This window comes from Pollutibacter soli (genome assembly GCA_029269725.1).
GTDB lineage: Bacteria > Bacteroidota > Bacteroidia > Chitinophagales > Chitinophagaceae > Pollutibacter > Pollutibacter soli.
Genome location: JARJHS010000007.1, coordinates 57672 through 115342 on the forward strand (window position 1 = coordinate 57672; position 57671 = coordinate 115342).

The 57671-nt window shown below is 42.0% G+C and carries 25 protein-coding genes (2 of these 25 cut by a window edge); all 25 read left to right on the top strand.

What is annotated here, in order from left to right:
• On the top strand, window positions 1–2053 hold the 3' portion of the coding sequence (locus P2W82_RS17010) for a sensor histidine kinase (RefSeq protein WP_336517117.1). It extends 1400 nt beyond the left edge of the window; 2053 of the gene's 3453 nt are visible here — the last part of the coding sequence; its start codon lies off the left edge, out of view; its stop codon occupies window positions 2051–2053.
• 24 nt (window positions 2054–2077) lie between these two features.
• Window positions 2078–2521: a M20/M25/M40 family metallo-hydrolase gene (locus P2W82_RS17015; RefSeq protein WP_336517118.1), complete on the top strand. Its 444-nt coding sequence runs from the start codon at window positions 2078–2080 to the stop codon at window positions 2519–2521.
• 36 nt (window positions 2522–2557) lie between these two features.
• Window positions 2558–3100: a hypothetical protein gene (locus P2W82_RS17020; protein ID WP_336517119.1), complete on the top strand. Its 543-nt coding sequence runs from the start codon at window positions 2558–2560 to the stop codon at window positions 3098–3100.
• Window positions 3097–5148: an ATP-binding protein gene (locus P2W82_RS17025; RefSeq protein ID WP_336517120.1), complete on the top strand. Its 2052-nt coding sequence runs from the start codon at window positions 3097–3099 to the stop codon at window positions 5146–5148. The genes P2W82_RS17020 and P2W82_RS17025 overlap by 4 nt, the downstream gene beginning before the upstream one ends.
• A gap of 43 nt (window positions 5149–5191) precedes the next feature.
• Window positions 5192–8602, top strand: coding sequence for a two-component regulator propeller domain-containing protein (locus P2W82_RS17030; protein ID WP_336517121.1), 3411 nt, complete (start codon window positions 5192–5194; stop codon window positions 8600–8602).
• A gap of 133 nt (window positions 8603–8735) precedes the next feature.
• Complete coding sequence (locus tag P2W82_RS17035; protein WP_336517122.1) at window positions 8736–10955, top strand: tetratricopeptide repeat protein; 2220 nt, start codon at window positions 8736–8738, stop codon at window positions 10953–10955.
• Between the two features lie 43 nt (window positions 10956–10998).
• Entirely contained in the window at window positions 10999–14070 is a 3072-nt protein-coding gene (locus P2W82_RS17040) for an ATP-binding protein (protein ID WP_336517123.1), read from the top strand.
• Window positions 14071–14075: 5 nt separating this feature from the next.
• Window positions 14076–14288 carry a hypothetical protein gene (locus P2W82_RS17045; RefSeq protein ID WP_336517124.1) on the top strand — a complete coding sequence of 71 codons (213 nt, stop codon included), beginning with the start codon at window positions 14076–14078 and terminating at the stop codon, window positions 14286–14288.
• Between the two features lie 4 nt (window positions 14289–14292).
• Window positions 14293–16260, top strand: coding sequence for a tetratricopeptide repeat-containing sensor histidine kinase (locus P2W82_RS17050; RefSeq protein ID WP_336517125.1), 1968 nt, complete (start codon window positions 14293–14295; stop codon window positions 16258–16260).
• Between the two features lie 9 nt (window positions 16261–16269).
• Window positions 16270–18327: a sensor histidine kinase gene (locus P2W82_RS17055; RefSeq protein ID WP_336517126.1), complete on the top strand. Its 2058-nt coding sequence runs from the start codon at window positions 16270–16272 to the stop codon at window positions 18325–18327.
• Window positions 18328–18335: 8 nt separating this feature from the next.
• Window positions 18336–18737, top strand: a complete 402-nt coding sequence (locus P2W82_RS17060) for an FIST N-terminal domain-containing protein (RefSeq protein ID WP_336517127.1) — start codon at window positions 18336–18338, stop codon at window positions 18735–18737.
• The gene (locus P2W82_RS17065) at window positions 18722–19489 is read left to right on the top strand and encodes an FIST signal transduction protein (protein WP_336517128.1); all 768 of its coding nucleotides are present in this window, start codon (window positions 18722–18724) and stop codon (window positions 19487–19489) included. The genes P2W82_RS17060 and P2W82_RS17065 overlap by 16 nt, the downstream gene beginning before the upstream one ends.
• A 192-nt stretch (window positions 19490–19681) precedes the next feature.
• A complete protein-coding gene (locus P2W82_RS17070) occupies window positions 19682–23065 on the top strand; it encodes a two-component regulator propeller domain-containing protein (RefSeq protein ID WP_336517129.1) in 3384 nt (1127 codons plus the stop codon).
• Window positions 23066–23510: 445 nt separating this feature from the next.
• Window positions 23511–25586: a sensor histidine kinase gene (locus P2W82_RS17075; protein ID WP_336517130.1), complete on the top strand. Its 2076-nt coding sequence runs from the start codon at window positions 23511–23513 to the stop codon at window positions 25584–25586.
• Between the two features lie 9 nt (window positions 25587–25595).
• Complete coding sequence (locus P2W82_RS17080; protein ID WP_336517131.1) at window positions 25596–27617, top strand: tetratricopeptide repeat-containing sensor histidine kinase; 2022 nt, start codon at window positions 25596–25598, stop codon at window positions 27615–27617.
• 36 nt (window positions 27618–27653) lie between these two features.
• On the top strand, window positions 27654–28994 hold the full coding sequence (locus P2W82_RS17085; protein ID WP_336517132.1) for an APC family permease: 1341 nt from the start codon (window positions 27654–27656) through the stop codon (window positions 28992–28994).
• A gap of 410 nt (window positions 28995–29404) precedes the next feature.
• Entirely contained in the window at window positions 29405–32803 is a 3399-nt protein-coding gene (locus P2W82_RS17090) for a sensor histidine kinase (RefSeq protein ID WP_336517133.1), read from the top strand.
• A gap of 381 nt (window positions 32804–33184) precedes the next feature.
• Window positions 33185–40867: a sensor histidine kinase gene (locus P2W82_RS17095; RefSeq protein WP_336517134.1), complete on the top strand. Its 7683-nt coding sequence runs from the start codon at window positions 33185–33187 to the stop codon at window positions 40865–40867.
• Window positions 40868–41401: 534 nt separating this feature from the next.
• Window positions 41402–44374: a SusC/RagA family TonB-linked outer membrane protein gene (locus tag P2W82_RS17100; RefSeq protein WP_336517135.1), complete on the top strand. Its 2973-nt coding sequence runs from the start codon at window positions 41402–41404 to the stop codon at window positions 44372–44374.
• Between the two features lie 17 nt (window positions 44375–44391).
• Window positions 44392–45960: a RagB/SusD family nutrient uptake outer membrane protein gene (locus tag P2W82_RS17105; protein WP_336517136.1), complete on the top strand. Its 1569-nt coding sequence runs from the start codon at window positions 44392–44394 to the stop codon at window positions 45958–45960.
• A 2-nt stretch (window positions 45961–45962) separates the two neighbouring features.
• Entirely contained in the window at window positions 45963–49406 is a 3444-nt protein-coding gene (locus P2W82_RS17110; RefSeq protein WP_336517137.1) for a two-component regulator propeller domain-containing protein, read from the top strand.
• Between the two features lie 134 nt (window positions 49407–49540).
• Window positions 49541–52960 carry a two-component regulator propeller domain-containing protein gene (locus P2W82_RS17115; RefSeq protein WP_336517138.1) on the top strand — a complete coding sequence of 1140 codons (3420 nt, stop codon included), beginning with the start codon at window positions 49541–49543 and terminating at the stop codon, window positions 52958–52960.
• A gap of 149 nt (window positions 52961–53109) precedes the next feature.
• Window positions 53110–55170 (top strand): ATP-binding protein, encoded by a 2061-nt coding sequence (locus tag P2W82_RS17120; protein WP_336517139.1) that lies wholly within the window; start codon window positions 53110–53112, stop codon window positions 55168–55170.
• Window positions 55088–57271 (top strand): tetratricopeptide repeat-containing sensor histidine kinase, encoded by a 2184-nt coding sequence (locus P2W82_RS17125; protein WP_336517140.1) that lies wholly within the window; start codon window positions 55088–55090, stop codon window positions 57269–57271. The genes P2W82_RS17120 and P2W82_RS17125 overlap by 83 nt, the downstream gene beginning before the upstream one ends.
• A gap of 80 nt (window positions 57272–57351) precedes the next feature.
• Window positions 57352–57671 carry the start of a tetratricopeptide repeat-containing sensor histidine kinase gene (locus tag P2W82_RS17130; RefSeq protein WP_336517141.1) on the top strand. It continues 1654 nt past the right edge of the window, so the window shows 320 of its 1974 coding nt (coding positions 1–320); the start codon lies at window positions 57352–57354; its stop codon lies off the right edge, out of view.

Genomic DNA, 57671 nt, shown 5'->3' on the forward strand with positions numbered 1-57671 from the left:
TACAAGCCAGGGAGTATGGCGGTTGTCAGTTGCAGCAGGAAAGATGCGTGCATTCCATGACACTTCCTATCCAAAAGATGTCGTGATCAATCGCTTTTATAGTGATGTCGATGGTAATTTATGGTTAGCGACAATGAATGGATTATACAAAAGGTCCAAATCATCATCACAATATAAAAGGTATGACCTGGGCAGGCTCAACGGAAGCAATGCAAGCAGTAATGAAATCACCATGGCTGTTGAAAGCAGTATAGGCGGTTTATGGTTGACAACGAATAACGGATTGTTTTTTTATGATAAAGCAACAGATAGCGTCGCCAGGCATGGATTTGATAAAACGCAGGGAGATGTTTTTGTATCGCAGGATATAAATTCACTTTACGAATCAAATGACACCACAGTATGGGTTGGTGGATGGCAAGGCGGGCTTTCCAGGTATAATCCACGCACAAAAAAAATAAAAACCTACACACGTAATGACGGGCTTCCTTCCATGAGTGTACAGGCAATACTACCCGATGATAAAACCAACTCGCTATGGCTAAGCACCTTTGATGGAATATCACTTTTTAAAACAGACAAGGAACAATTTGTCAACTTCGATATTTCTGATGGAATACAGGGGCAATTATTCGCTGATGGTTCAGTGTATAGAACGGCTGACAATTATTTTCTTTTTGGAGGTTCGAACGGGGTAACTTTTTTCAATCCGGATAACATCCTCCGTAGTTCTACAATTCCCAAAGTATTTCTCACCGATCTGAAGGTGTTTAATAAATCGGTACTACCTGGTGAAAAATCTATTTTAAAGAAACCTATATATGAAACAAGTGAAATAGTTCTTGCTCATAACCAGGCTAATATTTCACTGGATTTTATTGCACTTCATTATTCTGATCCTTCAAAAAATAAATACCTCTACAAACTGGAAAATTATGACCAGGATTGGCGTGAAGCCGGCAGTCAGCATACTGCATATTATTCAGGATTGGAAGCCGGCACATACAATTTTATCGTAAAAGCTTCGAATAATAATGGCGTATGGAATGAAGCCGGTGCCAGGTTGAAAATAGTGGTTTTAAAACCCTGGTGGAAAACGGGCTGGGCTTATGCAGGATACAGTTTGTTGCTGCTGGTATTTCTTCTTTTGTTCAATAAGTATATGCGAAACCGGTTGATCAACCAGGAAAGAGAACGTAACCGGGCAAAAGAACTCGAGCAGGCGAAGGAAATACAGAAGGCATATCACAACCTTGGCGAGGCACACGAAGCATTAAAGGCCACACAGGCGCAATTGATCCAGTCCGAAAAGATGGCATCGCTGGGTGAGTTAACTGCAGGTATTGCACACGAGATACAAAACCCTTTAAACTTCATCAATAATTTTTCGGATGTGAGTAAGGAGTTGTTGATTGAAATGGAAACGGCGTTGAACAATGGAAATGACGAAGAAGCAAAGCAAATAGCAAATGATGTAAAAGAGAACCTGGAAAAAGTAATTCATCATGGAAAACGTGCCGATTCCATTGTAAAAGGAATGCTGCAACATAGTCGCGGCAACAGCGGTATAAAAGAACCTGTTGATCTTAATGGGATGGCAGATGAATACCTTCGCCTTGCCTATCAGGGCCTGCGTGCAAAAGAAAAATCATTCAATTCAAATTTTGAAACCGACTTTGATCCTGCTGTCATAAACGTGCAGGTCGTACCCCAGGATATCGGAAGAGTATTGCTGAATGTGTACAACAATGCATTCTATGCAGTTTATGATAAGCAAAAGACCGCTTCGAAAGATTATACACCACTTGTGCAGGTGAGTACACGGAAAAAAGACAATACAGTGGAGGTAACGGTGAGGGACAATGGGAAGGGCATTCCTGAGAAAGTCGCGGAAAAAATATTTCAACCATTTTTTACAACAAAACCAACTGGCCAGGGAACCGGGTTGGGATTGAGTCTTGCTTATGATATTGTGAAAAGTCATGGCGGAACAATCACTGTTCATTCATCACCAGGTGAAGGTGCGACTTTCGTCATCACCTTGCCTGTGTAAATAATTTATTTAAAAATGAAATCGGTGTTCATATTAATTTTTTTGGCCGGCACGATATCTATATACGCGCAGACAGGTACTGCAGATCCGGTGATTAAAACAGCGGCGGATAAAATCGAGCAAAAGATGATCGGCTGGCGAAGGGATATACATGAAAACCCGGAACTCGTTACTTACAATGATCCGATGCTGACTGAAGCTGTGGTAACGTCGCTGAAAAAATCCTTTGGCGGAGAACATGTGATGCTTATACCGCCCTATAAAGACTCCGAGGATTTCTCTTTTTTCTCGCAAAAGGTTCCGGGATTTTATTTCTATTTCGGAGGTCTGCCAAGAGGAAAAGATCCGAAAACATCAGCTCCTCATCACACACCTGATTTTTACCTGGATGAAAGCGGATTTAAAACGGGATTGATTGCCATGCTGACTTTGGTGTTGGAGTATCCCCATCTGAAAATTAAAAAGTAACTGTATGGATGATCCGGAGTAACTAAATGCTGCCGGATGAAAGTCGAAATGAAAAGAAGCTTATTAATTGTATCCATGGCAGGTTTATGGTTGCCTGCACTGTGTCAGAATAAAGTGACGGACAGCCTGGGAGTGTTATTGTCATCCGTTAAGGCGGATACAACCCGGTTGGAATTATTAGCAGAGTTAGGATTGCAATACAGGAATTCAAATCCGGACTCAGCCATCTTTTATGGAAACGAAGCACTGGCATTGGCACGGGAAATTCAGTTCAAACGAGGCGAAGTCCTGTCTCTTGCTAATATCGCAATTGCATCTCGCGAAAGAGGAGATCTGCCAGAAGCTCTCAGCATGGTGATGCAGGCATCGCAGATGGCTGAAGCAGGAAATTGCAACATTGAAAAAAGTCTTTGCCTTCGTCGGACCGGCCTCTTATATATGGATCTGAAGGATTATACGGGTTTGGGCTTGTCATTGGCTTATGATATCGTGAAAGCGCATGGCGGTGAGATAAAAGTGGAGTCAATGAAATCCAAAGGCAGTTCCTTTATTATACTAATTCCAAACCTGATGGCATGATGAAGATTTTGCGGGTATCACATATTGTTAGTGGCATTGTTACCTGTTTGGTTTTGTCAACAACAAATACCGCATTTGCGCAGCGAGTCAATATTGATTCTGTTGTACAATTGGTTGCCAATGCAAAAGATGACGATCAGAAACTGGCTTATACTGTTAACCTGTATAGTACTTCAATTAATAATGATCCTGAATATACCATTGAGATCGGTTTGAAATTGCTTAAGCAGGCTCAGCAGGATGGAAATGTATTGGAAAAGTCAACTGCTTATAGTTTCCTGGGTCATGGCTACCGCCTTGCCGGAAACCATGTGAAGGGACTGCAGTATCACCATGAAGCGATCAGACTAGCTGAAGAAAATGGAAATCCATCACTGTTATGCATTGCCAACAACCAACTGGCGCATATTTACAAAGACCGGAGTGAGTTTGAAAAAGCTATCCGCATATATAAACTCTCGGCAGAAGATGGTGCGAAGGGCAGGATTGAGAAAGTGAAATATTGGCCACTCGTGAACCTGGGGGCAGTGTATCTTCTGAAAAATCAACCTGACTCAGCGGTAATCTTTACAAAGCCGGTATATGAAAAATTTAAAGACTCCGGAGATCAGAATATAAAATCATTATCCTTTATCACACTCGGTGGCGCCTATAGCAAATTAAATCAACCGGATCTTTCAACATATTATTTTCAGAAGGCTTTGTCTGAACATTCAACACAAAATAGTAAAAGGTACCTTAACATGGTATATGTTGGTTTAGCAGAACATTATCAACTCTTAAACAAACCAGACTCTGTTGAATTCTATGCCCGCAATGCAATTGACGCGGTAACGAATACGCCTTTCTTTTACCTGAGCAGCGCACCCGCAAATATGCTCTCCTCACTATACGATCCTGCAAACTGTGACAGCACACTGAAATATGCCAGGATGTATAAATCAGCTAATGATTCCCTCTACAATACCAGAGCGAACCAGCAGATTCAGATGATGACTTTTGATGAAGACATCCGGCAATACCAGTTGAATGAAGAGAAAGAGAAATTTGTAAGCCGGGTAAAACAGTATGTTACATTGGCTGGTTTGATCACAGCGATAATTGTTGCGATGATCCTTTTCAGGAATAACAAATTACGAAAGAAAGCAAACAATCATTTGTCGGCCACGCTGCGTGATTTAAAATCAACCCAGGCGCAACTGATTCAATCGGAAAAGATGGCGAGCCTCGGGGAACTGACTGCGGGTATTGCGCATGAGATTCAGAATCCATTAAATTTTGTAAATAATTTCAGTGAGATCAGTTCGGAATTGATAGAGGAAGCGGAGGAGGCAATAGGCAGAGGATTTTCTGCCGGACAGCCAGGGCAGGAAGCAGGAAAAAAAAGCCCATTAGTCGCAGAGTTGCTTCAGGATATCAAACAGAACCTGGTTAAAATAAACCATCACGGAAAACGCGCGGATGCTATTGTAAAAGGCATGCTGCAACACTCGCAATCGCGGTCGGGTACAAAGGAGCCAACGGATATTAACGCATTGGTTGATGAATATTTGAGATTAGCATACATCAGTTATCAGTCAAAATATCCGGATTTTGAAGCAAAGATGGAAACCAGTTTCGATGCATCAGCCGGGGAGATAAATATTATACCCCAGGATATCGGAAAGGCATTGCTGAACCTGTACAGCAACGCGTTTTATGCATGCAATCATCGTGATGTTAATCCTGGAGACGCCATGCATGACGCCTCCAGGATTAACACAAGCGTCACTACCATAAACACTACGATGATAGAAAACATTATCTCGGTGTCCACCAAACGCATGGCCGATAAAATTGAAATAACGGTAACGGATAACGGCGGAGGCATCGATCCGAAAATCATCGATAAAATATTTCAGCCATTCTTTACTACAAAGCCCACCGGGCAGGGAACGGGTTTGGGATTAAGCCTGGCTTATGACATTATAAAAGCCTACGGCGGAAAAATCGAGGTGGAATCAAAACAGGGAGAAGGAACAGTATTTACCCTGGTACTTCCCGTGTAAAAAACGGCTGAATTGTATTTGAAATGAATCAGAAAAATTACCAATGAGAAAAGTAATAAAGGCTTTATTCATTTTATTGCTTGTCGCCGCAGATGTTTATTTTGCAGATGCTCAGCAACCACAATTCAGTGTACAGATTGATGAAAAAGTACATCATTTCGGTCCGGCCTATGGATTAACACAGGATCAGCAGGGATATATGTGGTTTGGGAGTTTTACAAAAGGACTGATCAGGTACAACGGAAAAGATTTTAAATATTTCCGTCACGCTCCGGAAAACGCAAACTCGCCAGGAAGCAATATCATCGTTTCAATGGCTGTTGATTCTTCTGGTATGATCTGGCTGGCGTTGTTTGGTGCAGGTGTTGACAGGTATAATCCGGCGACCAATACATTTACACATTTCAATTTTAGTCAGACTGATACCAACACCATCAGTTCAGATACAGTACTATCTGTTACGGCTGTACGAAATGGCGGTTTATTTATTGGTTCTTACGGTGGCGTGGACACATTCAATACGGCGACAGGAAAATTCAACAGATTTAGAAGAGAGATCAACGGAAAGCCTGTTAAAAATGAGTTCAAAACATTTAAAGTTTACGAAGATAAAAATGGTGAGATATGGTCAACGGCAGGTGATCTTTTCGAAGGTAAGCCTTCCGATAGTGGGGGTTTGTTCCGATACAATCCATCTACACGAAAGCATACTTTCTACACGGCTGATCCAAAAAATCCGGAGAGCCTGATTAATCCTAATGTATTCGCATTCTTTGAAGATAGTCGTGGTAATTTCTGGATCGGATCAAAAGGAAATGGCCTGCATACACTTGATCGCAATACCGGGAAATTCACTCGTTATCTCTATGATTCTTTGCACCGGGAAAAATTAAGCCGGCCTCCGGTTTCTTTAAAAGATAGCAGCGACTTTATCAGTTTTATAAATGAAGATCATGCCGGAAAGCTTTGGATTGGTTCAGTTGATAACGGAATCAACTGGTATGATCCGGCAACAAAACAGCTTTATCATTATGGTTCTCTCAGAGAAAAAAAAATACAATCGGATTTCAATAAGGATACGCTTACCGGCTACAAAGAAACCGGATCATTTCGCTTTTTTCTTTCGAAGGACAGTCTCACCTGGATTACAGGAATGTCTGGAAACATTTACCTGGTCAGTTATGGCCGTAAAACAATTCCTTACTACCCGAATAAAGAAGCCCCTAATTCCTTTTACCTCGAGCCCAACGATAGTATTCTGTGGTTTGGTACAGCAGCTGGACTTGTGCGAAAAGATTTAAAAACCAACGTGCAGAAAACCTGGAAGCAGGATCCCAAAAATAATAACAGTATAAGCCACAATGAAATTGTAACTATTCAACCTGATGAAAAGGGCAGGCTATATGTTGGATCACATAAAGGAGGGATGGATTTGTTTGATCCGGAAACCGGCAGCTTTACCCATTTTCGCTATGATAGTACGCTTGGTGGATCTAAGCCGATCGATTCCATACATAACATCTTCATAGAAAACGATCAGTGGCTTTGGATGGCGGGCGAGATGGGCCTTAGTCGCTTGCACAGACCATCGGGAAAATTCATGACCTGGCGACATAACCAGACCGATTCTAATGGAATTATCGGCCAAACGGTTTATTCTATAACAAAAGATGCTAAGAATAATTTGTGGTTTGCGAATGAAGGAGGCGTAGATACATATGTGGAATCAGATTCAACTTTTAAACATTACCTGAAAGGATATTCTGCCCGTGCGGTAATTAAAGATGCCAGTGGAAAACTATGGGCGGGTACGGATGGCGGTTTATTTTATTTCGATGAAGCCCGCGATCATTTTGTTTCATTAGGCTCTTCGATACTCGGAACTGAAATGGATCAGATACTTAGTTTGCTGGAGGATAATGACCATAACATCTGGATCTCCACCAGTAATACCATCCTAAAATTGAGTGCCGACCGGGAGCATGTGCAAAGATTTAATGCTGACTATGGTGTACTTTCCTCCAACTGGAACTGGCTCAACAATTACAAGGCGCATGATGGACGGCTTTTCATAGGTGGAAGTAAGGGCTATTACATGTTTAATCCGGCTGAAATCAATGTGAGCAGTTCGGCACCGCTGCTGGCATTTTCACAGTTGACCATTGGCGGAACTGCAATTTTTCCGGAGAAGAATGGAATCCTGACGGAACCCATCTGGAATGCAGATCAGATCAGGCTGGCGTATAATCAGAATTCATTTTCGATAGATTTTGGGGCTGTCAATTATAATTCCAACGAAGCAATTAAATACCTCTACCGACTGGAAAATTATGATGAAGCATGGAGGGATCTCGGTACTGATCACAAAGCGTCTTTTTTTGCAGTACCACCGGGCAATTACAAACTGCGGATCAAAGCGGTGAATGGTGAGGGAACAAGTACAGAAAAAACCATCGATATCCTGATTACACCACCCTGGTGGAGAACATGGTGGGCGTATATGATGTATGCGCTGTTGGCAATGCTGGCGGGCTGGCAGATCTATTTGTACCAGAAAAGATTTATTCTTTCCAGAGAAAGAGAACGCAACAGGGAGAAAGAACTGGAACATGCGAAAGAAATTGAAAAGGCATATACCAAACTGAAATCAACGCAGGCACAACTGATACAATCTGAAAAAATGGCTTCGCTGGGTCAACTGACGTCGGGCATTGCACATGAAATTCAGAACCCGTTGAATTTCGTGAATAATTTTTCAGAGGTTTCAGCAGAGCTGGTGACAGAGGCAGAAGGCAGGAGGCTGGAAGCAGGAGAGAACAGCCCCGTAGTTTCAGAGTTACTTAACGATATCAAACAAAACCTTGAAAAGATAAGTCACCATGGGAAGCGTGCAGATGGTATTGTGAAAAGCATGATGCTGCACAGCAGACCCGGAACTGAAATCAAAGAATCTGTTGATATCAATGCTCTGTGTGATAAATATCTCCGGTTGGTTTATCATGGTTTAAGAGGTAAAGACAATACACTTCAGGTTGATCTGAAAACAAATTATGATCCTTCCATCGGTGAAGTTGAACTGATTCAGGACGATATCAGCAGAGTGTTGCTCAACATTATCGGTAATGCATTTTATGCTGTGCATGAAAAATCAAAAAGACTTTCTGCAGAAAATAAAGAAGATGGTGTCGCATATGAACCGGCGGTGACATTGACCACAAAAAAAACAGCTAACCAGATATTGATTTCAGTAGAAGATAACGGAATAGGGATACCCGAAAATATAATGGACAGAATATTTCAACCATTTTTTACGACGAGGCCGACCGGCCAGGGTACTGGCCTGGGTTTATCCATTTCCTATGATATCATTAAAGCACATGGTGGAGAAATAAAAGTGAAAAGCACCGAGGGGGCCGGTGCTGAGTTCACAATCATTTTAAATTCTAATCCATGAGCCAAAGAAAAACCGACTGTCCGTAACCGGTAGTTTGTAATCCAACCTTGAGACTTGTTGTGCAGGGAATACACAAGCGTTATCAGTAAACGATTTAATCGGTTTGTGAACATTTTGTTCTAAAAATTGCAACATGAAAATAATTATAATCACTATTTGCATCTTATCCTTAACAGCAGGGCTATGTGCACAAAACAGAAAAATTGATAGTCTCGATAAACTAATCAGCAAAGCATCTTCGGACACTGACAGGATCAACCTGGTGGCAATAAAACTGGATATCCTGAGCGCTATCAATCTGGACACTGCTATTCAGATCGGCAATGACTATTTGAAGCTTGCTCAACAAATAGATTACTATAAAGGCGAGTTGAAGCTAAGGCAGAAGCTGGCTTCAAATTATGCTTTCAAAGGACAATTCGCAGAAGCATCTGAACAATTGGATTTTCTGGAGAAATTTATAAAACCTGCTGAAGATTCCGCAGATATTGCTGCCCTGTATGCCAACAGGGGAATGTTGTATGGCCTTCAAAGTAAGTACGATACATCCATCTACTGGTATGAAAAGGCCATCGCTATCGACGAAATAAATGACAGATATAATCACCTGGGTACGGAATATTCCAATATCGCTATTGCCTATCAGCAGCAATCAAATTATACGCAGGCACTTTTTTATCAGCAAAAGTCATTAAAGAAGGGTGAAGAGAATAAGAATGAAGTAAGCATGGCTTATACCCTAATGAATATTGGAAATACCTATGATTTAATGGGAGATCCGGGGCGGGCAGAAGAAAACATACTGAAGGCAATCGACCTTGCAAAAAAGAAATCACTGGTAAATGTTGAATTATATGGATACAGCAATCTGGCCAGTATGTATACGCGGATGGCGAAATGGGAGCTGGTCTATGATAATGGGATAAAAGCCGCTACACTGGGTGCTTCCATGGGCGATAAAGGTATCGAGGCTGCGAGTTTGTCAAAAGCTGCAACGGCCCTGGTGATGCTTGGTAAATATGATGATGCAATTGCTTTATCTGAAAAAGCCATTGCCATAGCCGATTCCACCGGCGTTCCCCTGAATGTTTACCAGGCATACACAGTGAGGGGAAATATATTCAGAGTTCAAGGTAACTATGCTAAAGCGATTCCTTTTTATGAAAAGGCTTTTAAGGCCATGGAAGGTTCAGATATCTATTCAAAAGATTTCGGTATTGTCTACACCGAGGCTTCCGAGTGTTACGAAAAAACAGGCAATTTTAAAAAGGCATTGGAAGTGTACAAAGTAGCCAAACAAATTGTTGATTCGGTAAGTAGTAAGGATAATATAAGGAAAGCTACGGAGCAGGCAATGAATTTTGAATTTGATAAAAAACAGGAATTGCTGGCAGCCAAACAAAAAGCAAGAGATGAAGTGTCTGCTACGAAACAGATTGCCCTTGCTGTTGGATTGGCGCTCACATTAATTCTCGCCGTTGTTGCCCTTGCAGGGTTTAGAAACAAACAGAAAGCAAATACCTTGCTTCAGGTTCAGAAAAATGAGATTGAAAATACATTGGCATTATTAAAAGCCACGCAATCCAAGTTGATTCAGTCGGAAAAAATGGCTTCACTGGGTGAACTCACGGCAGGCATTGCCCATGAAATTGAAAACCCTTTGAATTTTGTAAACAATTTTGCGGAAGTAAGTAGCGAATTGATCGATGATATGAAGGCAGAGATCGCAAATAAAAAATTTAGTGAGGCTGTGGAAATTGCTGATGACCTGAAGCTGAATCTGCAAAAGATCAATCATCACGGAAAACGAGCGGACCTGATTGTAAAAGGAATGCTGCAGCACAGCAGAAGTACAAAGGGGGATAAAGAGCGCACGAACATCAATGCGCTGGTGAATGAATATGTTAAGCTGGCTTATCACGCATACCGGGCAAAGGATAATGCATTTGAAGTGAAACTAGTGACCAATTTTGACCCTGCAATTACTGATATGGAAATAGCGCCTCAGGACATTGGGCGTGTGCTGTTGAACATACTCAACAATTCGTTTTATGCCGTTGCTGAAAAAAAGAAGACAGCGGCGGAAGGTTTTCAACCAACCGTATCCGTTAGTACGAGAAGGACGGGGCAAACAGTAGAAATTCAGGTGACCGATAATGGCAACGGTATCCCGAACGAGATAGTTGAAAAAATATTCCAGCCTTTTTTCACAACCAAACCGACTGGCCAGGGTACAGGCCTGGGATTATCACTGGCTTATGATATTGTGAAGGCACATGGCGGTGAGATAAAAGTGAACAGTTCGGGAAATCAAGGGAGTTCTTTTTTGATAATTCTGAACGGCAGTCTTTGACTGAGTTGGTTTTTTATTGACTAAAGAAGATAAAACTAAAAAAATGCAGGTGAACGGTCGAGAGGCGGAAGAGATTAAGCTGGTGTACGAGTCATTCATTAACAGCTTGTTTGGTGCAGAGCTTGAAAGATATGCATCCTTCCTGAGCGAGGATTACCGGCTGATTGGAACGACTGAGGCCGAAGTATTTTTTTCGAGACAGGAAGCGGTTGATTTTCTGGAGAAAACAGCAGATCAGCTTTCCGGTAACATAAAGCGAAGAAACGCCAGCCTGTATGTAGAATGGGTTGATGAGTTGGTCTTTATCACCGACCTTTTCGATGCATGGGTTCGTGTGGAAGAAGTCTGGATATTTTATTCAAAAGCGAGAGTAACATCCTGGATGAAAAAGGATACAGGGAACTGGAAAATGATCCAGCAACATTTTTCAATACCTGATTCAAAAGCGCAGGAAGGTCAGACCATAGGGTTGGAAAAAATCTCGCAGGAGAATCTGGAGCTGAGAGATGCAATTAAGCGAAGGACTGTGGAGCTCGAACAAAAAAACCGCGAGCTGGAAGTTGAGGCATCACTCGAGCGGGTAAGGGCAGGAGCGATGGGAATGCAGAAGCGGGAAGATATGCTAGGCATCTGTCGTACCATATCAGAGGAATTGACAAAACTTGGAATCAAAGAAATCAGAAATGTGCAGACTGCCATATTCTACCCGGAAAAAGGCAACTATCTGAATTATGAATATTATCAGAAACACAACAGGGAAATTTTCACTGAAGTGGATTTTGCAAGCGAGCGTACACATAAGGACCAGAAAGATTTTGCAAACACGATGCTGAGTGGGGAGGGAGCTTTTTATACTAAAATATTTTCGGGTGAAGAATTGAAGCAATGGTACAGTTACCAGTTAGGAACGGAACAGTTGGCCGATCAATATCTATTGAATGCGCATTCACTTAATTATTACTGGTTTTCCCTGGGGGCAATTGCCATTGGAATTTCTGCCTATTACCCATTGACTGAAGAAGAATTACAATTATTCAACCGTTTCCGGAATGTTTTCAATCTTTCTTTTCGTCGTTATCTCGATATTGAAAAAGCAGAAGTACAGGCCCGGGAGGCGCAAATTGAAGCGTCGCTGGAAAGAGTGCGCAGCCGTTCTCTCGGCATGTTGAAAAGTGATGAACTCAGCGATGTAATCCACGTCATTTATAAACAATTGATTCATTTGAGTATTCCCATTTCGCATGCTGGTTTTGTAATGGACTATAAAGAGCGCGATGACCACCGGATATGGATAGCTGATGAATTTGGAACACCTGCGCAGGTTACTGTTCCCTATTTTGATGCGATCTATTATAACCAGTTCAATGAAGCAAAAAAAAGTGGCTTGAACTTTTTTACTACCCGGCTGAACTTCGAAGAAAAAAATAAATTTTACCAGGATCTTTTCAAATATATCCCTGGTTTTCCTGAGGAGTCGAAAGTTAAAATACTCAGTGAACCTGGATTTACAATATCGACTGTGTTGCTGGAAAATGTAGCCCTGTACATTGAGAATTTCACAGGCATTCCTTTTTCTGATGAGGAGAATTCTGTCTTAATGCGATTCGGCAAGGTATTTCAGCAAGCCTATACACGTTTTCTCGATCTGCAGAAAGCGGAAGCCCAGGCAAGAGAAGCAAACATCGAAGCAGCGCTGGAGAAAGTACGAAGCAGAACGATGGCAATGCAACGCAGTGATGAACTGGCAGCCAGTGCTGCCGTTATGTTTCAACAGATCAAAAGCCTTGGCATAGAAAGCTACACCAGCGGATTTAACATCTGGGACGAAGACAAAGATTCATTGACTTCATGGATGAGCAATCCGACAGGCGCTCTTAACCCGCCATTCATCATGCCGGCGCGCGAATATGATCAGCATAACAGATTTTATGAAGCATGGAAAAATGGAGAACAATTTATTGTAGATGATCTTACCGGGGACCGGGCCAGGGCACATTATAAATACCTCCGCTCTTTTCCGTTGCTGGAAAAATCTTTTGCGATGGCAGAAGAAGCAGGTATCCGAACACCTGAAAGGCAGGTACACAATGTGGTGTTTTTTTCTCATGGCTACCTGTTGTTTGTAACGCTCGAACCAAAACCTGAATGGCAGGATTTGTTCAAACGTTTCGGACAGGTGTTTCAGCAAACTTATACCCGCTTTCTCGATCTTGAGAAAGCAGAAGCGCAAACCATCAGGGCAGAACAGGATCTGATGGAAATAAAAGCGGCAAGAAAAAAAGCAGAGGATACTTTGCTTGAGTTGCAGGCAACGCAAAAGCAATTGATACAGGCGGAGAAGATGGCGAGCCTTGGTGAGCTTACTGCAGGTATTGCGCATGAGATCCAGAATCCCTTGAATTTCGTGAATAATTTTTCCGAGGTGAGTGCTGAGCTTACGGAAGAGGCAGAAGCCAGAAGGCAGGAGGCAGGAGAGAACAGCCCTTTAGTTACTGAGTTGCTGAACGATATCAAACAGAATCTTTCTAAGATAGGCCATCATGGAAAAAGAGCAGACGCGATTGTGAAAAGTATGCTTCAGCATTCACAGTCGAGATCAGGCACTAAAGAGCTAACGGAAATAAAAGAGCTCACAGACGAATACCTGAAGCTTGCGATACACGGTTATAAAGCAAGGAACAAATCTTTTGAAGTGACGATCAACACCAGTTATGATGAATCAATTGGAAAAATCAATATAGTTCCGCAGGAAATCGGCAGGGTATTACTGAACTTGTTTAACAACGCGTTTTATGCCTGTGCTGCAGTCAATCGCAGAGACGCCATGCTTGGCGTCTCTGCGATTGACAACAACACTGGAAATATTGTTGCCGTCATGACCAGGCGGGTTGGGAATGCGGTGGAAATAACGGTAACGGATAACGGCAATGGCATTGATCCCAAAATCATAGATAAAATATTCCAGCCGTTTTTTACGACAAAGCCTACCGGGCAGGGAACAGGGCTGGGATTGAGTTTGGCCTATGATATCATAAAATCACATAATGGAGAGCTGAAAGTAAAATCAGAAGTGGGGAAAAAAACAACATTTGTCATTCAGCTTCCAATTTCATAAATAAGATGGTTAAGTCGACCTGTACATATTTATTACTCACGGCGCTTGTAGTTCAGGGATATACGCAAACTGCGATAGTGGACAGTTTGAAAAATGCTTTGGAAAAAACAAATGTTCCTGTGCAGCGGTTCACCATTGTGCAGGAGCTGTTGGAAGAGGCAGCCGGATGGGGGGAGATGGGATTGATTCCGCAAATTATTCAAATGACATCAAAGTAAATCGATGAAGGAAAGATTAATTGTAATCCTGCTTCTGTTTCTGTCGAATTCTGGCTTTACCCAAACGGTTGAAGCGATTAACGAACTGCATCATCGATTGGCCATTGCAACTGATGATACAAGTAAAATTAACCAGCAGGCGTACTTATGTTTATTGTATCGTCTTGGAAATACTGACTCTTCGCTTTTTTATGGTGAACAGGCTTTAGCAGCTGCAAGAAAAATCAATTATGTGCAGGGTGAAATACTGGCGTTGTCATTTATGGGTATAACGCTTGTACAAATGGGTAACTTACCCAAAGCACTTGAAACTTCATTTAAATCCATTGAACTTGCTAAGGAAAATGGATTAGGAAATTATTCTGGTGCATTAAATGCTATCGGGGAGGTGTACATTGTACTAAAGGATTTTCCAAAAGCATTAAAATATTTACAGGAACAAAAATCGATGTGTGAGGCCGATGGTAATATCGAATCACTGGCTTATGCAAAAAAAGACCTGGCAATAGTTTTCGAAGAAATGAATCAGTTGGATTCAGCAATGTTTTACGACGAGCAGGCAATGAAAGATTTTAAAAAAATAGACAGGGAGGAGCCTCAGGTTTATGAAATATGGGGCAACATAAAAATGAAAACGGGGAACAAGGCTGAGGCGTTGGCATTTTATAAAAAAAGTCTCCAGGTATCACTTAAAAACAATGAACGCAGGTCTTCATCTTCTGCCTATATCAAGTTGGCATCCTACTTTAAAGAAATCTTACAGCCTGATTCCGCGATTTACTATGCTCAAAAGGGACTTGAGCAATCAATACTGATCTCTCAGAAGAAAACAATTCAGGAAGCAGCATCACTTTTATCGTTGTTGTATGAACCGACGGACATTAAAACGTCATTGCAATATCTTAAAATTTCCGGTGTGTATAAAGATAGTTTGTTTGGTGCCAACAGCCTTCAGGCTATTCAAACCCTGGTAAACCAGTCCGAAGAACATCAAAAACAAATAGAGGATGCAAAAATTAATTACAGGAATCAACTCAAGCAATATGGATTACTCGCAGTACTGGCGATAGTGTTGATCATTGCTTTCATCCTATATAGAAATAATAGCGAAAAACAAAAAGCAAACAAAGTTTTACAAACAACGCTTTCTGATTTAAAATCTGCACAACAGCAATTGATACAAAGCGAGAAAATGGCCTCGCTTGGCGAACTTACCGCAGGTATCGCGCATGAAATTCAAAACCCTTTAAACTTCGTCAACAACTTTGCTGACGTAAACCGGGAATTGCTTTCTGAATTAAAGGAGGAAGTAAACAAAGGAGATCTGGAAGAAGTAAAGGCGATAACAGATGATGTAATTGAGAATTCAGAAAAAATACTGCATCACGGCAAACGTGCCGATGCTATAGTTCGTGGTATGTTACAACACAGCAGAACTTCGTCCGGACAGAAAGAGCCAACAGATATTAATTCGCTATGTGATGAATATTTACGACTCAGTTACCATGGCCTTCGTGCAAAGGACAAATCTTTTAATGCGACATTGAAAACCGACTTCGACAATTCCATTGGCGTGCTGAATATTATCCCGCAGGAGATCGGCCGGGTGATCATGAATTTGCTGACGAATGCCTTTTATGCTGTTAATGAAAAGAAGCAAAGTCATTCAACCGGCTATGACCCCATTGTTTCTATCAGTACAAAAAGCTTCAGGGACAGGGTAGAGATAAAAATAGCAGACAACGGCAATGGTATTTCTCAAAACATTATTGATAAAATATTTCAGCCATTTTTTACGACAAAACCAACGGGCCAGGGAACGGGTTTAGGTTTGAGCCTGGCCTATGATATTGTAAGAGCACATGGAGGAGAGTTGCGGGTGGAAACCTTGTCCGCAGAACCCCCAGTCCAGATGCCCAACGAAAAAGTAATAACAGGAACAACATTTATTATATCCCTGCCGGTAATCTAAGCTGCAGACATGAAATCAATCCTGACACTTATATTTATTTTGTTTTTGGCCTCCTTCTCAGAGGCGCAAAAGCTACTGCCCGACAACCTGCAAAAAGCGTTCGATAATTCAGTGGATGATTCGGCCAGGTTCATATTCTCACGGCCCATTTATACATTTTATGAAGAAACGAATCGGGACTCCGCGTTACATTACGCACAGATTCGTTACGCCATTGCAAAAAAGAATAATCGCAGACTTGAAGAAGCATATACACAGGGGCAAATGGCTTATCAGCAAATTTTCCTCGGACGTTTTAGTGAGGCATTGACGAATCTTTCAGAAGCTATGCAGATAGCCACCAGCAGTAGCGAAGCCCCTACATGGGAGCTTACTGTCTATTCGTCACCGGGCAGGAACCGTGAACTGACTCTCTCTATGCTTAATCACATGTATGGCCACCTGAAGTTGCAGACCGGTAGTACTGAAAGCCTGCAATACTTTAAAAAAGGCGCTGAAATTGGTAAAGAAATAAACAATGATTTTCGTGTAACCGTCGGTGATATGGTTTTAGCTGCTAATTATCTTATGCTTAATCAACCTGACTCGGCATTATTTTATGCCAAAGAAGGTGAAAGCTACGGTATAAGAGGTGGCATCTCAAAATACCTTGCATATATATGGTCCGTGATGGGAAATATCTATGCAAAAAAGGGGCTTGATTCATTGGCTTTGTCCTACTACCACAAGTCGCTGCACACGGCAATACCGGAATCAAACTTCACAGTGGTTGCAGGAGTATATGAAAATCTGATTAATTTTTATAAGCGCAAAGGGGATGCCGACTCTGTACTATTATATGCAACGAAATTTCTGGCTGTTGTAAAATCGCTTGGTGCAATAACGTCTTTTGTTACAGGTAATGCTAACCTCGGAGCCGCCTATCAAAACATGGCTGATGCATACTCTTTGAAAAACGAGAGGGACAGTACGATCAAGTACATGCAGGTTGCTCTCGCGATTAAAGACAGTCTGACAGCTACTAAACTCAGCAGGCTTTCAGCATTTCAACGCCTGACACTGGATGAACAACTTAGTTTGCAGAACGCAGAGAAAGAGCGGATCAGGGAGGAAAGCAGGCTTCGAACGTTTAGTCTGATTGGGGTTATTGTTGCTGCCGTAATTATAATGCTCATCATTTATCGCAATAACCGGCAGAAACAAAAGGCATATAATCTTCTGCAGAAGCAAAAAGAGGAAACGGACATACAAAAAGACAAAGCAGACAAGGCACTTCAGGAATTGAAGGCAACACAAGCCCAACTGATTCAATCAGAAAAGATGGCCAGTCTGGGAGAATTGACTGCAGGCATTGCGCATGAGATTCAGAACCCGTTGAATTTCGTGAATAATTTTTCTGACGTAAACCGGGAATTACTATCTGAATTAAAAGAAGAAGCAGAAAAAGGAGAACTGGAAGAAGTAAAAGCGATAGCAAATGATGTAATCGAAAACTCTGAGAAAATACTTCATCATGGCAAACGAGCAGATGCTATTGTAAGAGGTATGTTGCAACACAGCAGGACGTCTTCAGGACAGAAGGAGCCGACAGATATTAATGCATTGTGCGACGAATACCTGCGGTTGAGTTACCATGGTCTTCGTGCAAAGGACAAGTCGTTTAATGCAACGCTGAAAACAGAATTTGATGAGTCTGCTGGAATAATAAATATTATTCCGCAGGATATCGGTAGAGTGATCATGAACTTGCTGACAAATGCTTTTTATGCTTTGAATGAAAGGAAGCAGAAGAATTCATTGAATTATGATCCGGTTGTTTCGATTAGTACAAAAAAAATCAACAACAGCATACAAATAAAAGTAACGGATAACGGCAACGGTATTCCCCAATATATCATCGATAAAATATTCCAGCCATTTTTTACAACGAAACCGACAGGCCAGGGAACGGGCCTCGGTTTATCATTAGCCTATGATATAGTCAAAGCACACGGCGGCGAGATAAAAGTCACCAGTATTGAAGGAACAGGTAGTGAGTTTTCGATCATAATGCATTCAGCAGGTTAATAATCGTTATGAAATCAAAATCAATCAGCGGAAAATCGACGGAAGATATTTCGGTAGCATTACAAAAAAGTATGTCGGATAATTTCAAGCCTGCACTGGCCTTTGTATTTATTTCCATCAGGCAGGACATTGATGCCATAAGAGCTACGCTTGATCAGCATGACATAAAAATCTTCGGCGCCTCATCAGCAGGTGAATTCATTGACGGAGAAATTGGCAAAGAAAGCATTGCCATTCTTTTACTGGATTTGGATCCTTCCGGCTTTATTCTTTTACTGGAGGATTATTCGGATCAGGATCCGGTGGCCCTGGCAGGAGCAATGGCCGCGAAAGCTGTCGAAAAATTCAAGAAGCCATCATTCATTATTTCCGGAAGTGTTTATGTAAAACCAGAATGGAGCGTATCGTAGGCGAACCCATCATCAAAGCTATTGAGGCAGTTACCGGAACGGAAACAGAAATCTGGGGTGGCAGGGCCGGTGATGATTTTTTGTTTGAGGAGACGTTGGTGTTCAGCAATCACCAGGTATTGAAAACAGGAATTATTTTTCTTGTGCTGGATAGTGATAACATTCAGATCAGAGGGTTGGCGGCTTCAGGGCAAAAACCCGTAGGTACAGAAAAAACCATAACCAAAGCATCAGACAATTGTATTTACGAGATCGATCATCAACCGGCCGCCGAGATGGTGTTGAAATTTCTGGGTCTTCATCTAACACAGGAAGAAGCAGAAGTTTTTTATCCCAATCATAATGTCATCTTCAGTGTTGCCAGAGGTAAGGGTGAACCGGTGCTGAGAAGTGTGGGATTATTCAATTGGACGAACAAATCTGTGTCCGTGCTGGCAGCTGTAAAGGAAGGAGATAAAATCAGGCTGACACTCCCTCCCGATTTTGAAATAATCGAAGAAGTAAGCAACAATGCCGCAAAGGCTAAGGCAGAAGAAATTCCTGATGCTGAAGCCTTGCTGATGTTTTCGTGCATTGGCCGGCTCGCGCAATTTGGTCCGCTGGTAGGCGATGAAATTGAAGGCGTCAGGAAGGTGTTTGATGTTCCCATGGCCGGCTTTTTTACCTATGGTGAATTTGGCAGAACCAGGGGCGGGGATAATGAATTTCATAACAATACCTGTTGCTGGGTCGCAATGAGAAGTAAGAGGTGAGAGGTAAGAGGTGTGTAGGGACAAGGCATGCCTTGTTCCACTGTATTGAAATATAAACGACCGATGAAGAATTTAAAAGTAACAAGATAGATCCGGAGAATTTCGATGCTTTATAGAAGATAAAAAGAATGAAACGAAACTCACACCTTACCCATGTCCCGTCAGAGAAATCCTGTAGGTAGAACGAAAAACATGAATAAACGATTTTATACAATTGTATTATCGCTGTTACTGCTTAGCGGAATTGAATTGCCTGCTCAAAGCCTCCGTTTTAAAAGGGTTCTTGATGACCCTAATAGTATGGTTGTTGATATGAAACAGGATAAGCTGGGTTTTTTCTGGTTAATCAATACTACAAAATTGCAAAAATTTGACGGGGTAAAGCGACAGACTTTCTTAAATGACCCGGGAAATTCTAATTCAATAGCCTCTGGTGAGGTTTTGTCTTTGATAATAGATGCTGACAATATTTTATGGATTGCGATCTATGGTTCGGGCCTGGATAGATTAGACCTGTCCACAAATACCTTTACACATTTCCGGCACAACGCGCAAGATGCTTTTAGTTTAGGCAATGATACCGTAAATGCAATTTTTGAAGATCATGCCGGAAACCTTTGGATTGGCACCAATGAGGGACTGGATTTACTGGATAGAAAAACAGGAAGGTTTACTCACTACGGTAATAACAACAATGACACTGCTGGTACCAATTACCCGCAGATACTTAAAATATATGAGGATAAAAATAGGATGCTTTGGATTTGTGGGAAATCATTATCAAAAGATCATATGTCTCCGGGAGCCATTAATCGTTTTGATCCGGCCACTAAAAAATTCACTCCCTACTTACAGGATTCGGCAAAAGCCAACAACGGCATCCCGGGAACGTGGTTAAGAGATATGTATGAGGACAACGAAAATAATTTTTGGATAGTTACAGATGCTGGCTTGTATACAATGGACAGGAACACAGCTAAAAGTACTCGTTACTATCCGGATCCTTTCAATTCAGGTAATTTGAGTCAGACTCCGGTTGCTGAGGAGTTGGGTTCAGACATCCATTTTATAACCGAAGATTCATCCGGTGCATTATGGGTTGGAATAGGCCAGCATGGAGTAAACAGGTATGATCCTGTTACTAAAAAGTCAAAACATTTTGGTCTGCTATACGATTTTTTGAATGTATCGGCATCCTGGAAAAAGGATACTGCAACAGGCCTGAATCTTTCATTTGCAATTAAAGGAGTAAGTACAAAAGACGGTTTATTCTGGGTTTTGGGTTTAGGTGGCATATACCAACTGAATTATAAGAAAACAACCTTTCTGTTTAATAATATTTCAAAAGCAGCCTTAGCACTCCACCTGGAATCCGATGGTAAAATTTTATGGATTGGTACTGATAAAGGGCTGTTAAGAAAAGACCTGGCCACTCAAAAAGATAAATTATTAGTCTTTAACCCGAACGACAATAAATCAAGGGGTAAATACATATTTTCCATAACAGCGGATGAAGCAGGAAATCTCTGGTTAGGCACCGGTGCCGGCTTGCTGAATTTTGACCCGGTTACCGAAAAATATGTACAGTACAGAAACAATCCTGAAAACTCCGGAAGCATTTCCAGCGATAATGTATTCTATTCTTTTTTTGATCATCATAAGAATTTATGGGCCGCCTCTGACTCTGGTATTTCACGCATGGACCGGGCCACCGGGCAGTTTACCAATTATAGTGTGGATCAGATAGCTGGTAATTACACAGGTTTTGAAGTTAACCGGATAGCAGAAGACCAGGATCATAATATCTGGCTAACAGCTAATTGGGGACTCTTTAAACTTGATATCAAAAAAGGAAAATTTACGAAATACCTTGTTGATGACCTGAGATCCTTATGTGTGGATGCAAACGGAAGAATATGGGCAGGTGGCTGGCAGGGGCTTTATGCATTTAACAAAACAAAAGATAAGTTTGATCTTTTTGCTAATGAAGATTCAGCAGTAAATATCAGTGGTGTATTAGATCTTATAGAAGATGACCAAAAAAATCTTTGGGTATCTACCACCAACGCTATCATTAAGATCAATGAAAACAGGACTAAAATAAAAAAATATACGGAAGACAATGGAGTACAACTTTCGCAGAGTCTCTGGTCCTTCAGTAGTTTTAAAGCAGCTGATGGAAGGTTGTTTTTAGGTAACTATTTTGGTTATTATTCATTTCGTCCTGATCAGCTGAACGATATTAATACTGCTCCGCCATTGAATATCACCAGCTTTAAACTGGGCGATAAACTCATCAATTCAGGTAACAGTAGTTTATTATCATTACCCATCGCGCAAACTGAAGAGATCAGGCTGCGCTATGATCAGAATGTTTTTTCTTTTGATTTTTTTTCAGCAGATTATACATCACCTGCTGAAAAAAAATATTCCTATATGCTGGAGAACCATGATAACACCTGGCATGATATCGGCGGCGAACACCGGGCTTCTTTTTATAGCATTCCACCAGGCACTTACAAGTTCAGGATAAAAGCCGTTAGTGACGATGGCGGATCTGTAGAAAAATCAATCCGGATTGTTATCAGTCCACCCTGGTGGGCAACATGGTGGTTCCGCATGTTGTCGGTAGTCGGAATTATTGCAATTATTTATGCTATTGTTAAAGAACGTTCAAGAAAACTAACGGCAGAAAATCTACGCCTGGAACAAAATGTAACTGAACGAACGGCACAACTCAACAAATCATTGGAAGACTTAAAAGCCACCCAGGCACAGCTGATACAATCCGAAAAAATGGCAAGCCTCGGCGAGCTCACAGCAGGCATTGCTCATGAAATACAAAACCCCTTGAACTTCGTAAATAATTTCTCTGAGGTCAATAAAGAACTGCTTACCGAATTAAATGAAGAAATAGACAAAGGGAATTATGCAGAGGTAAAAATGATTGCGGCTGATATTTCTGAAAACGAGGATAAAATCAGTCACCACGGCAAACGAGCCGATTCCATCGTCAAAGGTATGTTGCAGCACACCCGCAAGAGTTCGTCTGAAAAAGAACTGACCGATATCAATGCGCTTGCAGATGAATACCTGCGCCTGGCGTATCATGGGTTAAGGGCAAAAGACAAAAGTTTCAATGCTACGCTGAAAACAGAATTTGATGATGGTATTGGCAAGGTTAGTATTGTACCACAGGATATCGGAAGGGTGTTATTGAATTTGTACAACAATGCATTTTTTGCAGTGAATGAAAAACTTCATCGTATGAACGCGATGCATAGCGTCCCCGTGAATGGTATACCCAATCCGCGTTATGAACCAATTGTGTCAGTCAGCACAAAGAAATCAGAGAGTCGTCTGGAAATAACGGTGTCGGATAACGGAAATGGGATCCCGGACAAAATAGCGGATAAGATTTTTCAACCCTTTTTTACTACCAAACCAACCGGGCAAGGAACCGGCCTGGGATTGAGCCTTGCATATGATATCATTAAAGCACATGGCGGGGATATAAAAGTGGAGAGTAAAGAAGGGGTGGGAACGGCGTTTACAATTCTTTTGCCCGTCTCTTAAATTCAACATGGGAAGAGTCACAAGAATATTACTGCTGTTATTGCCATTTTCCTCTGTTGTTCAGAAGAATCCATATTGGGAGGTCTGGCAAAAAAAGAGGATGAGAGTCTTTTATTACATTGGAATAATGCGACCAATGATTCTGTCAGGAACGTCAGCATGTTAGAAAAAACTGTTACGGATAACAGCACCGTTATATATCCTAAAATCATTGATAAAATATTCCGGCCGGTTTTTACTAAAAAACCAACGGGCTAATGGACATGCCTTGGTTTATCATCGCCATATGATATTGTGGAAGCCCATGTAGGAGAAATAACAGTTATCAGCATTCAGGGTAGAGTCACTCAGTTTGACATTTCTTGGCCCCTTCCAATTGATCGAGCAGAAAATGCAAAGGAAACCGGACAGAATCTATAACTTAAACATCTATAGGTCGCAGAACATGATTCACAGATTTTTCATAGTGATTATCTTTTTAATCGGATACAGTCTTTCGTCTGCGCAATCCCGGCGGGCCGATAGTCTTACTACACTGATTGTAGAAGAAAAAGATCCTTACCGGAAATTTGATCTGCTGAGAGCAAAACTGGAACTCATCAATATAGAATTCGGGAGCAATGTTGATTCTGCTTCCTGTATCCAGCTTCTGCAGATTGCGCAGGATCTGAAAAACGATTCATTACTCGCTATAAGCTACAATTGGATCGGCGCTTTTTTTTCTTTTACGAACGGTGACAATGTAACTGCGCTGGAGTATTTTTTTAAGGGAGTACCACTCGCTGAAAGGGCGAACGACAAGCGAAGACTCAGCTCTCTGTACTTCGATATCGCTGTAATTTATTATGAGCTGCAGGATTATACTTCTGCATTTGAAAACACCGTGAAGGGTGGTGAAAACCTGCCTGATAAATCATCGCCCAATTATGATTTTATGGTGGGACAGTACGAGCGCAATATGGCGGCGTATTACATGTCCATTCCGCAGCCGGATTCGGTATTGAAGTATGCGCGGTTACACGCAGCAACTGCTGAACGGTATAAGGGTTTTAATTTTCAGTTTTCCGCATTACTGCTCCAGGGCGCTGCCTGCGCACTTTCCCAACAGGATTCACTTGCGAGCATGTATTTTGAGAAGGCGTCTGAGATGGGACGTTTCATAAAAATCTATTCACTCAGTGGATTGTTCTATAAGTATTACCTGCGGTTTCTTATCGATAAAGGTAAATTGAATGAAGCCCGGCAGGTAGCAAAACAATATCTGGCACAGAGTGAAGCGGATGGAATTCCCCTGGCAGGTTTGCGAGCTGCAGGTTTTTTACGCGAAGTGTATGATTCGCTTCACAATGTAGACAGTGCATATTATTATTCCCGGTTGGAAGCGGACATTAATGCCCGCATCTTCAGCCAGGAAAATGTAAATAAAATTAAAGGTCTGGCGTTCCAGGAAGAGCTGCGTGGTATTGAAGAAGTTGCTGCTAAAGCTGCTTCAAGAAACAGGATCAGACAATATGCATTTCTTTTCGGTATCGGAGTACTGTTACTGATTGCATTCTTTCTATACCGGAATAACAGGCAAAGGAAAAAAGCGAATGTTCTGTTGTTGCAACAGAAAGTTCAGGTGGAAAACCAGAAGGAAAAAATAGAGAGTACATTATCAGAGTTAAAATTGACCCAGGCGCAACTTATTCAATCTGAAAAAATGGCAAGTCTTGGTGAGTTGACCGCAGGGATAGCGCACGAAATTCAGAATCCGTTGAATTTCGTGAATAATTTTTCTGAGGTGAGTGTTGAATTGACCGAAGAGACAGAAGGCAGAAGACAGGAGGCAGGAGAAAACAACCCTGCTGTCACAGACTTGTTACAGGATATCAAAAAGAATCTTTCCAAAATTAATCACCACGGTAAGCGTGCCGAAGCAATTGTAAAAGGAATGCTGCAGCATTCACAGGTTCGGTCCGGTACAAAAGAATTGACAGATATCAATGCTTTGGTTGATGAGTACCTGCGATTAGCACTGCAAAGCTATAAAGCGAAGGACAATTCCTTTGATGTAATAGTCAATACCAACTTTGATGAATCAGCCGGAAAAATAAATATCGTTCCGCAGGATATTGGCCGGGTATTGTTGAATTTACTGAACAATGCGTTTTATGCTTGCGCGTCTGTTAATCGTAGAGACGCCATGCATGGCGTCTCTACGATTAACAACGTGGTTTCCGTTGCAACAAAACGTACCGCAGATAAAATAGAAATAACGGTAAAGGATAACGGCAGTGGCATTCCACTGAATATTATCGATAAAATATTCCAGCCATTTTTTACAACAAAGCCAACCGGTCAGGGAACAGGTCTTGGATTATCTTTAGCGTATGATATAATCACAAAAGGGCATGGCGGCGAGTTAAAAGCAAACTCGAAGGATGCCAGCCCGTCTGCCCGGCTGAACCATTCCGATGGGGATGATGCAGCAGGACAGGGCGAAGGGTCTGAGTTTACAATTATTCTACCGACAACCTAGATATCCAGGATGAAAATATTTATCAGAATCGTTCTGTTCATTTTTTTGCCAATCACGATTTTTGCGCAAAGGGACAGCCTATATCTTAAAAGTTTGTACAAATCATTATCCGGGGCAACCAACGATACTGCAAGGATGGCAGTATGTCACAAGCTTGGATCATACTACAGTCTTGAGGATCGGGATAGTTCAAATATTTATCTCGAGAAAGCATTGTCAATCGCTGTAAGATTGAACCTGAAGTTTGATGAAGCCACTATATTGGCTCAAATGGGGGTTAACCTGATGCAGCAGGAAAAATATTCGAAATCATTGGAGTTCTATCTGAAGGCATCAAATATTGCAAAAGACCCGGCTATAGAAAAGACCATCTGGCATTTGTCGCCCGGACAAAGTCCATCTGGTGCACGAATGCTTCTTCTAAGCTCCAGTTACGATTTAATCGGATTATTAAATGCATATGCCGGAAACTGGGTTGTTAACACTAAGAACCAATTGAAAAATTACCGGGAGGCAGAGAAATATGCAATAGCATCAGGAAACCGCAGCCAGATTGCTTATGTGACCTTTCACATGGGCATTGCATATATGAATGAGGGAAAATTAGATTCAGCACAATTATTAATCGAAAAAGCGGTTTCAACATTTTCTGAATTGAAAGATCAATCTGGTTTAGGTCGGGCATTGAAATTTCTGGGCGACACCTTTGAGAAGATGGGGAACCTCGATTTAGCTGTTAACACCCTTCGTCAATCAATTGCAACTTTAAAGGAAACTAACGATCAACTGCATCTTGGCCTCGGGTATCAATCATTAAGTCGAGTATTTGCGGATGTAAAACAAAAGGACTCCGCTTTGTATTGTGCCAGGGAAAGCCTTAAAATTTTCGAGAAGCGCAAAGACGCGGCCTGGAAAAGAGACTCTTATAATCTGCTTACTTCAGCATTTGAGCAGGTGGGTATGGCGGATAGTGCAGCCGTGTATTTGAAATTGTCAAAATCATTAAGCGATAGCCTTAGCGCAGAAGAACGAAAAAATCTTCTCGCTTTCCTGGACGTGGTTGTCGATGAACAGGTGAAACTGGAGAACCTGGAGAAAGAAAAAATAGAAACGAAGATCAAAGTCAGAACGTATAGTTTAATTGCAGGTCTTGGTATTCTTTCTCTGATCGGTCTGATTTTATATCGTAACAACAAAAAGGAGAAGAGAGCCAAAGCAACTTTAGAAAAAACCCTGCAGGAATTAAAATCTACACAGGCGCAATTGATTCAATCGGAGAAGATGGCGAGTCTTGGTGAGCTTACCGCAGGAATTGCGCATGAGATTCAAAACCCATTGAATTTTGTGAATAATTTCTCGGAGGTCAGTGCCGAATTAACGGAGGAGGTAGAAGGAAGAAGGCAGGAGGCCGGAGAGAACAGTCCTAAAGTATCAGAGTTGCTGCAGGATATCAAAAAGAATCTTTCTAAAATAAATCATCACGGAAAACGCGCCGACGCTATAGTGAAAGGTATGCTGCAGCACTCACAGGCGTGGACAGGAACCAGGAAGCCAACTGAAATTAACGCACTCGTTGACGAATACCTTCGATCGGCTTTACAAAGTTTTAAAGCTAAAAATGATTCTTTCGAGGTACTGATCAAAACAAACTACGATGGTTCAATTGGAAAAATGAATATTGTCCCGAATGAAATGGGTAAGGTACTGTTGAATATTTTTAACAATGCGTTCTATGCGTGCACAGAACGAAGTCGTAATAATTCTACCGGTAACAATATAGTTTCTGTTTCCACCAAACGTGTCGCCAGCAAAATTGAAATAACCGTTACGGATAATGGTTCCGGTATCAATTCGAAAATCATCGATAAAATCTTTCAACCATTTTTCACAACTAAGCCACCAGGCCAGGGTACAGGTCTGGGATTGTCACTGGCATATGATATTGTAAAAGCCCATGGAGGTGAACTGAAAGTTGTTTCAACACAGGACGAGGGCGCTGAATTCTCAATTATACTGAATGCAAAAGCATGAGGTGGAATATCGTGTACCTTAATCAACCAATAATAGATGATTTCTGAAAAAACAGAGGAAGGACTACAAAGGGTCATCGGCATTCCGGGACTAACGATGTCCACCATTAATGGTTCGATAGGCTCAGGAATTTTCATCCTGCCTGCAATCGTTGGTCTGCAACTGGGTGCGGCTGGTATTTTCTGTTATGTTTTTTGTGCATTGATGCTGGCATCCATCATGCTCTGTTACATTGAAGCCGGCAGCACCATCACAAGATCGGGTGGGTCATACGCGTATGCGGAAGCAGCCTTTGGTCCATTTGCAGGATACCTGGTCAATTGGCTGTACTTTTTTGGTTGGGCAGGACTGAGCAGTGCGGCGGTACTGCATATTCTTGCAGACTCACTATCACTACTGTTTCCGATTTTTTCGGAGGGGTTCGCGAGGTCAGTATTGTTTTTTGTAATTCTGACTGTAATTACACTCATCAATATTTATGGAACAAGTATCGGCGTGTTATTTTTAAAAGTGGTTACCGTCTTTAAAATTCTTCCATTATTAGCGCTCATTGTTTTCGGCATTCAATACATCGATCTTCAGCATCTTCGGATAGGAACGATGCCATCGATACAAATGTTTGGAGACACGGCCCTGATCCTGTTCTTTGCATTTGCAGGTTTTGAAACGTCACTCAATGTGAGTGGTGAGATAAAAAATCCGCAGCGTACCATTCCTGTTAGTCTTATCACAGCAGGCACTTTCACATTAGCTGTTTATATTCTGTTACAGGTGGTAACGCAGGGAATTCTTGGCGATTCCCTTAGCGATTTCAAAGAAGCTCCACTTGCGGAAGTGGCAAAACGCATATCAGGTAATACCGGAGGTGTGATTCTGATCCTGGCAGCAACACTCTCCTGTTTTGGGCTCGTATGCAATGACATTTTTGCTTCACCCCGTTTGCTTTTTGCAGGTTCGATTGACGGTATGTTTCCAAAACAATTCGGCAAAGTGCATAAAAAATTTGCAACACCGTGGTTCGCCGTATTGATTTATGCATCGATGATTTTTATTTTTTGCGTTGCTGGCGGATTTAGGCAGCTGGCTGTCCTTGCGAGTGGTGCAGTGTTGCTGATTTACCTGGCAGTGGCATTATCCGTTTTAAAATTGAGAATGAAAACACAGCCTGGGGAGAAAATATTCCGCATACCTTTTGGACCGCTGGTGCCATTGATTTCTATTGCTGCAATAATTTGGTTGCTGACAAGTTTAAGCAGGACGGAAGTGTTATCGACTATCGGTTTCATTGGATTGATCAGTGTATTTTATTTGTTTACTTCTTCCTATAAAAGAAGAACGAAAGCACTGGAAAGGGGAGCGTCCAACGGGATGAGATAGAAGCCTGGGCTTCATCATGGCCACGGCATTAAAAATCGCTGCTCTGTTCGCCTGTCGGTGTCCGGGATTGTTGCAGATGATTTAGTTGAAGCACAGGCAATAAGAAAAGTTCGATACTAAACCCGGTGAAACGCTTCAGTTTGTAATTTTATTTTCAGGTGATTAGAAGAAACCGATCGATTATTTGTTGCAATTTTTGATCTTTAAATTCATGCGGAATAACTGATCTGTCGGAGATAACATTTAAAAGGCCGTCATCCCTGAACCTATCCGGCAAACCAGATACCAAATCCAACACTTCTGTACTTTTCGCATATTTCGTACTTCTTACTTTTTATTTCGTACCTCTTACCTCATACCATTGATTTGATCCGCGCTTATGCATGATCGTCTGATTTTAATTATAATATATGAAACTATGCCTGCTTTCTGTTGGTTTGCTTGGGCTGTTTCTCATCAATGCATCAGCTCAGCATTCAGCCTCCTTCACTGCCTACAGCATCAAAGGATTACCTCCGAAATCAATTGTAACTTCCATCTACCAGGATAAGGAAGGTTTTCTGTGGTTTGGGGGAGTGAGTGGGCTGTACCGTTATGATGGTAATCTGCTGGTTCGGTATCAACATAAGCCCGGGGATAGCACAAGTCTACCCCATAATTACATCCTTGATTTTTGTGAAGATGTCACAGGGAATCTTGTGCTCGGTACGCTTGGTGGCGGGCTTTGTGTATTCGACAGAAAAACAGAAAAATCAATCAGCGTTAGTGGTCTTGATAATCTACCGGAAGTGAAGGATAATGGATTGATATTTTCTGTTTCCCGATCTCCGTTTTCTGATTTCATCTGGTGTGGTACAGCAGCCGGGACGGTGTTGAAATATGATCCTGTGAAACATCATCTCGAAAGAATTTTTTCGATCAAACCACAGCCAGAGGTCAATAACAAAATGGGGGTTACCTCCGTCCTCGAAATCAGTAAAAACAAATTGCTGATTGCAACGATGCGCGGACTTTATCACCTGGATCTTGACACAAAGAAAACGCTTCCTGCATCATCGCTAAACCAAATTTTTACGGGCAGGGATTCATCAGCATATTATGCGCTTTATGCAGATGGGAAAAACAGGATATGGATTGGTTCTGACAACAGGATCGACGTCGTTGATAGCAGAACATATGCTGCAATAAATGTGGCAGAGCCGGAAAACCTTAAACAGCTCACAGGATTAACTGTGTCGGCATTCACGGAACTAAACCAAAGAACCATATTAGCGGGAACCGATAAAGGCATCTTCAGTTGGAATGAAGACGAAAAATATTTTAAGAATCTTACAGGTGAAAATAAGTTGAATCAATCTATTCGCGGTATCAACCGTTTTTACAAAGATCCGTTGCATAACACCTGGATCGCTACTGAAGGACAGGGGATTTATCTTTTGAATAAGAACCATGACTTTTTCAAGACCATACCCGGTCTGAAAGCATTGTTAGGCGCGGGGAAATCCAATTTCATTTTTGAAGATGATGCAGGCAACTGGTGGATCGGAACAGAGCAGGGTCTGGCAAAATACAGTCCATCAGAAAAAAAGCTCAGGTTAGTTTCTTTACCCGGTGGAAAAGATCATGCAGCGGTGTTTTCTATTTTCCAGGATAGCCATCGGGGAATCTGGCTTGGTACAGCGTCGGATGGATTGTTTTTTATTGCTGATCCTGCAAAGCCGGAACTGATGAAACATTATGCAACTGCAGTTATCGATCAGCAGAATACAGACTGGGGAATCATTTATGCTATCTGTGCTGATAACAACAATAATATCTGGATAGGAACAAGAAGCAGTGGGCTCATCGTTTTTAATCCATCAACTGGTATATTCAAAAGGCCGGGAGAAAATGACCAGGTGAGTACGGAGGTGGCCGTGAGCGACATACTTAAGGATCGGCAGAACAGAATGTGGGTATCCACCTTAAACAAAGGCATTTTCAGATTTGACGCAGTTGATGATAGTTCACTTCGGGGAAAATTTACAAACTTCACTACTAACCCGGCAGATACAAACAGCCTCAGTTTTTTTATAACGGTCGCAATGAAAGAAGATGACCAGGGAAATATCTGGATCGGAACGGTGAGTGCCGGTGTGAATAAATTCGATCCGGATAAAAACAGGTTTACAAGATATTCTACGGACAATGATCTTCCAAGTAACCTCGTGTATGAAATCGAACAGGATAAGAATGGTAATATCTGGCTGAGTACAGACGAAGGATTAGCTATGCTACCCAGAAAGGGAGGGAGCCCTGTCACCTTTAAGGAAGAAGACGGTCTGGTAACCAGAGCATTTAATTTTCTTGCTTCGGCCAGGATGAAAGACGGAACTATTGCATTTGGAACTGTTGATGGGGATGTTATCTTTTTTCAACCGTCTGAAGCAGAAAAGAATGAACAGGCTCCGGCAATTGTAGATTTCAAATTATTTAATCAGCCATTAAAGTCGGCTGAGCAATCCATTTATTCCCTCCCCTTGTACCGGGCAGACACATTCAATTTAAAGTACAACCAGTCGGTATTTACATTTGAGTTCACCAATTTTGATCTGATCAATTCCGAAAAATATGCTTTCGCATATAAACTTGATGGAGTAGATAAGGACTGGAATTACATCACCAACCGGAAATCTGCTTCTTATACCAATCTTTCGCCGGGCAGGTACCTGTTTCACCTTAAGTCAGCAAATCATTCGGGGATATGGTCCGAGAAAGAAGCAAATGCATGGGTGGTTGTCAGACCGCCATGGTGGCGTACCTGGTGGGCCTATCTTCTGTATGCGATAGCGTTGATTGCCGGAATTAATCTTTTCATTCGATACAGGTCGCAACAGCTAAGGATAAAAAACCAGCAACTGGAATACCAGGTGAATCTCCGGACGAATGAGTTAAAGGAATCTCTTTCCAATTTAAAATCCACACAGGCACAACTGATCCAGGCAGAAAAAATGGCATCGCTTGGAGAACTCACTTCTGGTATTGCGCATGAGATTCAGAACCCGTTGAATTTCGTGAATAACTTTTCCGAGGTGAGTGCAGAGTTGATCGATGAAGCGATAGCCAACAGGCAAAAAGCAAAAGAAAACGGCCACGAGGTTTCTATCGGGATTGTATCAGATGAAAACGATGAAACTTTACTATTGGACATAAGAGAAAACCTTTTTAAGATCAATCATCATGGCAGGCGTGCTGATGCTATCGTAAAAAGCATGTTACAGCATTCGCAGTCGCGATCAGGAGCTAAGGAACTGACAGATATTAATGCTTTGGTCGATGAATACCTGAAGCTCGCCATTCAGAGTTATAAGGCAAAGCACCGTTCATTTGATGTGGATATAAACACCAGCTATGACCAATCCATCGGAAAGATCAATATTGTACCCCACGATATTGGCAAAGTATTACTGAATTTGCTGAATAACTCGTTTTATACCTGCACTGAACGCTATGCCATGCATGAGATATCTAATAACATTACTACAAAAAATAAAGTAGACAATAACCCATATCGACCGATAATTACCGTTGCCACCAAACGAGTGTCGGGTAATTTCGAAATAACGGTTACGGATAATGGTAACGGTATCCCGCAAAACATCATCGGTAAAATCTTTCAACCCTTTTTCACTACAAAACCCACAGGCCAGGGTACAGGCCTGGGCTTATCACTCGCATACGATATTGCAAAAGCCCATGGTGGCCTTATCAATGTGGAATCAGTTGAAAAACAGGGGAGTTCGTTTACTCTCGTGCTACCAGTCTCCTGATCTGTCATTTGAGCATAGATTGCCGATCGCAAAAACATTGTGTTTTGCAAATGAATTGGTATTCGTAAATTTCATCAAAGATTATCGGGCGGAAATTGCAGGAAGTTAGTTTCGGGCTATACGTCTCCCTTCTTTTTGAACCATCCTACCTTATCCATAACAGTGCTTTTTGGAACCCGGGCTGTTTACTACCGCCATTTACGCTTTTTCCAGTTTTGATGCAGGGATGTTTGCTGCGGTTGATCATATGTTTTTGCCGCGTAAATTTTTGATCCAATGATATCCGGCACCCGCTGTTTTGAACCCAGTAAGTACATTTTCATAGTTGTAAAATGATCATCCACATTTGATATTCCATCTCAAAATCAAACGAGCAGATTAATGAAAACAGACAGCGAAAAAATGCTGATCGCCAGGAACGCTGTCCTCGAAAGGGAACTGGCTATAAAAAACCGGGAACTGGAAGTTGAAGCGGCTATGGAGAATGTTCGCTCTGCATCCCTGACGATGCAAAATTCAGATGATATTGAAAAAATAGTTAATGTACTATTTCAGAACCTGGCAGATCTGAAACTTTCTTTTAATGGAGCAGGGATATTTGTTTTCGATGAAAATGTAAGATCGATTCACCACTGGATTAAGGGCATGGGCATCTCACCGGTAAAAAATGTTCTGCCATTTGATAACGGGTTTATGCAGAATGCTGTGGTAAAGGATCTTTGGCATGCAAAAGACCACAGAAAGTCTTTCAGTAACAAAACATATCCGAGGTATGAAAAAGATAATTTTTTTCTGTACATCTCGCAATACAATAACTCATCAAAAATTCCGGAGGATGTAAAAAATTACATTGATGAGCAGGAATTGTTCACGATGACTGTAGCCGCGGGAGATCATTCGCTGATCGGAGTCGATAGCTGGTCGGCTGAAGTTACAACAGAAGATGAATTCAGGATATTACAGAAGTTTGCCCGCACTTTTGATCAAGCCTATACACGCTTTCTCGATCTTCAGAAAGCAGAAGCTCAGGCAAGGGAAGCTCAGATAGAAACGGCTCTTGAAAAAATTCGTTCGCGATCACTTGCGATGCACAACTCCGGTGAGCTGAGAGAGATTATTGGAACTGTTTTCTCAAAGCTGCACGAACTAAAAGTTACGCATGATACGATTGCCATTCAACTCTTCGATTTCAAAACGATGAACTCTGTTTTCTGGCCTGGCAACACACTATCAGAAGTTGCGCCAAGGGTTTATCTGCCTTATGATAAGGAAATGATGGAGGCCGACACCTGTCATAGAGACTTATGGCATTCCATGCAGACCGGAGAACGGATCTTCAATAAAATTTACAATAGGAGAACAAAAGATCGATGGTTTGATTACGTGTTTGCCCATAATGATACTATTGTGATCCCCGACCATGCCAGGGCATTTATAAGGAATGCTGAAAGTCAGGTGGTGTGTTTTATACCTGGAAAAAACGCTGGTTTATTTGCAGATAGCTTCGATGGTTCTCTATTTACAGAAGAAGAATTTGCTGTTTATAAAAGGGTTGCAATAGTATTTGAACAGGCCTACACCCGGTTTCTTGATTTGCAGAAAGCAGAAGCGCAGGCGCGTGAAGCACAGATTGAAGCTGCATTGGAAAGAGTGAGAACCAGGACAATGGCCATGCGTGAATCAAAAGAAATCGCAGACATTGCCGGCAGCATTTTCCATGAGCTGAAAACACTTGATCTTGTTTTAAACAGGGTGTTGATCTGGGTATTTAATGATGAAGAGAAATATATTTCCTGGTGGTCTGCGAATCCGGAATCAGAAAATGTTGCAGATAGTTACAGGATAGACTACAATGATCAACCTGTTTTTCTCAGTTACCTGCAGGCCTGGCAAAACAAAACTCCGTTGCATCAATTTACTTTATCGGGAGAATTGAAAAAAAAATGGGAGGATCATCTTTTCAGTAAAACGGAGTTAGCAGGATTACCTTCAGCAGTAAAGAAAGGAATGAGGGAAGAAGGCGCCATTTTCACCACGAGTACGATCAGTGATTATGGCTTAATGATGGTGGGAAGTTTCGAGCCTTTATCAAATGAGAATACTGATATTATCCAAAGATTTGGCCGCGTATTTCAGCAGTCGTATACCCGTTACCTGGATGTACAAAAAGCAGAGGAACAGGCAAGAGAAGCAAGGATTGAAGCGGCGTTGGAGAAAGTGCGTGCACGCTCTTTAGCGATGCACAATTCAGATGAACTAAAACAGGTCGCTGCGTCCTTGTTTGCTCGACTGAAAGAATTGCAGATTTCATTTGATGGGGTACTCATCTTTCTTTTCAACAAGCAAAAAAGAAATATCCAACTCTGGATTGCAACAAATCATTTGTCAGAACCGGAAATGATTGATATTCCCTATGACGAAGAAGTTGAAAATAATGACATCATAAGAGATCTGTGGAAGGCAATCGAAAACGGGGAACATATCTTCAACAGATCATATTCAGGAAATACGAAAAACAATTATTTCCGCTGGGTTCAGAAAAACAACTTTGAAAAAATTCCTGAACATATCCGGCAGATACAAATAGAAAGAGAGAGCTGGACCGCATGTTTAGCCGCTGAGAAAAATTCTGTCATTGGTTTTGATAACTGGTCAGGATACAGCGTCCCCGAAGAAGATTTCCGGATTGTAGTAAGATTTGCCAAAGTATTTGAACAGGCTTATATACGGTTTCTGGATTTACAGAAAGCGGAAGCACAGGCAAGAGAATCTCAGATTCAACTGGCATTGGAAAGAGTTCGCGCCAGGACCATGGCTATGCATAAAAGCGAAGAGCTAAATGAAGTTGCCAGCCTGCTTTTCAGGCAAGTAACATTGCTAGGTATAGAGGCATGGACGGCCGGGTTTAATGTTTGGAGCGAGGACAATGAATCATACATTGATTATGTAACGGATCCTGACGGCGTATTTATTGAACCTTATACTGTGCAGACTAATGCAACCGCAGTATTAAGAGAGGTTCGTGACGCGAGGAGAAGTGGTCAGGAATTTTTAGTGCAGTTTGCCGAAGGCGAAAGGCTGAAGGAAACCTACCTGGCACTCGCAGGTTTTGGAGATAAGCAACAATATGAGCTCATGCTGCAAGGTGGTTTTGAGTTTCCATTGTATCAGTATGATCATTTTGTATTTGGCCCAAGGGTAAGTCTTTTGTTTATTACCTACAAACAAGTTCCTGAAGCACATGATATTTTTATCCGACTCGGAAAAGTTTTTAATCAAACCTATACCCGATTCCTCGATCTGCAGAAAGCAGAAGCACAGGCCAGAGAGGCGCAGATAGAAGCGGCATTGGAGAGAGTGAGAAGCAGAAGTATGGCTATGCACAAGAGTGAAGAACTAAAAGACGTGATACGGGTTGTGCTGGAGCAATTTGCTCATCTCAATATCAACGTGGAGCATGCAGGTTTTTATATAGATTATAAAAACCAGGATGACATGCACATTTGGCTGGCTGATCCGAACATTGAACCATTCTTTGCCACTTTTCCATATTTTGATACACCCACATGGAATAGTTTTCTCGAGGCTAAAGCAAATGGGACAGTTTTACATACTGACTTGCTGGATTTCGAAGAGAAAAACAGGTTCTATCAATCGCTCTTCAAATTATTTACGATACCAGAAGATGCAAAAGAATTTTACCTGCAATGCAAAGGTCTTGCAGTGTCAACAGTTTTGTTGGATAATGTGGGTCTGTACATAGAAAATTTCTCGGCTATTCCATATTCTGATGAGGAAAACAAAATACTTCTGCGCTTCGGTAAAGTATTTCAGCAAACCTATACCCGTTTTCTTGATCTGCAGAAAGCCGAAGCGCAGGCAAGAGAAGCACAAATTGAGGCATCACTGGAAAGGGTGAGGGCGAAGACCATGGCCATGCACAAGAGTGAACAACTGGCCGAAACAGCTAAAGTATTTTTTGAACAATTCAATGTGCTCGGTACTATACCTGATCGCATGAGTATCGGGATCTTTAATGAAACAAGCCGGAAGGTTGAATTATGGGTTACTGATCAGAGTGGCAATGAAATAAATAATGAATACTTTTTTTCATTGGACGAACCCACCAGCATTGCAAAAATCCATGAAGCCTGGAAAAATCAGGAAGACACAATTGTAGTTGATTTGACAGGAGATGATTTCGTGCAATGGATGAAATATGTGAAAGAGGACGCCCGATTGCCTATCGATGAAAGTAAAATAAAAGGACGGCGCGTTCAGCAGGCCGCTTTTTTTTCAAAAGGGTTTCTGCTTTTCACCACCCACGAACCTGTGCCGGGTGAAACCATGCAGTTACTGACCAGGTTTGCGCGTGTTTTTGATTTGACCTACACACGTTTTCTCGACCTGCAGAAAGCAGAAGCTCAGGTAAAAGAAGCACAAATCGAAGCAGCATTGGAACGGGTGCGTTCACGTTCACTGGCGATGCACAAGACCGATGAATTAAAAGATGTGGTGCGGGTAATGGCTGAAGAACTGAAGAACACCGGTGTTATACTCGATGTGTGGGGTGCAGTAATTTGTACTTATTTCCCGGATTCCAAAGATGTGCTGCACTGGACGTCAGCCGAAGATCCCTCCCGACCTTCTGTTTCATATTTACTGCCCTATTTCAAAGATGAATTATTCGATGATGCCTGGGCCTCTAAAAACAGAGGTGATAGTTATTTTGCGAAAGTGTTTTCGTTTGAAGTGAAAAACGCCTTCTTCAAACATGCCTTTGAGCACTCTGATTACCGACTGTTACCTGAAGAGCACAAAAAAAATATTTTAGAGAGCAAGAACCATGGTATCGCCTGGGCCTGGGCTAAGAACTCTGCTATTATGATTCCTTCCATACAGGGTGAACTGCCATCCGAAGAAGAAAAGGAAATACTGATTCGGTTTGCTAAAGTTTTCGAACAGTCCTTTATCCGCTTTCTTGATCTGCAAAAGGCAGAAGTACAGGCAAGAGAAGCGCAGATTGAAGCTGCGCTCGAAAGAGTGCGAAGCCGCACGATGGCGATGCATAAAAGTGATGAACTCCTGGATGTAATCATCGTTGTATCTGCGCAATTGCAACAACTAAATATAAAATTCGGAAACGTAAGTTTTGGAATCAATGAGCCAAACTATGACATGCAATTATGGATGGCGGTAAAGGGCTATGATGAAGCTTTTCTGATCCGATGGACTAACATCGATAATCCAGGCAATACAAGATTGAAGGAAGCGCAGAAGTCACCGGGAAAAGTGTATTCAGACTTGTTGACCCAGGAGGAGAATAACAGTTGGTTGAAACATATCTTCAGCTGCAATCCCGGGCTGGAGATTTTTTCTGAAGAGGTGAAGAGAATACTATTGCAAACGCCCGGTTATGCGCGGTCGATGATTGTAATGAACGATATATTTCTTGTGATGGGTAATTATGCAGCGGTACCTTACTCAGAAGAAGAAAATTCGATCCTGAAAAGATTTGCGAATGTGTTCGAACAGGCGTATAAACGTTTTCTTGATCTGCAGAATGCGGAAGCGCAGGCAAGAGAGGCAAAGATTGAAGCAGCGCTCGAAAAGATACGTTCCAGAACAATGGCGATGATGCACAGCGCCGAACTTTTAGAGACTTCGGCTTTGCTGGTGAATCAAATAAAAGGACTTGGCGTGAAAACCTGGGGCTGTGCCTTCAACATATTTGATAATAATGAGGAGAGTTCAACAGAATGGTTCTGCAATGAAGATGGATATTTATCGACTTACAAAATTCCGAGGGAAGGAGTGTTTCGCATCTATTACGATGCTGCACAACGGGGAGAAACTTTACATGTACAGGAATTTTCTGCGGATGAGTGTGCTGCGCATTATAAATACCTGAGTACGCTTCCGGGTCTTCATGAAGAAATGAAAGTTTATGAAACTTCCGGTATAGCATTACCAACGGTTCAGTTTGATAACGTCGCTTATTTTAAATACGGCTATCTTCTGTTTGTAACATATGAGCCTGTACCGGAATCGCATGAAATATTCAGGCGTTTTGCAAAAGTGTTTGAACAGACGTATACGAGATTTCTTGATTTGCAAAAGGCAGAAGCTCAGTCAAGGGAAGCGCAGATTGAAGCCGCTTTGGAAAGAGTACGCGCCAGGACAATGGCCATGCACGAAAGTTCAGAGTTGATACAGGCAGCAGAGCTTTTGTTTGATCAGGTAAAGCAACTCGGTGCCGAACTGCAGGGTGTTGCCTTCGCCATTTGCGATGAACATAGTGAAATGGTTCAGAAATGGACCAGTATCGGTGTTTTCTCTGTTTCATATAATGTTGAACCTGGAGAACGACGCATGTATGAGGCCTGGAAGAACCAGTCAGGCATGTATGAGGAAGTATATGAAGGTGAAAGACAAAAGCAATACTATGAAGCTTTCATGCAGATTCCCGCTTTCAGGGAAGGTCTTCAGAAATTTATCGACAGTGGTCATCCTATTCCAACCTGGCAAAAGAACCACGCTGTAACTTTCAAATATGGATATTTGCTTTTTATAACAACAAAGCCCTTTAACGAAACTCAGATATTTCTTCGTTTCGGAAAGGTATTTGAACAAACTTATACCCGTTTTCTTGATCTGAAAAAAGCGGAGACGCAGGCGATTGAAACCACTAAACGTGCGTCGGTAGATCGCGTACGTGCAGATATAGCTTCCATGCGCACAACTGCTGATCTCGAAAGAATTACTCCGTTGATCTGGAATGAACTCACCACCCTTGGAGTTCCGTTTATGCGTTGTGGTGTTTTTATTATGGATGAAGAAACGCAAAAGGCACAGACATTCCTCTATACAGAAGGCAGATCAATTGCATCATTTTCATCAGGCTTTTCAGATAATACACTGATTTCGGATGCAGTACCGTTCTGGAGAAGAAAAGAAATATATAAGACACATTGGAATGAGGCTGATTTTTTACAGCAGGCAAAAGCCCTGGTGGAGCAGGGTGCTATAACAGATAGTGCAAAATACCTCACAGAACACCGGCCCACTGATCTTTATCTGCATTTTGTTCCCTTTTTGCAGGGTATGTTGTATGTAGGTGCTACCGATCCATTGACAGAGGATCATTTACTACTGGTACAGGCGCTGGCCGACGCATTTTCGACTGCCTATGCACGTTATGAAGATTTCAACAAGCTGGAAGCAGCGAAAAAACAGGTCGACAGCACACTGAACGAACTGCAGGCAACACAGAGACAATTGATTCAATCGGAGAAGATGGCTTCGCTTGGCGAACTTACTGCCGGTATTGCACATGAGATACAGAACCCGCTGAATTTTGTAAATAATTTTTCCGAACTCAACAAAGAGTTGTTAGCAGAGCTGAAACAGGAAATTGAAACAGGCAACTACGATGATGCAGTAACGATTGCCGAAGATCTTGCCGGTAACGAAGAAAAGATCAGTCATCATGGCCGTCGGGCTGAAGCAATAGTGAAAGGAATGCTGCAGCATAGTCGCACGGGCGTAAGTGAAAAAGAACTATCAGACATTAATAAAATCGTGGATGAATATTGCAGGCTCGCTTATCATGGATTAAGAGGAAAGGATAATTCTTTCAGTGCGATCCTGGAAACCGAATTTGATGACAACATAGGTAATGTGAATCTTGTTTCCCAGGACATCGGGAGAGCAGTGCTGAATATATGCAACAATGCGTTTTATGCGGTAAATGAAAAGCGAAAGACCTTGGATAAGTCTTACGAGCCAAGAGTAGTGATCTGCACTCACCGGGTTCGGAACGCAAACGATGATTTTTTAGAAATAAGAATTCAGGATAATGGAAACGGTATTCCCGTTAATATTGTCGACAAAATCTTCCAGCCTTTTTTTACTACGAAACCCACTGGCCAGGGAACCGGACTTGGACTCTCGCTGGCTTATGATATTATTACGAAAGGACATGGCGGTGAACTAAAGGTAAATAGCATCGACGGAGAAGGAACAGAAATGATTATCCTGATTCCAATGTACAATGACCGATGATTTGAGATGAACCCGGATAAAAACTAAACTGAATCGATGCCGGGTATAATTCCAACGCATATGCAGTTAGCAAACATCATCTACGGATTACTTTTTCTTATTGCTGATGTCAGCGGCTGTTCAGCCAATATCTGTTAAAGAAAAGGTTAACACTTCATTACTGCATCCGTTATCTGATCGGCCTGTAAATCCTGATTCCGCCCTTCATCACAGTCAGCCGCAGGAGAATTAAATTTTGCCTTCTTGGTCTATTTTAATAAATTCAGGAACTCTCCGGTTAAAAAAATTTCTTTGTGATTATGTTTTGAGGTTTATACAGTTTTACTATTACCTCCGGTCAGTGAAATTGAATTGTGACCAACCAGAACTCTGTGAATTGCTTCGATAACAGCCGTCATTTTCCCTCGGCAACCCAGGCTGAATTTTATCCGGCCCACCTGATTTGTAGCTTGAATTACTGGTAATAAAAAGTTTTTTCCAGTCCCGGTGAAAAACACGGCAACAGCATCCATTGCCCATACAAATTCTGCTGTTATGAAAGTTGGCCACTATGTGATCAGGTTCAGACTTTTGATTTTGTTATATATCCTGGCATCCATTTTCTTTTACACACCAGCGTACGCGCAGGAAACATATCACGGTACAGTGAAAGCTGGCGACGGCAGTCCATTGGCAGGAGCTACAATTCAAAATACACAATTGAAAACTTCTGTGGTTTCTGACACCGGCGGTAATTTTTATATCCAGGCAAACCGGGGAAATGAACTGATAATTTCGTTTATAGGATACCGTAATTACCGCCATGTGGCCGGTGATCAAACTTCACTTGCATTTGTACTCTCAGAAACTTCGCTTAATCTGAATAATGTCGTCGTGATCGGGTATGGTACAGCAAGAGTGAAAGACCTGACAGGCGCTGTCGGCACTGTTACAGCAAAGGATTTCAACAAGGGTATATTTTCGTCACCTGATATGTTGGTTCAGGGAAAGGTTACCGGCGTACAGATATCCAGAGATAATGGCCAGCCCGGAGGGGCATCTACTATTAAGATCCGTGGTAATTCAGCACTGAACGGCACAGGTCAGCCATTGTATGTAATCGACGGCGTTGCGCTCGATGGAAGAACATTGCAGGCAGGCGTGCCTGGCTCGTTTGGATCTGCATCCAGTTTAAATGGAGTGTTGCAACCGTCAGGAATCAATCCTTTAAATTTTATTAATCCGGACGATATTGCTTCAATCGACATTTTGAAAGACGCATCTGCTACTGCCATCTATGGGTCAAGGGCCGCTTTTGGAGTAATGATTATCAATACAAAAAAAGGCCAGGCTGGTGCTCCCCAGGTGCAGGGATCAATATCCACTGGTGTGTCTTCATTGTTGAAAAAAGTTAAAGTATTGTCAGCAGAGGAGTTCAGAAATGCATTGGTCTATTACAATGTTTCTGATCCGGAAAACCTCGACAAAGGCGCCAATACGGATGCACAGGATGAAGTATTCAGGGATGCACTGCAGCAAAATTATACGGTAGCCGTTACCGGTGGTAATGAAACCGGCAGATATCGCATATCAACACATTTTTTAAGCCAGGATGGAATCATGATTCACACCGGCTTTAAAAAATATGGGATGGATTTGAGTACCAATTTCAAATTTCTCGACAGTAAAAAACTGGGACTCGACATCAACCTTATGGCGAACCAGTCAATCCAGGATGTGCCAAATCCGGATATCGGAGCCGGATCAATCGTTGCCAGGACGCTTCAATGGAATCCTACAGCTCCTATAAGAAATGCAGATGGGTCATTAAACATTCTTAATGTGCAAAACCCTGTGGCCGCGATTGAGAACGTGAATACCAAAACTAAAATCACCACAGTACTCGGAAGTTTTGCTCCTTATTTCAGATTCACCGACTGGCTGGAGTATAAGTTGCTGATGAGTCTGAATTATAGCACCGGTGTGTCAGGATTTTCTGAAAGCATGTCTCCAAATGCACCTACAGGTTTTGCGGCGATCACTAATTCAGAAATGATCACCAAACAGGTCACCAACACATTGAATTTTAAAAAGAATATTTCCAGGGGCCTCAACCTGAACGTTGTTCTCGGTTATGAATTCATGGATTTTACCATGAAGGGAAATTACCTGGATGGGCGCGGAGCGCTGGGCATTGGATTTGGCAACTACGGCCTCGATTATACAAACTACATTCAATATTCGGGAAGAGATGCACGCAATATATCTTCTTTTATCGATCCGGTATCCCAGTTGAACTCATATTTTGGTCGTGCGATGCTAAACTTTAAAGACCGATATCATTTCACGGGTACTTTCAGAGCCGATGGGTCCACAAAATTCGGCGAAAATAACAGGTATGGCTATTTCCCTTCTTTTGCAGCTGCATGGACTATCAGCAGAGAAGATTTTTTTAAAGCAGGATTTATAACACTGCTGAAACTAAGAGCAGGCTGGGGTATTACGGGTAACCAGGAATTCCCCTCTGGTTCTTCACAGGCAAAATATTCTTTTCGTGACAACGGAAGTCTGATCCAGGTGAACAGTCCCAACCCTGATCTGAAATGGCAGTCGGATCAGCAATTTGATATCGGCCTGGATTTTTCGATGATGGATGATAGGATTTCAGGTACCATCGACTTTTTCCACAAATCAACTTCAGATCTATTATTTCCCAGTCCCCCGATCCAGCCGGCACCACCTTCATCAGTTGTGCGATGGGTTAATCTCGACGGTGAAGTGATCAACAGCGGACTTGAAATGCTTATCAATGGATCAATCATACGTGGTGAAAAGCTTTCATGGGATCTGAGCGTAAATGCTACTTTTCTGAAGAATAATGTAAAGGATATTCCCACGCCTGTTTACACGGGATTTGTGTCAGGGCCCATACAGATCATTCAGAACGGGCATCCGATGCAGACTTTTTATACTAGAAAATATCTCGGACTTGATAAAGATGGATTTTCCGAGTTCGCAGATGATGGAACTATTTTCCAATATGTAGGAAATCCCAACCCGACAACTTTATTAGGCGTAAATACAAATCTTCAATACCAGAAGTTTTACCTGGTGGCAAATATGGTCGGCGCTTTTGGTCATGACGTGTATAATGCCGCAGAAATGATTGCACTGCATATCGGTAACATACAGGTGGGTAATAATATTTCGCGTTGGAGGTATGAGAATCCGGTCAGGGAATCGCTAACTAATCCGATGACGGCGTCATCAAGATTTGTAGAAAAGGCCGACTATTTTAAAATGTCGAATCTGACGATTGGCTACAACTTTGGAAAAGCAGGCAAAGCATTTAAAAACCTGAACCTGTATATCACGGCCCAGAATCTGTTTTTAATCACCGGCTACCGGGGATTTGATCCGGAAGTGAATGCCATTGCGGGAAGCAATATCCCTTCTCTCGGTATCGGCTACCCGCAATATCCACCTTCGAGAACTTTTTTGCTGGGGATCAATTTCACCTTGCAGTAATTCTTAATGATTTGTGTATGTCAAAAAGTTGTTTGCTCATCATCATACTTTCACTAACGATGCTGTGTTGTACGAAATTGGATGAATCTTTCCGCGGTGACGTTACGTCCGGCCAGGTGAAGGAAGATTCCAGCAATGCTGCTCAACTCCTGCTTGGCGTATACAGGTCCATGTATCTTCCCTTTACACAGCAACTATCCATTTTTCCATTGATGGAGTTTACAACGGATGAGGCAATTATGCCCACGCGCGGCGGTGACTGGGATGATAACGGAGTCTGGCGTGCATTACATGAGCACAAATGGTTGCCCAACAATGATCAGATCAGGCAACCATTTAATCATCTGAACGGTACAAGTTATGCCGCTACCGATTTGTTACGGTATCATCCAACTGAGCAACAGGCTGCCGAAGCGCGTTTTGTGCGCGCATGGGTAATGTATCTTCTACTCGATTTTTTTGACCAGGTGCCCTACCGCGATACTGCGGAATCTTTGGTAGAACCCGCGAGAGTGAGAAGGGGAATTGAAGCACTCCAATATATAATCGATGAGATTCGTGCAATAAAACCATTGCTGTTGCCCATTACACAAAACTTTCGGGCAAATAGGTTTGCTGCGGATTTTCTGCTCATGAAATGTTATCTCAATAAACATATCTATGAACACAGGCCAGTTCTCCCGGCATCTCCTTCGGCAGAAGATATGAACAAGGTAATAGAGCTGGCAGATGACATTATATTGAACGGCAACTTTTCATTGAGCAAAAACTATTTTGACAATTTCGCACCAGATAATTCTACACTGAGTAATGAAAACATTTTTGTCTTACTGAATCAACCCAATGCAACACCTGATAACCAGAGTTTTCTTATATGGCTAATGGTACTTCATTATAACCAGGGGTTTGGTTGCTGCAATGGCGGGTCAACGCTTTCTGATTTTTATGATCTTTTTGAAGCCCGGGACATCCGGCGGGGTTATACCTATCCCTCCAGTGGTTTCCCGCCAAATCCGGGCAATCGCACAAACGTTGGATTCCTCTTTGGGCAACAATATGACTGGGTAGTGGATACACCGCTGAATGATCGTTTAGGGAACCGACTCAACTTTCTTCGTGAAGTTCATAATGTCGAAACGGTCCCGTCGAATATTGAAAACGGGGGAATAAGGCCTTTAAAATATTATCCGGATTATCAGAGTCCGTTTAGTCCGGACAATGATTTTGTACTTTTCCGGTTCAGTGATGTATTACTGATGAAAGCAGAAGCAATTTATCGGGGAGGACATGCAACGTCTGCAGGCCCTTACGGAAGTAGTCCTCTTTCTATCATCAATTATATCAGAACGCATCCATCAAGAAACGCTTCCCCTTTGACCGCGATAACAGAGCAGGATCTGATCGATGAGCGCGGGAGAGAATTATGGTGGGAATCCTGGCGGCGGCAGGATATGATCCGGTTCGGAACATTTCTTAAACCATTCCAGGAAAAAATGTATGACAGTGATCCCAAATACCTGTTATTCCCTATTCCGGAGGAGCAGGTGGCATTGAATAAATATCTCAAACAAAATCCGGGTTACTGAATATGGCATTAAAAATCATCAGTGCAAGTAACATACGGACTATTTTTCAATTCCTAACGATACTGCAGGTATTAGTCACCGCCGGTTCTGCCCAGGATCGTCCCTTACAATTTGTGGGAATAAATGCCCCGCTGCAGAAACCGATCGGGAAAATCAGAAATATGGCCCAGGATCCGTATGGGTATATGTGGTTTTCCGGGGAAGGTGCGGATTGCATTTACCGTTATGATGGACTCAGGATAATTGAATACAGGCACGATGATAAAAATCCGAATTCATTGGGTGGTAAAAGTGTAAGTGCTGTTTTTGCAGATCAGAATGGTATTATATGGATTGGTTTGAATCAGGATGGTGTGGATCAATTCAATCCGGCAACCGGGGTTTTTAAACATTTTCAGATTGAACAGGACGAATTCGCTGGTACAAGTTATGTGGTTATGGCAATTCACTTCGACCGGAAGGGACGATTTTGGGCCGGAACTGAACGGGGACTGCATCGGCTCGATGAAAAGACGGGCAGGTTTGTCCACTACCGCCATCGGCCAGGCGACAAAAAAAGTCTGAGCAGCAATCTTGTTTCTAATATATATGAAGATAGGGAAGGTAACCTCTGGATCGCAACCGGGTATCCCTGGGATAACCTGGGTCAGGCGGAAGGGGGATTAAATCGCCTTGAAGCTGACGGCAGTTTTACAAATTATAAAAATGATCCAGCTGATCCCACAAGCCTGATAAATAATAAAGTGAGGGCAATATTTGAAGATAGTAAAGGCAATTTTTGGGTAGGAACAGCGGGTGATGGCCTGCACCTGATGAATAGAAAGACAGGAAATTTTAAAAGATTTCTACACGACCCTGCTAACCCGAATCAGCTAAGTCGGCCACCGCTAAATCCTAAGTACATATATGATCATATCAGTTTCATCACCGAAGATTCCACCGGATCCCTGTGGATCGGCACCATGTCTTCCGGGATCAACAGGTATGATGCCATCACAAAAAAAATCACGCATTACGAAAACAGCAATGGCTTTCCTGACAAATATATCTGGAACGGATTTCAATCCAGGGACGGAGTTATCTGGTTGAGTACCCAGGAGAACCACTTATTTCGTGTTAACCCGTTCAGGCAATCTTTCAGTAACACACCAACCACAGATCCGGTATTTCGTTTTTTTGAGGATGACGAAGGCTTCTTATGGGCGGGTACCTATGAAGGTGGATTACTGAAGTACGATAAAAATGGAAAACACCTGCAAACTTTCAAGCATAACAAGGCGGATTCATACAGCTTATTTGACAGTCTTAATATTGTGCTCGCATTCTTTCAGAATCAGAAAGATACCATCTGGATTGCCACAGCTAACGGGGTCGGTTTTTTTTCAAAATCAAGTAATAAGTTCTCAAAAATCCCCTTGTCTGTGCAGTATGATACAGCTATTCAACGAATGCCTTTTACCAGTATATTCCAGGACAAACAAGGCCTATACTGGTTTGCCGGCTGGACGTCGGGACTTGTTTCTTATGACCCACACACCCATTCTGTTGAACAGTTTCTGAATTCATCAAAAGATGCGGGGAGTATCGGATTTAATACCGTGTTTGAAGTTTTTGAGGACAAAGCCGGTAAATGCTGGATTGCTGGTAATAAAGGAATCGATCTTTTCGACAAGCAAAAAAAACTGTTTCATCATTATCTGAATGGTTTTTCTGCGTTAGAACTATTTGAAGATTCGCGTGGCATTTTATGGGCTGCAACTGAAAAAGGCCTCTACAAGTACAATGTTGATGTGGATAGTTTTTATGCATTTCTTGATCCGCAGTCGGAAGCCGGTACGACAGGTCTCACTCAAATTTGTGAAGATCGCTTCAAAAACCTCTGGCTTTATTCGTCCTCTTCCATCATCAGACTGAATCCGGATACTAAAGAAACGTTCATACTAGGTGAGAATTTCGGTATTGAACATCTTTCTCAATCTCCAAGAGCCTTGTTTCAGACCAGGGAAGGCAATTTTTTTGCTGGCCACAGCAACGGCTTTTATTCATTCAATCCAGAAGAAATACCATTGAAATCGAATAACCTCGACATCATAGTAACGGACGTTTTCATTAACAATAAACCTGTCCTTCCGGATTCAACGAAGCCATTAAAAACACCTGTTGAAGAAATCAGCAAACTGACCCTGCCTTTTAATCAAAATAATCTGTCTTTCGTTTTTTCAGCCGTGAACTACCAGGCACCTGAAACTATCAGGTATTTTACCATGCTTGAAAATCATGATAACATCTGGCGAGAAGTAAGAAACGAAAAGGCCTCAGACTATTTTAACCTTTCACCAGGAAAATACATGTACAGGATAAAGGCGTTTGATTTTACAGGCTCAAAAGGAGAAAAGCAAATTATAATTTTAATTCATCCGCCCTGGTGGAAAACATGGTGGGCCTACTGTATATATGGATTATTGTTGGTCCTGGCATTTTTCCAGTTTTCCAGGTACCAGAAAGCACGCATCATTATTAAAGAACGACAAAAAGCGCAGCAATTTGAATTAGCGCAGGCCAAAGAGATAGAAAAGGCGTATCATCAATTGAAAGCCACACAGGCTCAGCTGATTCAATCAGAAAAAATGGCTTCTCTCGGGGAGTTAACTGCTGGCATTGCGCATGAAATACAGAATCCCTTAAACTTCATCAATAATTTCGCTGAGATCAATAAGGAGTTAATCCAGGAAATGAAGGAGGAATTAAAAAAAGGAAATTATTCCAATGCTGAAATGATAGCTTCTGATCTGGATGAAAATGAAAACAAGATAAATCATCACGGCAAAAGAGCTGATGCGATTGTGAAAGGTATGCTGCAGCACAGCCGCAGTTCATCCGGTATAAAAGAACCCACGGACCTGAATGCGCTAGCTGATGAATACCTGCGCCTGGCTTATCATGGTATGCGTGCCAGGGATAAATCATTTCATGCAATTTTGAAAACGGATTTCGATCCAGCATTGGGTAAGGTGAATATTATTCCGCAGGATATCGGACGGGTTCTGTTGAACCTCTACAACAATGCCTTCTGGACGGTGTCTGCTAAAGCAAAAGAGTTGTCACAAATCACGATCAGCCAATCAGCACTATCGGATTCAGATAATGGAAATAAAACAATGTCTCCTGGAAAATATGAGCCAGTAATTTCAGTCACCAGCCGGAAATCCGGAGATAGAGTTGTCCTTTCAATTTCCGATAATGGAATGGGAATACCCGACAACCTGAAGGAAAAAATATTTAACCCGTTTTTTACAACAAAGCCAACTGGCGAGGGCACCGGGCTTGGTCTGTCTATATCCTACGACATCATAAAAGGCCATGGTGGTAATATCTTCGTGAAAAGTACACCAGGTCAAGGCTCTGAATTTGTTATTGAACTGGATGCAGATCTTAACGACGGCTAAACAGGAAATAAAAAAGCATACTCTTTATATCAGGCGCCTTATAGAATAATTTTTTGAAAAAGATACTGATGATGTTTTCTTACAGGATTTCCGAAGGTTCGCGATTTAACTAAATGATGAAAATTCTCGCTACCATGAGATTACATCTGGCCATAACAGTTACAACATTTTTCATTTTAATGTTTAGCGAATTTGTTGCTGCGCAGCAAGCAGATTTTCAGTTCTACCCCGTAACAGGACCGAACGGAAAGCCGCTGGGAAAAATAATGACCATTGCGCAGGATCCGCAAGGATACATGTGGTTTGCAGATCAGGGCGAAATTGCTATTCACCGTTTCGATGGAAGCAGGATAATCAGTTTCAAATATGAAAACGGCAATCCGAATTCATTAACACTTTTAAATATCGAAACTTTATTTGTTGATAATACAGGTGTCGTTTGGATCGGAGGTAGTGGGCTTGATCGGCTTGACCCTGCTACGGGTAAGTTCACCCATTACCGACATAATGACAATGACAGTTCCAGTCTGGCCGCTGATGAAGTCACTTCAATAGTTAAAGATAGCAAGCACCGGCTCTGGATAGCAACTACCAAAGGTCTGGATCGGCTTGATGAAAGCAGCGGGAAATTTATTCATTACCATCATCAGCCTGGAAATAAAAATAGCATCAGCAGTGATTACATATGGAGGATCTATGAAGATCGTTCCGGAACAGTCTGGATAGCGACGGGAGGACCCTGGTCCCGTGACAATCCGGAAGACGGAGGTTTGAACAGGTTAAATGAAGATGGGAGCTTTACAAGCTACAAACACGATCCGAGAGATCCGGCAAGCCTGATTGATAATAAAATTGCTGCGGTCTTCGAAGACAATCGTGGCGTGTTTTGGGTAGGTACCTCCGGTGATGGGCTGCATACGATGGACAGAAAAACGGGTCGTTTCCAAAGGCATTTGTACGACCGTGCAAACCCTGAAAAGCTAAGCCGACCGCCGTTAAGCGCGGCTGATATATACGATAAGATCACATTTATTAATGGCGACAGTACCGGGGCAATATGGATCGGAACCCTGGCATCCGGCATTAGCAGGTACGATCCTGTTACAGAAAAAATCACGCATTTCAAAAACAGTCATGGATTTCCAGATACATCCAGTTGGAATGCTTTTACATCGAGGGATGGAGAATTCTGGGTAGCCACACAAAATTCGAAATTGTACCGGGTGAATCCATTTGATAAAACACTGCCTACCGTAGGAGGATTCGAACACAATCCACCCACGTCTTTTGCTGAAGATGACAGTGGAAATTTATGGGTGGGATCAGACGGTGGGGGATTGAGGCAATACGATCGAGCGGGCAAACTGATTCAACAATTCAAACACGATCCTGCTGACTCATTTAGTTTATTCGATCGCTACAGTACAATTTTATCCCTCCACTATGACGGGGGCGACACAATGTGGATCGGCACGCAATCTGGCCCGGGCTATTTCAACACATCATTGAAAAAATTTTTCAGGCTAAACGTGCCCATTAAATTTAATCCGGAATCCCGATTCAGGAATGTACCCGACATCACAAAAGATAGAAATGGAAATATATGGTTTGTATTGAATACTAACGGCCTTCTTTGTTATAACCCGGCAAAAAATTTTGCGACACAATATTTAAATGATCAAAAGGATACCAATACAATCAGTTCCAATGCTATCGTAAGTGTTTTTGAAGATCATTCAGGTACTATATGGGCGGGTGATTTTGCAGGAGGAATCAACCGGCTGGATTCAAAAACGGGGCTCTTCAAACATTATATAACAAATGTGCCTTGTCATAAAATATCGGAAGATGCCAGGGGAACTCTTTGGGTGGCCACCAGCATGGGGCTGCACTACTATGAACCACAAACAGATCAGTTTCTGCCGTTTTTCGAAACTGAATCACCATTAAGCAACACACTTGTTTTAAATGTACTGGAAGACGATAAACATAATTTATGGTTACATGATTTTTCCAGCCTCATAAAAGTGAATCCTGTTTCGAAAGAAACTTTTATTTATGCGGATTATTTTGGTATCATTCCCAACAGCGTCCTTCCGCTTGCTTTTCACAAAAGAAAAAACGGACATTTCCTGCTAGGTCACCAAACCGGATTTTATTCATTTGATCCAGAACAACTCGCGTTTATTGTTCCGAAATTAGAAATCGTTCTTTCAGAAATACAGGTAAACTCGGCCCCGTTGCCCCATGCCACCAGAAGTCAGTTTATTAACCCGGATGCCGATCCGGATAAACTGAGCTTAAAATACTTCGAGAACAACCTTTCATTCAGCTTTTCGGCTATTGATTACCGCGATCCCGTGGCAATCAGGTATTTTACTATGCTGGAGGGTTATGACAATAAGTGGAGGGAGGTTAAAGGTGAACAGGCCGCTCATTTTTTTAATATATCGCCTGGTAACTATACATTCCGAATTAAAGCATATAACCATGAAGGAACGAAAGGCGAATATTCTTTGCCTGTCAGTATCCATCCGCCCTGGTGGCAAACCTGGTGGGCCTACCTGTTATATTTTGTGGCTGCCGTTATTGCCATTTCCGGTGTGATTCGTTGGAGGACGAATGCATTGAGGAAGGAAAAGAAAGTTCTTGAAGAAAAAGTAACAAACCGCACCAGGGAATTAAAAGCAGAAAAGGAATTAGTGGAAAAATCTCTTACCGAATTAAAAGCCGCTCAGTTGCAGCTCATACAATCAGAGAAAATGGCTTCTCTTGGAGAACTTACTGCGGGCATTGCACATGAGATACAGAACCCGTTGAATTTTGTGAATAATTTTTCTGAAGTGAGCGCTGAATTAACCGAAGAGGCCGAAGTCAGAAGGCAGGAGGCAGGAGAGAACAGCCCTTTGGTTACAGAGTTGCTGCACGATATCAGGGAGAATCTGGCCAAAATAAGTCATCACGGAAAACGTGCAGATGCAATAGTAAAAGGCATGTTACAACATTCCCATAAGAGTGAAGGAACAAAGGAACCGACAGATATCAATGCATTATGCGATGAATACCTGCGGCTGGCGTATCACGGATTGCGCGCAAAAGACAAATCATTTAATGCAATTCTTAAAACAGATTTTGATGAGTCGATCGGAAAAATCAATATCGTTCCGCAGGATATCGGTCGTGTATTGCTGAACATAATTAACAATGGGCTTTATGCAGTGAGGGAAAAACAGAAAGAGAAACAAAAAGAGAAACAAGCAAAGAAATTGAAGGAGAACCATGAGATGGAATACGAGCCGGCAGTTTCAGTATGCACAAGAAAACAAGCAGACAACATTATAGTAACAATATCGGATAATGGCAATGGTATTCCTGATAGAGTAATCGATAAAATCTTTCAACCGTTTTTTACAACCAAGCCAACTGGCGAAGGAACGGGATTAGGACTGTCTTTGGCTTATGATATTGTAAAAGCGCATGGCGGAGAAATCAAAGTAAAAAGTAAAGAAGGAGAAGGCACACAATTTTCGATTGTTTTGAATTCTGAATCATAGCAAGGCAAGCTTATCAGATTTTTTCGCTGGCTTTTTATTTATGGATTGAAGTTAAAGTAAGATGAATGAAATGGAGATAAGCGATACCAATTGAGTTTAATAACATGGTAGTCTTAAGAATATTGGTTCTTGTATCATTTGTTTTGCAGATGAAATTCTCTGCTGCGCAAACCGATTCTTCTGCGAGGGAGTTCCCTTTCTATTTTCAGTCCGGATTTACCCGGCATTTTCAATTAAACACCAACAGGCTTGCAGATTCCATCAACCGGATGAAAGTAAAGTTACAGCAACTGGATCCGGCCGATACCGCAAGATTTCGCCTGACAATCGGGATTGCTATTCCGTATATCGAAATCAATAACGATTCCAGCCTGAAATATGCCCTGCTTGCTAAAAAGGAGGCGCAACGTTTCAAAATGCCGGCTTTTGAAGGGCAGGCTAATGATTTCCTTGGTGCGGTATACATCCGGCTTGGCAATAGCACTTTAGCATTGCAGCATCTCATCGAAGCCAGGAATTATTTCCAGAAAGTGAACAGGAAAGCATCACAGATGATTGTGATTGGACGTAACCTGGGAGATCTGTATGCAAAGGAAGGTGATACGCTTCTGGCCAAAGAGAATTATTTCAATGCGCTTTCCATCGAACCAAAAATAAGCAGCGAATTTCAGTTTCGAAGTTGGGTGCTGACGGGTTTGGGCGAAATCTATTTGCATTCTGGGCAGCTCGATTCAGCATTGTACTATACAAATGAATCTATTGCAATTTCAGACAGGAACGAATTAATTATTCTCAGGAAGTATACTGCGCAGGCTTTGCACAATCTCGGATTGATTAAATTAAAGAAGGGAGACACGGTGGCTGCTTTCAACATTATGCAGCGAGGGCTGGAAGCTGCGTACAGGCATAATAATTACCAGATCACAGGCGAAATATTTTTGTCCATAGCTGAAATCTATGCAGCCCGGCATATATCTGACTCCGCGTTTACTTTTTACCAGGCGGCATACGAAGTGGCGAGTGAAATGAGGATATCCGATCTTTTGGGTAAATCCAGCCTCAGGCTGAAAGAATACTATAAAGCCAAAGGAAATATTGATAGTGCACTCTACTATGCTGAAAAAGTGTTGGGAGCATCTGTTTTGAGCAGAGATATTGAAAAAGCAAAACAAACACAGACGCTCACATTTAAAGAGAGTTTAAAGGAACAACAACGCCGTAATGAAGTGGCCAGGTCGCGCGCACGAACGATTTACATTTCTCTTGCTACTATTTTAGCTGTGGTTCTCATTTCCGGTATATTTCTGTACAGGAGTTACAAAAAACAAAGGGCGGCAAATCTGACATTACAGAAACAAAAACAGGAAATCCAGGAAACGTTGGAATTGCTTCGCTCCACCCAAAAACAATTGATACAGGCCGAAAAAATGGCATCCCTCGGCGAGCTTACCACGGGCATTGCACATGAGATTCAGAATCCGTTGAATTTTATTAATAATTTTTCTGAAGTAAATAGAGAGCTGATCTCAGACTTAAATATAGAAATTGAAAAAGGAAATTATGACGAAGTGAAAATCATCGCTGCAGACATTTCTGAAAACGAAATGAAAATCAATCACCACGGCAAACGTGCAGATACAATTGTAAAAGGCATGCTGCAACATTCCCGGAAGAGTGAAGGAACAAAGGAGCCGACAGATATCAATGCCTTATGTGATGAGTACATTAGGCTTGCCTCCCATGGTTTGCTTGCAAAGGATAAGACATTTAATACAACCATTAAAACGGATTTCGACCCCGCTGCCGGCAAAATCAATATCATTCCTCAGGATATTGGGAGGGTGTTGTTAAACCTGTTTAACAATGCATTTTATGCAGTGAAAGAGAAACAGAAAGAGAATGAAGAACATTCGGAGGAAAAGGATAAGCTGGTGAAAGTATATGAGCCGACAGTTTCAGTGCGCACAAGAAAAGACGCTGACAAAATAAAAGTCACGGTAAGTGATAACGGCAATGGAATTCCTGGTAAAGTGATTGATAAAATATTTCAACCGTTTTTTACAACAAAGCCCACGGGCCAGGGAACAGGGCTGGGGTTGAGTCTGGCGTATGATATAGTCAAGGCACATGGAGGTGATTTATTGGTGGAAACCACGCCAGGCATGGGAAGCAGCTTTATTATCGAGTTGCCTGTTCAAAAAAACGACTAAAGATGCTTCAATGAAATTTTGGATCGCTGCGTTTCTTTTACACTTTTTGACATTGACCGTATGGGCACAGGACAATGACATCGAAAAACTGAAGAAAGCGGTTGCCCGAAGAAGTAGTGATACGGTTGAATTAAAGGCCTTGCAATTACTTTCCAGTGCATATTCCCAAAGCAATGATTTAGATTCCGCATTCAAATATGCAATACTGGCTCTTCCCTTGGAAAGGCGATTCGGCCATATATTAACAGAGGATACCATCCGGGTTTTCTGGTTGATGTCTATAGGGATAGTGTGTCGCTTTTCAGAGTATCCTGACTCGGCAATATATTTTGGATTGAAAGCGTATGACCTTGCCCGAAAGCTCCGGTTCAAAAGAGGTGAAGGTTATGTACGCTGCAGCCTCGGTGAAGATTACAGACTGCTGGGGGATTTTCCCGAATCACTGGAACATCTGTTTGCAGCATTGCAGATCAGCAGGGAGATAAAGGATAAGCACCTGGAACAGGAATGTTTCGATTTTATTGGAACAGCCTATGTAGACCTTGGCGACAGCAGGCAGGCACTTCAGTATCTGTTCGCAGCAAAGGAACTGGATAAGCCTGTGCAGCTTGAGCGCATGGCCGGTTTCCGGCTGTCCAATATCGGCGAAGCATACGCGAAAATGCAAATGGCCGATTCTGCCTTATATTACCATGAACAAGCACAGGCTGCTCATGCGAGAGGTGAGACCAGCGGTGAATTAGCATCGGTAACCGCATTAAAATCTTTGGTTTTCCTGCGAATGGGAAGCGTACAGGAGGAAAAGGGGAATTATGAAAAAGCTTTGCATTATTACAAAGCCTCTGCAGATTTAAATCAGGTTGTTCATTTGGGAACAACTCAGTTTTTGCGCGCCCGCCTCTTTCACAAACTCAATCAACCCGACTCGAGTCTTCAGTATGCCCGCATTGCTTTTGTTAATAACAGGAGGTCTTTACAGAAAATCTGGCTCCTTCAAAACAGTAAGTTGCTGACAACGCTTTACAAGGAACAGAACAAAAATGATAGCGCTTTATACTACCAGGATATTGCCATTTCGATAGCTGATAGTGTTTATGGACCGGAAAGAATGCAGCGTTTGCAATTGCTTACGGTAAGTTTAAAAGAGAAGGAACAAAAAGATCAGTTGGAAAAAGAAGGGTTTGAAAACAGGATAAGAATGTTGTTATTATTGTCTGCCCTTACTGTTTGTATATTGATAGCATTTTTGCTGTATCGGAATAACCGAACCAAACAGAGGTCGAATATAATACTTGAGAAAACACTTAAAGAACTCCGATCAACTCAGGCCCAGCTGATTCAATCGGAAAAAATGGCAAGTCTTGGTGAGCTTACGGCCGGTATTGCACACGAAATTCAGAACCCGCTGAATTTTGTAAATAATTTTTCCGAAATCAATAAGGACCTGCTGAATGAAATGAAAAAAGAAATTGATGCGGGAAGTTTTTCAGAAGCAAAAGACATCGCAGGTGATATTATCTCAAATGAAGAAAAGATAAATTACCATGGCAAGAGAGCTGATGCAATAGTAAAAGGAATGCTGCAACATTCAAGAAAGAGTGAAGGAGCAAAGGAACCAACAGATATCAATGCATTGGCAGATGAATACTTTAGACTCGCTTATCATGGGTTTCGGGCGAAGGATAAATCATTTAACGCAAAACTCGAAACCGATTTTGATCCTGCTGTCGGAAAAATAAATGTTGTTCCCCAGGACATAGGCAGAGTGTTGCTGAATGTGATTAATAATGCATTCTATGCGGTTTGGGAAAAAGAGAAAGAGAACCAGGATCAAAAGCTTCCCTATGAGCCACAGGTGTTGGTTATCACCAAAAAGAAAGGCGAAACGTTTTCAATAACAGTAAAGGACAATGGTACTGGCATACCACAAAATATTGTCGACAAGATCTTTCAGCCTTTTTTTACGACAAAGCCGACGGGTCAGGGAACGGGATTGGGTTTGTCACTGGCTTATGATATAGTGAAAGCACATGGAGGTGAAATAAATGTAAACAGTTACCCGGGTGAAGGTACTGAATTGGTCATCTTAATTCCGGTGTAGATAACGATCCGGAGCTAAACTTTGCCAGATGAAACTCGACTCATCTATACCGAATAAGCTTACAGATTAACTGAAAGTATATGCGCATTGCAATTTTATTCACTTTGGTTGTGCTTTTACTGACTAAGACAGCGAACAGTCAGGCACCTTCGCCGGAGGAATCTGGAGACACTGTATTGTTAAACCCAGTTCTACAAAAACTTGGAAAATTTTTTTTCAGAAATCCGGATTCAGCACTTCATTATGCAACCCTTGTTTACGATATCGGTGTGAAAATGAAAAATTATCCTGTCACAAGTTTTGGTTTGCAGATGATGGGTGAAGCATATACGTTCAAAGGTGAATTTCCCCGCGCAATAAGAGCTAAACTGGAAGCGAAAAAGCTAAACACGATTCACAA

Bases quoted from the DNA above. Each gene is read 5' to 3' on its own strand.
- P2W82_RS17020 (WP_336517119.1), top strand. From the start codon at position 2,558: ATGAAAGTCGAAATGAAAAGAAGCTTATTAATTGTATCCATGGCAGGT.
- P2W82_RS17025 (WP_336517120.1), top strand. From the start codon at position 3,097: ATGATGAAGATTTTGCGGGTATCACATATTGTTAGTGGCATTGTTACC.
- P2W82_RS17030 (WP_336517121.1), top strand. From the start codon at position 5,192: ATGAGAAAAGTAATAAAGGCTTTATTCATTTTATTGCTTGTCGCCGCA.
- P2W82_RS17035 (WP_336517122.1), top strand. From the start codon at position 8,736: ATGAAAATAATTATAATCACTATTTGCATCTTATCCTTAACAGCAGGG.
- P2W82_RS17040 (WP_336517123.1), top strand. From the start codon at position 10,999: ATGCAGGTGAACGGTCGAGAGGCGGAAGAGATTAAGCTGGTGTACGAG.
- P2W82_RS17045 (WP_336517124.1), top strand. From the start codon at position 14,076: ATGGTTAAGTCGACCTGTACATATTTATTACTCACGGCGCTTGTAGTT.
- P2W82_RS17050 (WP_336517125.1), top strand. From the start codon at position 14,293: ATGAAGGAAAGATTAATTGTAATCCTGCTTCTGTTTCTGTCGAATTCT.
- P2W82_RS17055 (WP_336517126.1), top strand. From the start codon at position 16,270: ATGAAATCAATCCTGACACTTATATTTATTTTGTTTTTGGCCTCCTTC.
- P2W82_RS17060 (WP_336517127.1), top strand. From the start codon at position 18,336: ATGAAATCAAAATCAATCAGCGGAAAATCGACGGAAGATATTTCGGTA.
- P2W82_RS17065 (WP_336517128.1), top strand. From the start codon at position 18,722: ATGGAGCGTATCGTAGGCGAACCCATCATCAAAGCTATTGAGGCAGTT.
- P2W82_RS17070 (WP_336517129.1), top strand. From the start codon at position 19,682: ATGAATAAACGATTTTATACAATTGTATTATCGCTGTTACTGCTTAGC.
- P2W82_RS17075 (WP_336517130.1), top strand. From the start codon at position 23,511: ATGATTCACAGATTTTTCATAGTGATTATCTTTTTAATCGGATACAGT.
- P2W82_RS17080 (WP_336517131.1), top strand. From the start codon at position 25,596: ATGAAAATATTTATCAGAATCGTTCTGTTCATTTTTTTGCCAATCACG.
- P2W82_RS17085 (WP_336517132.1), top strand. From the start codon at position 27,654: ATGATTTCTGAAAAAACAGAGGAAGGACTACAAAGGGTCATCGGCATT.
- P2W82_RS17090 (WP_336517133.1), top strand. From the start codon at position 29,405: ATGAAACTATGCCTGCTTTCTGTTGGTTTGCTTGGGCTGTTTCTCATC.
- P2W82_RS17095 (WP_336517134.1), top strand. From the start codon at position 33,185: ATGAAAACAGACAGCGAAAAAATGCTGATCGCCAGGAACGCTGTCCTC.
- P2W82_RS17100 (WP_336517135.1), top strand. From the start codon at position 41,402: ATGAAAGTTGGCCACTATGTGATCAGGTTCAGACTTTTGATTTTGTTA.
- P2W82_RS17105 (WP_336517136.1), top strand. From the start codon at position 44,392: ATGTCAAAAAGTTGTTTGCTCATCATCATACTTTCACTAACGATGCTG.
- P2W82_RS17110 (WP_336517137.1), top strand. From the start codon at position 45,963: ATGGCATTAAAAATCATCAGTGCAAGTAACATACGGACTATTTTTCAA.
- P2W82_RS17115 (WP_336517138.1), top strand. From the start codon at position 49,541: ATGAGATTACATCTGGCCATAACAGTTACAACATTTTTCATTTTAATG.
- P2W82_RS17120 (WP_336517139.1), top strand. From the start codon at position 53,110: ATGAAATTCTCTGCTGCGCAAACCGATTCTTCTGCGAGGGAGTTCCCT.
- P2W82_RS17125 (WP_336517140.1), top strand. From the start codon at position 55,088: ATGGAGGTGATTTATTGGTGGAAACCACGCCAGGCATGGGAAGCAGCT.